General features: G+C 50.7%; 47 protein-coding genes (1 of these 47 running past the window's edge). 11 read left to right on the forward strand and 36 right to left on the reverse strand.

From position 1 onward, the window contains the following. The first annotated feature begins 142 nt into the window (after positions 1–142). Positions 143–1,045, forward strand: coding sequence for a manganese-dependent inorganic pyrophosphatase (locus tag M979_RS11910; RefSeq protein ID WP_064555053.1), 903 nt, complete (start codon positions 143–145; stop codon positions 1,043–1,045). A gap of 71 nt (positions 1,046–1,116) precedes the next feature. Here M979_RS11910 and guaA read toward each other — a convergent pair whose 3' ends face one another. Together guaA and guaB are read right to left on the reverse strand one after the other, a co-directional pair. Beyond that, entirely contained in the window at positions 1,117–2,694 is a 1,578-nt protein-coding gene (guaA, locus tag M979_RS11915) for a glutamine-hydrolyzing GMP synthase (protein ID WP_034459162.1), read from the reverse strand. Positions 2,695–2,887: 193 nt separating this feature from the next. Further along, entirely contained in the window at positions 2,888–4,354 is a 1,467-nt protein-coding gene (guaB, locus tag M979_RS11920) for an IMP dehydrogenase (RefSeq protein ID WP_034459164.1), read from the reverse strand. Positions 4,355–4,523: 169 nt separating this feature from the next. Between guaB and xseA the strand changes: the two genes are divergently transcribed. Next, entirely contained in the window at positions 4,524–5,906 is a 1,383-nt protein-coding gene (gene xseA, locus M979_RS11925; RefSeq protein ID WP_064555054.1) for an exodeoxyribonuclease VII large subunit, read from the forward strand. Positions 5,907–5,909: 3 nt separating this feature from the next. Here xseA and M979_RS11930 read toward each other — a convergent pair whose 3' ends face one another. Then, a complete protein-coding gene (locus M979_RS11930; protein WP_064555055.1) occupies positions 5,910–6,131 on the reverse strand; it encodes a zinc ribbon domain-containing protein in 222 nt (73 codons plus the stop codon). 166 nt (positions 6,132–6,297) lie between these two features. Here M979_RS11930 and M979_RS11935 point away from each other — a divergent pair, with 166 nt between their 5' ends. Then, positions 6,298–6,909 carry a lysozyme inhibitor LprI family protein gene (locus M979_RS11935; protein ID WP_064555056.1) on the forward strand — a complete coding sequence of 204 codons (612 nt, stop codon included), beginning with the start codon at positions 6,298–6,300 and terminating at the stop codon, positions 6,907–6,909. Between the two features lie 69 nt (positions 6,910–6,978). Here the strand turns inward: M979_RS11935 and der are convergent, their stop codons facing one another. From der to M979_RS11985, 10 genes are all read right to left on the reverse strand, one after another. Beyond that, positions 6,979–8,484 carry a ribosome biogenesis GTPase Der gene (gene der, locus M979_RS11940; protein ID WP_034459172.1) on the reverse strand — a complete coding sequence of 502 codons (1,506 nt, stop codon included), beginning with the start codon at positions 8,482–8,484 and terminating at the stop codon, positions 6,979–6,981. 122 nt (positions 8,485–8,606) lie between these two features. Continuing rightward, a complete protein-coding gene (gene bamB, locus M979_RS11945; RefSeq protein ID WP_064555057.1) occupies positions 8,607–9,788 on the reverse strand; it encodes an outer membrane protein assembly factor BamB in 1,182 nt (393 codons plus the stop codon). A 10-nt stretch (positions 9,789–9,798) separates the two neighbouring features. Further along, positions 9,799–10,419, reverse strand: a complete 621-nt coding sequence (locus M979_RS11950) for a YfgM family protein (protein WP_034459176.1) — start codon at positions 10,417–10,419, stop codon at positions 9,799–9,801. A 36-nt stretch (positions 10,420–10,455) separates the two neighbouring features. Next, positions 10,456–11,730, reverse strand: coding sequence for a histidine--tRNA ligase (gene hisS, locus M979_RS11955; RefSeq protein WP_064555058.1), 1,275 nt, complete (start codon positions 11,728–11,730; stop codon positions 10,456–10,458). A gap of 117 nt (positions 11,731–11,847) precedes the next feature. Further along, entirely contained in the window at positions 11,848–12,969 is a 1,122-nt protein-coding gene (gene ispG / locus M979_RS11960; protein WP_034459180.1) for a flavodoxin-dependent (E)-4-hydroxy-3-methylbut-2-enyl-diphosphate synthase, read from the reverse strand. Between the two features lie 37 nt (positions 12,970–13,006). Beyond that, positions 13,007–14,026: a cytoskeleton protein RodZ gene (gene rodZ / locus M979_RS11965; protein WP_064555059.1), complete on the reverse strand. Its 1,020-nt coding sequence runs from the start codon at positions 14,024–14,026 to the stop codon at positions 13,007–13,009. Positions 14,027–14,465: 439 nt separating this feature from the next. Then, a complete protein-coding gene (gene rlmN / locus M979_RS11970) occupies positions 14,466–15,632 on the reverse strand; it encodes a dual-specificity RNA methyltransferase RlmN (protein ID WP_034459184.1) in 1,167 nt (388 codons plus the stop codon). Positions 15,633–15,808: 176 nt separating this feature from the next. Next, complete coding sequence (gene ndk / locus M979_RS11975; protein ID WP_034459186.1) at positions 15,809–16,240, reverse strand: nucleoside-diphosphate kinase; 432 nt, start codon at positions 16,238–16,240, stop codon at positions 15,809–15,811. 176 nt (positions 16,241–16,416) lie between these two features. Beyond that, positions 16,417–18,738 (reverse strand): peptidoglycan glycosyltransferase PbpC, encoded by a 2,322-nt coding sequence (pbpC, locus tag M979_RS11980; RefSeq protein WP_064555060.1) that lies wholly within the window; start codon positions 18,736–18,738, stop codon positions 16,417–16,419. Between the two features lie 13 nt (positions 18,739–18,751). Next, entirely contained in the window at positions 18,752–23,716 is a 4,965-nt protein-coding gene (locus M979_RS11985; RefSeq protein WP_064555061.1) for an alpha-2-macroglobulin family protein, read from the reverse strand. 321 nt (positions 23,717–24,037) lie between these two features. Here M979_RS11985 and M979_RS11990 point away from each other — a divergent pair, with 321 nt between their 5' ends. The 4 genes from M979_RS11990 to M979_RS12005 all read left to right on the forward strand — a co-directional run bounded on the left by M979_RS11990 (position 24,038) and on the right by M979_RS12005 (position 28,681). After that, on the forward strand, positions 24,038–25,582 hold the full coding sequence (locus M979_RS11990) for a PTS transporter subunit EIIC (RefSeq protein WP_064555062.1): 1,545 nt from the start codon (positions 24,038–24,040) through the stop codon (positions 25,580–25,582). Between the two features lie 11 nt (positions 25,583–25,593). Beyond that, complete coding sequence (locus M979_RS11995) at positions 25,594–26,961, forward strand: 6-phospho-alpha-glucosidase (RefSeq protein ID WP_064555063.1); 1,368 nt, start codon at positions 25,594–25,596, stop codon at positions 26,959–26,961. Between the two features lie 95 nt (positions 26,962–27,056). Continuing rightward, the gene (gene sseA, locus M979_RS12000) at positions 27,057–27,908 is read left to right on the forward strand and encodes a 3-mercaptopyruvate sulfurtransferase (protein WP_064555064.1); all 852 of its coding nucleotides are present in this window, start codon (positions 27,057–27,059) and stop codon (positions 27,906–27,908) included. Next, a complete protein-coding gene (locus M979_RS12005) occupies positions 27,908–28,681 on the forward strand; it encodes a MurR/RpiR family transcriptional regulator (protein WP_034459197.1) in 774 nt (257 codons plus the stop codon). Before sseA ends, M979_RS12005 begins: the two co-directional genes overlap by 1 nt. Positions 28,682–28,685: 4 nt before the next feature. Here M979_RS12005 and sseB read toward each other — a convergent pair whose 3' ends face one another. The 11 genes from sseB to trmJ form a co-directional block, all read right to left on the reverse strand. Further along, complete coding sequence (sseB, locus tag M979_RS12010) at positions 28,686–29,462, reverse strand: enhanced serine sensitivity protein SseB (RefSeq protein WP_034459199.1); 777 nt, start codon at positions 29,460–29,462, stop codon at positions 28,686–28,688. 111 nt (positions 29,463–29,573) lie between these two features. Then, a complete protein-coding gene (pepB, locus tag M979_RS12015) occupies positions 29,574–30,860 on the reverse strand; it encodes an aminopeptidase PepB (protein ID WP_064555065.1) in 1,287 nt (428 codons plus the stop codon). A gap of 73 nt (positions 30,861–30,933) precedes the next feature. Beyond that, the gene (gene iscX / locus M979_RS12020; RefSeq protein WP_034459203.1) at positions 30,934–31,134 is read right to left on the reverse strand and encodes a Fe-S cluster assembly protein IscX; all 201 of its coding nucleotides are present in this window, start codon (positions 31,132–31,134) and stop codon (positions 30,934–30,936) included. Positions 31,135–31,146: 12 nt separating this feature from the next. After that, positions 31,147–31,482 carry an ISC system 2Fe-2S type ferredoxin gene (gene fdx / locus M979_RS12025; protein WP_034459208.1) on the reverse strand — a complete coding sequence of 112 codons (336 nt, stop codon included), beginning with the start codon at positions 31,480–31,482 and terminating at the stop codon, positions 31,147–31,149. 1 nt (position 31,483) lies between these two features. Then, positions 31,484–33,334: a Fe-S protein assembly chaperone HscA gene (gene hscA, locus M979_RS12030; RefSeq protein ID WP_064555066.1), complete on the reverse strand. Its 1,851-nt coding sequence runs from the start codon at positions 33,332–33,334 to the stop codon at positions 31,484–31,486. Positions 33,335–33,347: 13 nt separating this feature from the next. Next, entirely contained in the window at positions 33,348–33,863 is a 516-nt protein-coding gene (gene hscB / locus M979_RS12035; protein ID WP_064555067.1) for a co-chaperone HscB, read from the reverse strand. 71 nt (positions 33,864–33,934) lie between these two features. After that, positions 33,935–34,258: an iron-sulfur cluster assembly protein IscA gene (iscA, locus tag M979_RS12040; protein WP_034459215.1), complete on the reverse strand. Its 324-nt coding sequence runs from the start codon at positions 34,256–34,258 to the stop codon at positions 33,935–33,937. A gap of 22 nt (positions 34,259–34,280) precedes the next feature. Beyond that, positions 34,281–34,667, reverse strand: coding sequence for a Fe-S cluster assembly scaffold IscU (gene iscU, locus M979_RS12045; RefSeq protein WP_034459216.1), 387 nt, complete (start codon positions 34,665–34,667; stop codon positions 34,281–34,283). A 43-nt stretch (positions 34,668–34,710) separates the two neighbouring features. After that, entirely contained in the window at positions 34,711–35,925 is a 1,215-nt protein-coding gene (locus M979_RS12050) for an IscS subfamily cysteine desulfurase (protein WP_034459218.1), read from the reverse strand. Positions 35,926–36,164: 239 nt separating this feature from the next. Continuing rightward, on the reverse strand, positions 36,165–36,668 hold the full coding sequence (gene iscR / locus M979_RS12055) for a Fe-S cluster assembly transcriptional regulator IscR (protein WP_034459221.1): 504 nt from the start codon (positions 36,666–36,668) through the stop codon (positions 36,165–36,167). 130 nt (positions 36,669–36,798) lie between these two features. Then, a complete protein-coding gene (gene trmJ / locus M979_RS12060; protein ID WP_034459223.1) occupies positions 36,799–37,539 on the reverse strand; it encodes a tRNA (cytosine(32)/uridine(32)-2'-O)-methyltransferase TrmJ in 741 nt (246 codons plus the stop codon). Between the two features lie 119 nt (positions 37,540–37,658). On the opposite strand from trmJ, the gene suhB reads away from it, so the two are divergent. Further along, the gene (gene suhB / locus M979_RS12065) at positions 37,659–38,462 is read left to right on the forward strand and encodes an inositol-1-monophosphatase (protein ID WP_034459225.1); all 804 of its coding nucleotides are present in this window, start codon (positions 37,659–37,661) and stop codon (positions 38,460–38,462) included. A 36-nt stretch (positions 38,463–38,498) separates the two neighbouring features. On the opposite strand, the gene M979_RS12070 is transcribed toward suhB, so the two are convergent. Next, entirely contained in the window at positions 38,499–39,482 is a 984-nt protein-coding gene (locus M979_RS12070; protein WP_064555068.1) for a nickel/cobalt transporter, read from the reverse strand. Beyond that, positions 39,473–40,108, reverse strand: coding sequence for a DUF1007 family protein (locus M979_RS12075; protein ID WP_157093240.1), 636 nt, complete (start codon positions 40,106–40,108; stop codon positions 39,473–39,475). The genes M979_RS12070 and M979_RS12075 overlap by 10 nt, the downstream gene beginning before the upstream one ends. 137 nt (positions 40,109–40,245) lie before the next feature. Between M979_RS12075 and csiE the strand changes: the two genes are divergently transcribed. Beyond that, positions 40,246–41,526 carry a stationary phase inducible protein CsiE gene (csiE, locus tag M979_RS12080; protein ID WP_064555070.1) on the forward strand — a complete coding sequence of 427 codons (1,281 nt, stop codon included), beginning with the start codon at positions 40,246–40,248 and terminating at the stop codon, positions 41,524–41,526. Here csiE and M979_RS12085 read toward each other — a convergent pair. The 4 genes from M979_RS12085 to M979_RS12100 all read right to left on the reverse strand — a co-directional run bounded on the left by M979_RS12085 (position 41,513) and on the right by M979_RS12100 (position 48,447). Further along, a complete protein-coding gene (locus tag M979_RS12085; protein ID WP_064555071.1) occupies positions 41,513–42,664 on the reverse strand; it encodes a 3-phenylpropionate MFS transporter in 1,152 nt (383 codons plus the stop codon). The two genes, csiE and M979_RS12085, sit on opposite strands and share 14 nt — an antisense overlap. Before the next feature lie 170 nt (positions 42,665–42,834). After that, a complete protein-coding gene (locus tag M979_RS12090) occupies positions 42,835–43,656 on the reverse strand; it encodes an aldose 1-epimerase (protein WP_064555072.1) in 822 nt (273 codons plus the stop codon). Positions 43,657–43,659: 3 nt separating this feature from the next. Next, positions 43,660–45,099, reverse strand: coding sequence for a sugar porter family MFS transporter (locus tag M979_RS12095; RefSeq protein WP_034459237.1), 1,440 nt, complete (start codon positions 45,097–45,099; stop codon positions 43,660–43,662). A 72-nt stretch (positions 45,100–45,171) separates the two neighbouring features. Continuing rightward, positions 45,172–48,447: a DUF5107 domain-containing protein gene (locus M979_RS12100; protein WP_064555073.1), complete on the reverse strand. Its 3,276-nt coding sequence runs from the start codon at positions 48,445–48,447 to the stop codon at positions 45,172–45,174. Between the two features lie 115 nt (positions 48,448–48,562). Here M979_RS12100 and M979_RS12105 point away from each other — a divergent pair, with 115 nt between their 5' ends. Beyond that, positions 48,563–49,759, forward strand: coding sequence for an ROK family protein (locus M979_RS12105; protein WP_034459243.1), 1,197 nt, complete (start codon positions 48,563–48,565; stop codon positions 49,757–49,759). Positions 49,760–49,871: 112 nt separating this feature from the next. Here the strand turns inward: M979_RS12105 and glyA are convergent, their stop codons facing one another. Next, entirely contained in the window at positions 49,872–51,125 is a 1,254-nt protein-coding gene (gene glyA / locus M979_RS12110; protein ID WP_034459245.1) for a serine hydroxymethyltransferase, read from the reverse strand. A 346-nt stretch (positions 51,126–51,471) separates the two neighbouring features. Between glyA and hmpA the strand changes: the two genes are divergently transcribed. Further along, positions 51,472–52,662: an NO-inducible flavohemoprotein gene (gene hmpA, locus M979_RS12115; protein ID WP_064555074.1), complete on the forward strand. Its 1,191-nt coding sequence runs from the start codon at positions 51,472–51,474 to the stop codon at positions 52,660–52,662. Between the two features lie 94 nt (positions 52,663–52,756). Here hmpA and glnB read toward each other — a convergent pair whose 3' ends face one another. The 5 genes from glnB to purL all read right to left on the reverse strand — a co-directional run. Beyond that, positions 52,757–53,095 (reverse strand): nitrogen regulatory protein P-II, encoded by a 339-nt coding sequence (gene glnB, locus M979_RS12120; RefSeq protein WP_002438074.1) that lies wholly within the window; start codon positions 53,093–53,095, stop codon positions 52,757–52,759. 72 nt (positions 53,096–53,167) lie between these two features. Continuing rightward, entirely contained in the window at positions 53,168–54,505 is a 1,338-nt protein-coding gene (gene glrR / locus M979_RS12125) for a two-component system response regulator GlrR (RefSeq protein WP_034459251.1), read from the reverse strand. Beyond that, positions 54,502–55,221 carry a two-component system QseEF-associated lipoprotein QseG gene (qseG, locus tag M979_RS12130; protein WP_034459254.1) on the reverse strand — a complete coding sequence of 240 codons (720 nt, stop codon included), beginning with the start codon at positions 55,219–55,221 and terminating at the stop codon, positions 54,502–54,504. The genes glrR and qseG overlap by 4 nt, the downstream gene beginning before the upstream one ends. Before the next feature lie 3 nt (positions 55,222–55,224). Continuing rightward, entirely contained in the window at positions 55,225–56,607 is a 1,383-nt protein-coding gene (locus tag M979_RS12135; protein ID WP_157093241.1) for a sensor histidine kinase, read from the reverse strand. 686 nt (positions 56,608–57,293) lie between these two features. Further along, on the reverse strand, positions 57,294–57,671 hold the 3' end of the coding sequence (purL, locus tag M979_RS12145) for a phosphoribosylformylglycinamidine synthase (RefSeq protein WP_064555077.1). 3,510 nt of this gene lie beyond the right edge of the window; 378 of the gene's 3,888 nt are visible here — the last part of the coding sequence; the start codon falls outside the window, past its right edge; it ends in the stop codon at positions 57,294–57,296.

The raw sequence follows: 57,671 nt of genomic DNA on the forward strand, positions 1-57,671 counted from the left end.
AAATGAACTGAGGGTTTTTTATTTCCCTTCATAACAGCGAATTTATGCTGCCCACTCTTCGGTTGTGAAAACAGAACTTATGGCATTCTATACTCTGAAGACAGGCCACTAAGCAGATAGAATTGTGACCAGGAGAGATTAAATGATACATGTCTTTGGCCATTTAAATCCGGACAGCGATACCGTCTGCACGGCCTATGTAGCTGCGCGTTGGCTAACGATTAAAGGGCAGCATGCTCAGGCGTTTCGCCTCGGCGAGTTAAATAGAGAAACAGCCTATATTTTCCACCATGCTGACCTGACGCCCCCACCACTGCTTAATGATTCTCTTGCTGGCAAAGATGTCTGGCTGGTTGATTTCACCGAACCCGCACAAGGACCGGCCACGCTCAATGAAAGCAATATCGTTGGAATTATCGACCACCACCGTCTTGGCGGCCTGATCACTCAACTCCCTCCTGAAGTCTGGATTAAACCTGTCGGCAGCAGTGCAACATTATTATGGCAGTTGATGACCCCAGCTCATCGCCGTGAGATCTCCCCTAATGAAGCCATTTTGCTATTGGGCGCAGTGTTAAGTGATACCGTCGCCCTTCGCTCACCGACCACCACTGAAGAAGACCACCAGGCCGTTGATGAGCTCTGTGCTCTCACAAAGGTGGAGCGTGAAGATTTCATTCGTGATTTGCTGACTGCCAAGACAGATATCATCGGTTTGAGCGCGGATGAGTTGCTCAATAAAGACAGTAAAATGTTTGATATTTCGGGGAATAAAGTCCTCGCCGCACAACTCGAACTATATTCTCTTGAGCAAGTAGAGCCGCTTATTGATGAGCTTAAATCGGCGATGGAGCTGCGTGTCACTACATCAGGGGCTGGGTTGGTTGTATTGATGCTGACCGATATCAGCGCTGAGTGTTCAAGACTCTATTTTGCTGGCCCGGCACTTGCTGATAATGCGCCCTGCACCATCGCCGGAATGCTAAGTCGCAAAAAACAGCTGCTACCCTGGTTGCACACGCGACTCAGCCAAACGGCACCATAAAAAAAGCCCATTAAAAAATGGGCTTTAATTTGATGAAGAAACAACAGTTATTAGTGTTACCTAACGACTAATTATTCCCACTCGATAGTTGCTGGCGGTTTACCAGAAATATCGTAAACCACGCGGGAAATACCGTTAACTTCGTTGATGATGCGGTTGGAAACACGGCCAAGGAAATCGTATGGCAGGTGCGCCCAATGTGCGGTCATAAAGTCGATGGTTTCCACAGCACGCAGGGAGACAACCCAGTCATATTTACGGCCATCGCCCATCACGCCAACTGAGCGTACCGGCAAGAACACGGTGAATGCCTGGCTCACTTTGTTGTAGAGATCTGCTTTGTGCAGTTCTTCAATAAAGATCGCATCAGCACGACGCAGCAGGTCGCAATACTCTTTCTTCACTTCACCCAGTACGCGTACGCCTAAACCTGGACCCGGGAACGGGTGGCGGTAAAGCATGTCGTATGGCAGGCCCAGTTCCAGGCCGATTTTGCGCACTTCGTCTTTGAACAGCTCACGCAATGGCTCAACCAGACCCATCTTCATCTCTTTCGGCAAGCCGCCCACGTTGTGGTGAGATTTGATGACGTGTGCTTTACCGGTCGCAGAAGCAGCAGATTCGATAACGTCAGGGTAAATGGTACCCTGCGCCAGCCACTTCACGTCTTCCAGTTTCAGTGCTTCTTCATCGAACACTTCAACGAACACGCGGCCAATGATTTTACGCTTCGCTTCTGGATCGTTCTCGCCCGCTAACGCCGACAGGAAGCGCTCTTCGCCTTTAACGTGAACGATGTTCAGGCCGAAGTGGTCGCCAAACATATCCATAACTTGTTGCGCTTCGTTCAAACGCAGCAGGCCATTGTCTACGAACACGCAGGTCAGACGGTCACCAATCGCACGGTGCAGCAGCATCGCGGTTACGGATGAATCCACACCACCGGACAAGCCAAGAATCACCTTGTCGTTGCCGACTTGCTCACGCAGGCGAACAATCGCATCTTCGATAATTTTTGCCGGAGTCCACAGCGCTTCGCAGCCGCAGATATCCAGAACAAAACGCTCCAGCAGACGCAGGCCCTGGCGGGTATGGGTCACTTCCGGGTGGAACTGCACACCATAGAAACGTTTTTCTTCGTTCGCCATAATCGCAAACGGGCAAGTTTCGGTGCTGGCAACGGTGACGAAATCAGAAGGAATCGCGGTGACTTTATCGCCGTGGCTCATCCAGACATCGAGCAGTGGTTTGCCATCTGCACTCAGAGAGTCTTCAATGCCGCGAACCAGCGCACTGTCAGTTACAACTTCAACCTGCGCATAACCAAACTCACGTTCAGTAGAGGATTCAACGTGGCCGCCAAGCTGCATCGCCATGGTCTGCATGCCGTAGCACACGCCAAATACCGGGACGCCTGCGGTAAAGACATATTCTGGTGCACGCGGGCTGTTCTGCTCAGTGGTACTTTCCGGGCCACCAGAAAGGATGATACCGCTTGGATTAAATTCACGAATCTGTGCTTCCGTGACATCCCATGCCCACAGCTCACAGTAAACACCCAGCTCACGCACTCGGCGCGCAACCAGTTGAGTGTACTGAGAACCGAAATCAAGGATAAGTATGCGATGTTTATGGATATTTTCCGTCATTGACGCTTATTCCGAGGCAAGTGAAACAGATAAAATAAATCGCCCTAAACAGTGGCTCTAAATAATTCGAGTTGCAAAAGGCGGCAAGCTCGAGAATCCCCCAGGAGCTTACATAAGTAAGTGACTGGGGGTGAGCGAGTGCAGCCAACACATTTGCAGCTCGAAGTATGACGAGCAATCAGGTCGAAAAGAATTAAGAACCCATACGGTAGTTCGGGGACTCTTTGGTAATTGTCACGTCGTGAACGTGGCTTTCCTGAATGCCCGCACCGCTGATGCGCACGAATTCCGCTTTGGTACGCAGGTCGTCGATGGTACCACAACCAGTCAGGCCCATGCAGGAGCGCAGGCCACCCATTTGCTGGTGAACGATCTCTTTCAGACGACCTTTGTAAGCCACACGACCTTCGATACCTTCCGGCACCAGTTTGTCGGCGGCGTTGTCAGTCTGGAAATAACGGTCAGAAGAGCCTTTGGACATCGCGCCCAGAGAGCCCATGCCACGGTAGGATTTGAAAGAACGACCCTGGTAAAGTTCGATTTCACCTGGAGATTCTTCAGTCCCTGCCAGCATACCGCCAACCATCACCGCAGATGCACCAGCCGCGATGGCTTTCGCAATATCACCAGAGAAACGGATACCGCCGTCAGCGATTACGGGAATGCCCGTCCCTTCCAGTGCTTCAACAGCATCAGCAACCGCAGTAATTTGCGGAACACCAACACCGGTAACGATACGCGTAGTACAGATTGAACCAGGACCGATACCCACTTTAACCGCGCTCACACCGGCTTCAGCCAAAGCACGTGCACCAGCTGCAGTCGCGACGTTACCACCGATGATTTGCAGGTCAGGATATTTGGCACGGGTTTCACGAATACGTTGCAGAACGCCTTCGGAATGACCATGAGATGAGTCAATCAGTAAAACATCGACACCAGCAGCCACCAGAGCGTCGATACGCTCTTCATTGCCTGCACCTGCGCCAACGGCAGCCCCAACACGCAGACGGCCCTGGTCGTCCTTACAAGCGTTAGGTTTACGTTCTGCTTTCTGGAAGTCTTTTACGGTGATCATGCCGAGCAGATGGAAATTGCTGTCTACAACCAGCGCTTTCTCAACACGTTTTTCGTGCATTTTCGATAACACGACATCACGCGCTTCGCCTTCTTTCACGGTAACCAGACGCTCTTTCGGCGTCATGTACACGCTAACAGGCTGGCTCAGGTCGGTAACGAAACGAATATCACGGCCAGTAATAATACCAACCAGTTCGTTACCTTCAGTCACGACAGGGTAACCCGCAAAGCCGTTACGCTCGGTGAGTTCTTTAATTTCGTGCAAGGTGGTTGTCGGCAGCACGGTCTGTGGGTCAGTAACAACGCCACTTTCGTGTTTTTTCACGCGTTTGACTTCAGAAGCCTGGCGTTCAATCGACATGTTTTTGTGAATGAAACCAAGTCCACCTTCCTGAGCCAATGCAATGGCCAGACGGGCTTCCGTTACGGTATCCATTGCTGCGGACAGCATAGGGATATTCAAACGAATAGTTTTGGTCAGTTGGGTGCTGAGATCGGCCGTGTTAGGCAGAACTGTAGAGTGAGCTGGAACGAGGAGAACGTCATCAAACGTCAGTGCTTCTTTAGCGATTCGTAGCATGGCAATATCTCAACCTGGGGTGAATGAGAACAGATAAAATATTGCCGCGGCATTATACAGAGCGGAATCGATTGCATCCACACTTTTTTCAGAAAACTCCTTGCCAAGTACGATATGGAAGGTACTATCGACCGAATAACTTGCTGATTTAGAGTTTGATCCAGGTCACATGTCAACGATAAATACCCCTTCAATTTTTACTGTCAGCCGCCTGAATCAGACGGTCCGCATGCTGCTGGAACAAGAGATGGGGCAAGTCTGGATCAGCGGCGAAATTTCCAACTTTACCCAACCCTCTTCTGGCCACTGGTACTTCACACTTAAAGACGATACGGCGCAGATTCGCGGGGCAATGTTTCGCAACAGTAATCGTCGCGTCACCTTCCGCCCGCAACACGGGCAGCAGGTTTTGGTGCGCGCCACCATCACGCTTTACGAGCCGCGCGGCGATTACCAGATAATCGTTGAAAGTATGCAGCCTGCCGGTGAAGGGCTGCTGCAACAGCAGTATGAAGAATTAAAACAACGCCTCACCGTTGAAGGTTTGTTCGACCACATTCACAAGCAGTCATTGCCAACGCCTGCGCGCCAGGTTGGGGTTATTACTTCAAAAACTGGTGCTGCTCTGCATGATATTTTGCATGTGCTAAAACGTCGTGATCCCTCGCTGCCAGTGATCATTTACCCGACGGCGGTACAGGGCAACGATGCGCCGATGCAAATTGTTCGCGCCATTGAACTGGCAAACCAGCGCAAAGAGTGTGACGTGCTGATTGTTGGACGCGGAGGCGGTTCGCTTGAAGACTTGTGGAGCTTCAATGATGAGCGTGTAGCACGAGCGATTTTCGCCAGTGCAATTCCGGTCGTTAGCGCCGTAGGCCATGAAACTGACGTCACGATCGCCGATTTTGTGGCAGATGTTCGTGCACCAACGCCATCCGCTGCGGCAGAAATTGTTAGTCGAAATCAGGTCGAACTGCTGCGCCAGATTCAGTCGCACCAACAGCGTATGGAAATGGCGATGGATTACTATCTCGCTCAGCGTACGCAGCGTTTCACTCGTTTATATCACCGCTTACAACAGCAGCATCCGCAGTTGCGTTTGGCGCGCCAGCAAACCACGCTTGAGCGCCTGCAACAGCGCCTGAATGTCGCGATGGATGCAAAGCTGCGCCGTAGCACTCAACTACAGCAACGCCTGATGCAGCGTTTGAATCAACAGCAACCGCAGCCAAGAATTCATCGTGCGCAGACTCGCCTGCAACAGCTTGAATATCGTTTATCGCAGGTTGTTACCGCGCGTCTGAACAGTACTCGTCAACGCTTTGGCACAGCTATCACGCAGCTTGAAGCTGTCAGTCCACTGGCAACTCTCGCTCGTGGCTATAGCGTGACAACGGCGACAGACGGCAAAGTGCTGAAGAAAACCAGACAGGTGCAATCCGGGGATACGCTAACTACGCGTCTTGAAGATGGTTGGGTGGAAAGCCAGGTCACCGGCATTACACCGGTGAAACCTGTTCGCAAGCGTAAAGCTGTAGCAAAAACTTAGAACTTAGTCAGCAACGGGCACGAACTCGACGCGTTTCTTTGAAATCAGCCCGTGGCCGTTCTGGCAGAAATAGTCGACTGCCCCACAGGCTTTTAATACTTCCAGTGGTTTGTGGCAATCCGGGCAGCGCGCTTCCAGGTGAAAATCCTGCTGACATGTTTCGCAGTGCGCACCTGAGCCTATTTGCTGTAGCGGTTGTTCACACACGGGGCATTTAGTTTCCATCATTACTCCTGATAACACTTCTACGAAAGCTTGAGTTGTTGTCTTTGATGATAAAGACAAACATACGAATAAGCATCAATAACGCTCCTTGTCGCGTGTTCCCTCATTTGCTACTTATATTATAAGTATCCATTGAATATCACCGATTTCATCTAAAGGTTTGATAATGAAAAAGCTAACGTTAATAGCACTTGCCTTGCTTCCTCTGGCTTCATTTGCAGCTCCTCCACAAGCATTCAATTTTAGCTGTGGAAAAACAGGCGGCGTATACAGTGATGGTAATGGCGGCGTTTGGGTTGATGGCCAAAAAGCGACGATAAAACAGAGCAGCCCCACCTATTGGGAAGCAACCAGTGGAAAAACGGTTATCAGTATTGCGCGTTCAACAGAAGGTAACCCTGAGATTTCCTTCACGGGCCCGAATCGTACCCATGGGGTCTGTTTAGCCGAGGATGAAGTGAGTTTTGCCCCAACGGCACAGAAGACAACCTCAGCAAAATCAGGTCCATCGTTTTCTTGCGCGGCGGTCACTAAAGACAGTATGGAAGATCTTATCTGCCAAAGCTCCACGCTATCCGCAATGGATCTTAAGTTAACCGAAACCTACAAACAGGCACTGGTAAAATCCCATAATAATTCAACGCTTAAAGCTGAGCAGCGTGGGTGGATTAAGGGAAGAAATGAGTGCTGGAAAGAAGATGATAAAAACGCATGCCTTGCAAACTCTTATCAACAACGTTTGAGTGAGCTGCAAAGTAAGTATGATATCAAGGAATAACGGTTATAAAAAAACCCGGTGTAAAAACCGGGTTTTTCACTTTTCGTAAGCGGTAATCAGCGCGACGAATTATTTACTTTTCTTGATGTGTTTAATCAAACGCTGGCGTTTACGCATCTGGTTCGGCGTCAGGGTGTTACGTTTGTTGGCAAACGGGTTCTCCCCTTCTTTGAACTGAATACGGATTGGCGTACCCATTACATCCAGCGATTTGCGGAAGTAATTCATCAGATAGCGCTTATACGAGTCAGGTAGGTCTTTTACCTGGTTACCGTGAATAACAACGATTGGCGGGTTATAACCACCGGCGTGAGCATATTTCAGCTTAACGCGACGGCCACGTACCAAAGGTGGCTGGTGATCTTCAGCAGCCATTGCCATGATGCGGGTCAACAACGCAGTGCTTACACGGCGTGTTGAGCTGTCATACGCTTCACGAACAGATTCGAAAAGGTTGCCTACTCCGCTACCGTGCAATGCAGAGATGAAATGCACGCGAGCAAAGTCGATGAAACCAAGACGATAATCCAGCGTCTCTTTGACTTGCTCTCTCACTTCGTTGCTCAGGCCATCCCACTTGTTGACCACAATCACCAGTGAGCGCCCACTATTCAGGATAAAGCCAAGCAGGGAAAGATCCTGATCGGAAATACCTTCACGAGCATCAATCACCAGCAACACAACGTTGGCATCTTCAATCGCTTGCAGCGTTTTGATTACCGAGAATTTCTCAACAGTTTCAGTGATTTTGCCACGCTTACGTACACCAGCAGTGTCGATAAGAATGAATTCGCGATCATCACGTTCCATTGGAATATAGATGCTGTCGCGAGTGGTCCCCGGCATGTCGTAGACCACAACGCGATCTTCGCCAAGAATACGGTTAGTAAGCGTTGACTTACCTACGTTCGGACGGCCAACTATCGCCAATTTGATTGGTAGATCCTGAGGATTGAAAGCTTCTTCTTCCTCTTCTTCAATCTCTTCTTCGTCTTCAGTCACAATGCCATTTTTAGCATTGAATGCTGCCCAGTAGGCTGCATCTTCATCAATTTCTTCTTCCGGCTCACGCGGATTTTTTTCGTCAATGAAAGGAATCAGAACGTGTTCAAGGAGGGTTGTCACGCCGCGGCCATGAGAAGCAGCAATCGGGTGAATTTCACCTAAACCCAGAGAGTAGAAATCAATAACCGCCTGGTCTGGGTCCATACCGTCCGTTTTGTTCGCCACCAGGAAGGTAGGCTTCTGACGTGAACGCAGGTGTTTAGCGATAGCTTCATCGGCAGGCATCAGGCCAGCACGCGCATCAACCATAAACAGCACGACGTCGGCTTCTTCAATGGCCAGCAGCGATTGTGCCGCCATATGCGTTTCAACACCGTCTTCCGTACCATCGATACCACCGGTATCAATAGCAATAAATTCGCGACCTTCCACTTCAGCACGACCATACTTGCGGTCGCGAGTCAGCCCCGGGAAATCCGCGACCAGCGCATCTCGGGTACGCGTCAAGCGGTTAAACAACGTGGATTTTCCGACATTAGGGCGCCCGACAAGCGCAACCACAGGTACCATGATTAAAACCTCATAACTCAAAATTCATCTTAAAACGACGTCAAAACACATCGTTTCTAAAAACAGGAAACGGCTCCTGGACTACCGGAACCGTTTCGCACTTAAAATTACTTCAGGCAAATTTAACGCTTGATAGCGTACAACGTACCGTCTTTCGCCTGAATCAACAGCTTGTCGCTGGCAACAACTGGCTCAGTCTGGAAGCCAGAACTGTCCACTTTTTGTTGAGCAACAAAGCGGCCATCATCGGCATTGATCCAGTGCATATACCCTTCGCTGTCACCTACAACCAGATAACCGTTGTACAGAACAGGAGAGGTCAGATTACGGTGCAGCAGATCGCTTTGCGTCCAGAGCGTTACACCGCCATCAGCATTCAGAGCTACAACGCGGTCATTCTGATCGACAAGGAAAATACGGTTTGCATCTACAATGAAGTCGTTTACTGAACCCAACTCACGTTTCCACATCACCTGACCTGAACGCAGATCCAGCGCTGTCAGGTTACCGTTATATGCCAGAGCATAGACCACACCGTTAACAATGACAGGCGTGGTATCAACATCGTTCAGACGGTCAATTTCAGTAGCACCAGTTGCCTGAGAGATACGCTGTTGCCAAATAAGCTGGCCTTGCTTCATTAACACTGCGCTAACGCGACCGTTATCACCACCAACAATCGCGGCACCAAACGCTACTGCTGGTGCAGATTCACCGCGCAGAGAAAGTGCTGGCATATCCAGATTTACGGTCCATTTCACTGCACCGTCAGTTTCATCAAATGCCTGAAGCTGGCCGTTGCTGGTGTGAACCAGAACTAAACCGTCGCTGACTACAGGACGCGAAAGAACTTCGCCTGCAGCTTTGCTTTGCCATGCAATACTACCATCAGAGGTGTTAAGCGCATAAACCTGCGCTTTCTCACTACCAATATATACGTGCGCACCATCAACAGTTACACCACCAGAAAGCAGTGCTGGCAGATTGCTGGAATAGAAGTTTGTCTTTTCAGAAAGATCAACAGACCAGACTTCTTTACCATCATCCGCATTGACGGCTTTAACGGTACCACGGCGATCTGCGGCATAAATATTGCCGTCCTGCCACGCTGGATGCAGATTGGAATAGAAATCACCAATACCGCTACCAACAGAAGTACTCCATGATTTTTCAGGTTCAAACTGGTTTTCAACTGTCGGCAGTGGAGACATCTTTACCACGTCTTCTTCACCGCTAAACAGTGAACAACCGCTGAGCAGCATCAGAGAAATCAGCCCTGGTACAAGTAGTTTACGCAATTGCATCGGGTCCCTCTTAGCTCGACAAATTATTAATTTTCATCTGCATCATTTCGCGCAGGGCTGGAGAAGCATCAGTTTGTGAGCCTTTGCTCCACGCATCGCGTGCACCTTGCTTGTCCCCTTTGCTGAGCAACGCTTCACCGCGCAAATCAGCAACAATCGCTACCCAACCTTCGCCTTTAATGCTGTCGAGGGTTTTCAGCGCCGCATCAGATTGCTTTTGTTGTATTTGAATACGTGCCAGACGTGCGTTGATCAGCGCCTGCAAATTTGCATCGCTGGTGCTGCTCAGGCCTTGCTGCAATTGAGCTGCCGCTTTCGCCAGATCATTGTTATCAGCATATTTCTGCGCAAGTTCCAATGACGCTAAAGCGCCATATGTATTCTTCGTGCTGGCAGCAAATTTCTCTGCAGCACTCAGTGTTGCAGGTTGATCGGCACGCACAGCATCTGTCACAGTTTGATATTCCAGAGAAGAAGCCATCGAGCTTTCAACCTGATGGCTGTTCCAGTAACGCCAACCAACCAGTGCGCCAATACCTAATACGACACCAACCACTAGCGCTTTACCATTTTCAGCAAAGAAGCGTTTTACCGCATCAACCTGTTCGTTATCGTTTTCGTAAATTTCCACGCAGTCCTTCTCCTTAACGATTTATCACTGGGGAAATTAACCCAGTAGCGCCTGCAAATGAGCGACCGCGTTTACTTGCTCAACGGTAGTTTGCTCACCTGTGCGCAGATCCTTCACGACGACCTGACCACTTGCAACTTCGGTTTCGCCCAGCACCAGGGCTACACGTGCGCCCCATTTATCTGCACGGACGAACTGCTTCTTGAAGTTGCCACCGCCATAGTTGGTCATTAGCTTGATAGCCGGGACCTGATCACGTAATTGCTCAGCTAACAGCATCGCTGCCGCTTGCGTTCCCTGACCTGACGATATCAGGTAAATATCGACAACAGATTCTGCTTTAAATTCCGGGTTGATAGCCTGAACCAGTAAAACAAGTCGTTCCAGACCCATGGCGAAGCCTACAGCAGGTGCCGCGCGGCCACCCAGTTGCTCGACCAAACCGTCGTAACGGCCACCCGCGCAAACGGTGCCCTGGGAACCCAGGCTGCTTGTCACCCATTCGAAAACGGTACGGTTGTAGTAATCCAGACCGCGTACCAGGCGCTGATTCACGGTATACGCGATACCGGCAGCATCAAGGTATTGGCACAAACCAGCGAAATGCTCACGGGACTCTTCGTCCAGATAGTCGCCAAGCGTTGGCGCATCATCCAACAGAGCCTGAACTTCAGGATTTTTAGAGTCCAGTACGCGCAATGGGTTGCTGTACATGCGACGCTGGCAATCTTCGTCCAGCTTCTCTTTATGCTGTTCCAGGAACGCGACCAGCGCATCACGGTAGTTAGCACGTGCTTCAAGCGAACCAATTGAATTCAGTTCCAGGCTTACGTGCTGGTCGATACCCAATGCGCGCCACCAGCGTGCAGTCAGCATAATAAGCTCAGCATCAATATCTGGCCCTTGCAGACCAAATACTTCGACACCCAGCTGATTGAACTGGCGGTAACGCCCTTTTTGCGGACGCTCATGTCGGAACATCGGCCCGATGTACCACAAGCGCTGTTCCTGATTGTACAGAAGACCATGTTCGATACCGGCACGCACGCAGCCCGCGGTGCCTTCAGGACGCAGAGTCAGGCTATCGCCGTTGCGGTCCTCAAAGGTATACATCTCTTTTTCAACCACGTCGGTCACTTCACCGATTGCGCGTTTGAATAACGGGGTCTGCTCTACAATCGGCAAACGGATTTCACTGTAACCGTAGCTGCCGAGCACCTGTTTCAGAATGCCTTCAATGCGCTGCCAAATGGCGGTTTCGCCAGGCAGGTAATCGTTCATGCCGCGGATGGCTTGAATGTTTTTTGCCACGTTTATTCTCTACCGAATTTATACAAAAAATGAACCCGAAATCAGACTGTTTGCTGTCACAAAACGTCTGGCGGGTTCAATCATACACGGGAAGCCGAATGCTTCCCATGTTTCGCACTATTTTTCCAACTGCTGGATACTAATCCGCTGCGATTCATCGAGCATGGAAGCCTTGGCACGAATACGCGCTTCCAGCTGCGCAATCATGTTTTCGTTATCCATTCGCTCGCGCTGACGCACACCGTCTTCGTAGAAGCCACTCATCTTGTGGCCACCGGTCACACCTAAAGTGGAAACCAGCGCTTCGCCCGGCCCGTTCACCACACAACCAATAATCGAAACATCCATTGGCGTGATGATATCTTCCAGGCGCTCTTCGAGCGCGTTCACGGTACCGATAACATCGAACTCCTGGCGCGAACACGTTGGGCAGGCGATAAAGTTAATGCCGCGAGCACGGATACGCAAAGATTTCAGAATGTCGAAACCGACCTTGATCTCTTCAACCGGATCGGCAGCCAGTGATACACGCAGCGTGTCACCGATGCCTTCGGAAAGGAGTAAGCCGAGGCCAATCGCTGATTTTACTGAACCGCTACGCATGCCGCCCGCTTCGGTGATCCCGAGATGCAGCGGTTGATCAATTTGCTTAGCCAGTAAACGATAGGATTCAACCGCCAGGAAAACGTCGGAGGCTTTTACGCTCACTTTGAACTGATCAAAGTTGAGACGATCCAGATGATCCACATGACGCATCGCCGATTCTAACAATGCCTGTGGCGTTGGCTCGCCATACTTTTCTTGCAGATCTTTTTCCAGTGATCCGGCGTTAACACCGATACGGATCGGAATGTTTTTGTCCCGGGCACAATCTACAACGGCGCGAATACGCTCTTCGTTGCCAATGTTACCTGGGTTGATGCGTAAGCAATCAACGCCATACTCAGCAACTTTGAGTGCGATGCGATAGTCAAAATGGATATCAGCGACCAACGGAACGTTGACCTGCTGTTTGATGAGCCTGAACGCTTCTGCTGCGTCCATCGTTGGCACGGATATACGAACGATATCTGCCCCAACTCTTTCTAAGGCTCGAATCTGGTTAACAGTAGCTTCAACATCCGTAGTACGGGTGTTGGTCATAGACTGAACGGCGATCGGTGCCCCGTCGCCGATTGGCACATTCCCGACGTAGATCCGTTTAGATTTTCTACGTTGAATTGGGGCTTCATTATGCATTACAAATCTCCACAATTACGCGTCATGCTGGCTGCAATTATTCAGCACTTACTGTCAGACGTGCAACCTGGCTAGTTCTGATAAAGCGACTCAAATCGACAGGTTTACCCTGGAATTGAATCTGAACCGCAGCGGGAGCACCAATTTTCAATTTGTACGGTGCCTGACCGGCTAAATTCAAATTGCCATCTTTACGCTGCATACCGCTAAACAATTTCTTGCCGGTTGCATCAGTCACTTCAAGCCAGCAATCGGCGTTAAAGTTCATTACTAACGCATTCGGGTCAGCTGCAGGTGCAGTAGCCACAGCCGCCTGATCGGTAGGGAGGAGTGCGGCATTTTGCGCCGGAGTTGCTGGTGTAGCAGTGGCTTGCGCATTATCTACAGGTGCCTGGCTTGGTGCCACTACTGCGGAAGAATCCGCTGTAGTGGTTTGCTGAGCCGTTGCTGCTGGAGCCTGATTTGATGCTGAGTCAGTCACTGGCGCAGGCTGCGATACCGTTGGAGTCTGCACAGGTTGCTGTGCAGAAGTATCAGAAGTAGATGAATCGCTGGTAGTTAACGGTACTGACTGGGAGTTGCTATTGCTGGCAGAAAGTTCAGCTGAAGATTGATCGGCCATTGTCGAGATCTCTTCCTGCTGCGCTTTGTGGTTTTGCCACCACCACGCACCTGTCAGGCCGACAACGACAAACAAAACAAGCCAGGTGAAGCTCATCAGCCAACCGTCACGTTTCTTACGGCGTTTCCCCAGTGAAAAACTTTGCATCGGAGCCACTTTAGCAGCTCTGATAGGTGCCTGTTTTTCCATCATTGGCAACAGTTCTTCTTCCGGAATACGCACAAGACGCGCATAAGAACGGATATAACCACGCAGGAAGGTAGACGCTAACTCGGCAGGCGCCTTGTCATCTTCAATATCCCGAACGGTAGAAACTTTCAGGCACAAGCGTTCGGCCACTGCTTGTTGGCTAAGACCGAGTTCTTCACGGGCAACACGTAAACGTTCACCCGTGGTTTTTGCTGCATTTGATTCGTGAGTGGCTTCAGTATTCATTAGCTACAATTGCTGGGACTGTTCGATTAAGGAATTAGGCAGGAGTCCTGGAGCACCGCGTTTCCGCTTCACCACGCTCTCCCGCTTCGCGAAACAAATCTGTGTTCTGGAGAGTAAACTCCAGACAACATAACATTTAGCTCAAACTACTTGTTCACATAAACATGCTGCATTGTGTGAACGACTTAATCACTGATGAGTTAACCATAGACATCATTTTTAATGTTGTCAGTCAATTGCGACCAGCGATGATTTAATAGATGCGCCTAAACTATTGTTGTACCGTTACATACTGCCTTAAAGCACGGTGAAACGCACCGTAATTATTAATCTTAAAGTCACTAGCCAAACTTGCATAACTGCCAGATATCACTATGTGTTTTTTGAACCCCGCAGCATCACTGCCACAGGGTTCTTATCTGACGAACGCAATAGTTTATCAGACTGCTTTAACATCAATAGGTTCACCCTGCATACGTTTACGCAACGTACGCTTGGTGCGGTCAATCACTTCGCCAGCCAGCTGACCACAAGCCGCGTCAATATCATCGCCACGCGTTTTACGCACGATGGTAGTGAAGCCGTAACTCATTAATACTTTTGAGAAACGGTCGATACGGCTGTTGGAGCTACGGCCATATGGCGCCCCCGGGAACGGGTTCCATGGGATCAAGTTAATCTTACATGGCGTATCTTTCAGGCATTCTGCCAATTGATGCGCATGCTCTGTACCATCGTTGACGTGATCCAGCAGAACGTATTCCACAGTGACACGACCCTGATTGGCGTTGGATTTCTCCAGATAACGACGCACAGAGGACAGGAAAGTCTCGATGTTGTACTTTTTGTTGATCGGCATGATCTGGTCGCGAATTTCGTCGGTCGGTGCATGCAGAGAAATAGCCAATGCCACATCAATCATGTCGCCCAACTTATCCAGCGCTGGAACCACACCAGAAGTAGAAAGGGTAACGCGACGTTTGGAAAGCCCGAAACCAAAGTCATCAAGCATGATTTCCATTGCCGGAACCACGTTGTTGAGATTCAGCAGCGGTTCACCCATGCCCATCATAACTACGTTAGTGATAGGACGTACGCCGGTTTTCTTTTGCGCGCCGATAATTTTCGCCGCACGCCATACCTGACCGATGATTTCAGAAACACGCAGGTTACGGTTGAAACCTTGTTGGGCTGTTGAGCAGAATTTACATTCCAGAGCACATCCAACCTGCGAGGAAACGCACAGTGTGGCGCGGTCTTCTTCGGGGATGTATACCGTTTCAACAAGCTGGTCAGCGATGCGGATCGCCCATTTAATGGTGCCATCGGCAGAACGCTGTTCTTCGGCAACTTCAGGAGCGCGGATTTCAGCGACTTCTTTAAGTCTGTTACGCAGAACTTTGTTGATATCAGTCATTTCATCGAAGTCATCACTGCAATAGTGATACATCCATTTCATGACCTGATCGGCGCGGAAGGGTTTTTCGCCCATTTCGGCAAAAAACTCACGCAGTTGCTGGCGGTTAAGGTCCAACAGGTTAATTTTTTCGGACTTGCTGGAAACGACTGAAACTGGTGTCTCAGGAGTGACAATTTGCTCTGACATAATTTCTTCCGGCCTCGTTGTTACACGTTACGGCCCCAGGTGGGTTAAAAAGATACGCCCCGAAGAGCAGGCTCATCCGGGGCGTAGCATTGTACAAATTCTATGGCACAGAAGCCATGGCTGAAAGCGACGTACAGACAAATAAAATGTAACTGTCGCTTAACAGTTAATACTTATTAGCGAGTGCGTGGGCAAACTTCGCCTTCAGCGAAGAAATAAGCAATTTCACGGGCAGCAGATTCAACAGAATCAGAACCGTGAGTGCCGTTTTCGGTGAAGCTGTCAGCGTAATCTGCACGCAAAGTACCAGCCAAAGCATTTGCCGGGTTGGTTGCACCCAGGATGTCACGGTGACGCTGAACGGCATTTTCGCCTTCCAGTACGCTAACCATGATTGGGCCGGAAGTCATGAACGCAACCAGACCATCGAAGAAAGGCTTGCCTTCGTGCTCAGCATAGAAACCCTGAGCTTGTTCAGAAGTCAGGTGCAGCATTTTCGCGCCAACAATCTTAAACCCTGCGGATTCAAAACGAGCATAAATATTACCAATAACGTTTTTTGCCACCGCGTTTGGTTTGATGATGGAAAAAGTACGTTCAATAGCCATGATTACCTCTGTGTCTGTTCTGTTTGCCCGGCCCCTGAAGGGATAACCGGTTATGATTTGGCGCCGATTATAATGAGCAAGTCTCGCGTTGCCTATGGATGAAGGTAACATTTTTTTAAAATAAGATGAATATCGGCAACATTTTAATGCAAACGCCTAAAAATTAGACTAGCGCTCTACTGCAATACGAAATGAGCGGCGGCAATCTGCCCAGCTTCATCTAGAACCAAAACCTGGTACGCTCCCGGTTTATCAAGATTTAGAGCGATTCCGCTACTCTTTCCGCTAATCGGTTCACCGTTTAAAAACCACCAGCGATCGCCCAGGCCTCCCTGAACACTTAAACGAAGCGGTAAGCGCAACTCACCGGGAGGACGCTTCAAAATAGCGCCCTCGCGGACCCCTAACAACAATAAAGGCGTAACTTCATCTTTCTGCTGGGGTGGACATTGCTCTGACACTTCCGGCAAACGAGCCACTCGCCTCTCATTCATTGGTAACCATGGTTCAAGCGGCAGCGGCCACAAAGAGATAATCTGCTGCCTGGCTCCCGAGCAATCAGCAGCAACGCGTTTTCCTTGTTCATCTAACCAGACGACCTTTCTTAACCCCTGAACCCCTTCCTGGCCCGGTGCTTCAAGCGTGGGCGGCTCGCTATTATCGAGTAACCAGCCCGTTAATCTGCGCCGGCAGTTACTGTCCCCGGCTGGCAAATTCTGCCCACCCGGCCAGCAGATTTGCCCTTCGGAAACAGAAGGTGGACGAGGATCTACGGGTAGCCGTGCCTGCTGCACCGCAGAACTGGCTTGCAGTAAGTTATTAACTTGATTAAGCAACGGTACAGCACTGCCTAAACCAAACTGCCCGGCAACCGGTGTGCTATCCGGGCGCCCTGTCCAGATACCAATCAAATAACGTGGGTTAATTCCAACGGCCCATGCGTCGCGATATCCATAACTGGTGCCGGTTTTCCAGGCCAACGGCACAACGGCTGGCAATGTGGCATCGGGCTGCGGCTGCGCCTCTCCCGCCAGAATGCGGCGAATAATCCAGGCTGCACCAGCCGACATCAATGGGCGTTCGACTAATGGTTGATCTGGCTGCAAACGTAACTGCGCGGCTCGACCATGGCGAGCAAAAGCACTATATGCAGCGACAATCTGATCAAGACGCGCACCACCGCCGCCAAGAATCAGCGAGAGATTAGGTTCACTGCCTTGCGGGAACCGCAAATCCAGACCAATGTTTCGCAATTGTGCGGCAAAACGTTTAGGGCCGTACGCTTCAAGTACCTGAACCGCCGGAAGATTGAGCGAACGCACCAGCGCTTCACTCATACTCACCGGGCCATGAAAACCGGTATCAAAATTCCCGGGGCGGTAATCACCAAAGCGGCGTGGCACATCCTGTAATAACGATGTTGCATGAATCAGCCCATCATCCAGCGCCAGGCCGTAAACAAAGGGTTTCAGCACCGATCCGGGCGAACGAATTGCAGTGACCATATCAACGTGCCCGAAACGGCTTTGATCGTTGATATCGGCTGAACCAACCCAGCCACGCACTTCCATCGTGGTGTGATCGACGACCAGTATCGCCATTGATGAGCGAGGCGGGAGCTGAGCTTTCCAGTTCAGTGCCAGTTCTTCAAGTTGGCGCTGCAATGGCGCATCGAGCGTTGTCGTTATTTTCTGATCTTTGCTGCGGTTCACCAGATAGCGTGAAAGCAACGGAGCCAATTGCGGCATTTGTCGTGGCGCCAGCCATACCGGTTCTTCGAGAGATTCTTTGACCTGCTGTGGCTCCCAGACAGCTTGCTCGGCCATACGCAGGAGAACTTTGTTACGTGCGGCTTGAGCCCGCTCAGGCCAGCGGTCCGGGCGCAAACGGCTTGGCGCTTGCGGAAGAACCGCCAGTAAAGCGGCTTCAGCATAACTCAGGTGTTGCGGGGACTTTCCGAGGTAAACCCAACTGGCTGCCCCCACGCCCTGTAACGTCCCGCCAAAGGGTGCGCGGTTAAGGTAGAGCGTGAGGATTTGTTCTTTCGATAGATGCCATTCGAGTTGCAAAGCGCGCCAAACCTGGCGGATTTTCCCCCCTAATGTGCGAGGGTGCGGGTCAAGTAAGCGGGCGACCTGCATCGTCAAGGTACTGCCACCGGAAATCACTTTTCCGCTAAGCAAATCTTGCCCAGCGGCACGCAATATCGATAGAGGATTAATTCCCGGATGATCCCAGAACCAGCGATCTTCATAGTTGATTAAGGCTTCGAGATAACGAGGTGAAACGTCGTTTAACGTAACCGGATAGCGCCAGATCCCGTTCTCATCAGCGAAACGCCATAAGGGGGTGCCATCAGCCGCGACGACAACTCGTGCGGGATTCGCCTGAGAAAGCGGCAGCGGCCAAAGCCTGTCTGCCAGCCAAATCCCCAGACATAAAATAATTGGCAGTGCCACCAGAAAATAGCGGCGCCGCCAGCGAAATGGCTTAAGCATTTTGCCTTGCCAGTTATGGATGAACAGTCAGCATGCCGGTGCTGGTTCCTGTTGCCCGCCACTGCGGTACATACATCGACTCCACTTGCGAAACCGGCACGTTATAAGAGCCCGGAGTCACTGCGCGAGCAAGGTAAACCAGGGTCGCATGCTGCCCTTCATTGAGCGGCACCGCGGCAACAAACCGATCGTCACGGAACTCCATATGCTGGATATCTGCCTGCTGCATCTGGTTTAACAAACCCTGAACCTGGCTATCACTGTCACTTAGGCTGGCACTGCTTTCTGAAAGGTTCTGGTTTTCCAACTCAAGTCCGGCAGGCAGCAAATCAACGACCAGTGCATCAGGCACATTTTTATCTGCCCATACATCCAGCCAGACCATCACTAACTCACCACTTTTCAATTCTGACAACGACTTGCTGTTGCCTTTCGCATCAAGGAAATGGCGCTCGATGTGCAATACGTTGCTGTAAGGTGCTGGAGCCTGCTGCGGATAACCAACCGTATCTAATCGAAGATAGAGATTACCTGTCCCGGTATTAGTAATCTGTAGGCCTGCGAGTTGTTCAGCAGACAAATTACGTGTCACTGATTGAGTACCCGATAATGACCCCGTTGCAAAAGAAACCTGTGACTGCCAATCCCCTTTCGCCGTTTGCCAGTTGCGTCCTGCCAGGAACAACGCATTACTTTCCTGCGTAGAAAGCCAGCGCTGTGTGTATGCAAGATTAGAGAGATCCATCAGCAATTGATTCTGCTGTTCTGGAAGCAATTTGTTCTCTTCCAGCAGGCTCAGCATCATCGCTTTATCACGCAACTCACTACCATAATCGGCCATCCAGATACGTTCGTCGCTACGACTGGTTTGCAAACCTAACTTGATAGCTTCGTCACCTCTTGGTGCATCCCCCATCAACTTCAATGCCACACCAAGTTGTACCAGCGGTAAGCCAGCACGAGCGCTGCTATGGCGCAACCATAGTTCACGCAAGGCACCCAATGGCGCTTTTTGCTGACGAGCCAACACCTGAGCGGCGTACGCTTGAACAGCAAATTTACTGGCAGCAGCATCGTCGCTGTAGCGTAAAGCGATAACACCTGAATCCTGGAGATAACGTTGCAGGCGTTGGTTAGCTTTATTTAGCGAATCAGTATTAACGCTATAACCTTGCTCACTCGCACGAATGAGGAAATCAGTCACATAAGCTGTAAGCCAGTATTCTTCTGGCCCTTCTTTGTCCCATAGACTGAAACTGCCATTGTCGCGTTGCATATCCAGCAGGCGAGTAATCCCCAGGTCGATTGCAGCGCGGCGCTGTTCATCGCTGGTTCCTGTAATGCCCAGAGCAGCTAACTGTGCCTGGTTGGTATAAAGCGACGGGAACAACCCGCTGGTCGTCTGTTCAAGGCAGCCATATGGATAGGCTTTCAGTTCTCGGATATAGCGAGCGAGGTTTAACGGCGGCCGACCACTCAATAGCACCTGGCCTTCAAGTGTTGCAGGCGCCAGGCCGGAAATATGCTGCGGAGGAATATCCCACACTTCACCAGCCGCAAGCACCACACCACTATTGATGTTTTGCGCTGGGAACGGAGGACGCACACCTAATTTCCACTGTTTTTGCTGTGTGGCAAATGTTTCGCCAGGCAAGTTAAGCCCGCTAATTTGTGCAGTTAGCTCACCATCACCGAAGCCACTCAACGCGCGAACCGGAATAAACACTGTTTTGCGCGCTCCCGGTAACAGCGTAACGGTTTGTAAGGGAGCTGAATCCAGAGCCAGCAAACCTGTGGTTTTTAGGTTAATGCTCAGTTGCTGAGATTGATCAGTCAGGTTCGTGAGATCCATCGCCAGGCGGCTGCTGTCCCCACTGGCCATAAAGCGTGGTGCTGCAAGTTCAGTAACTAACGGAGCCGCAACAACAACTTTTTCTTCACTACTACCAAAATGGTCTTCGGTCCAGGCTTGGGCCATCACCTGTAGCTCACCATTAAAATCACCAATAGGGAGTGTAACCGTGCCCTCACCCTTTTCATCCAGCTGTACCGGTTGAGCTTGCTGAGCAATGATAGTGACATGGTTTACCGGCTTTTTACCGCCACGGCTTAACTCGTCACCTTCATCGCCATCACCACCAAAACGTAAAGCGGCAAGCCGCCCTTCACCCTCAATGACCTGGCCATAGATATCGTATAAATCCGCTCCATAACGTTTACGGCCAAAGAAGGCTTCCCACGGATCCGGGGTTTTGTAGTCGGTAATGTTCAGCACGCCACTATCAACAGCGGAAACCAGCACATGAATTTGCTTTGGTATTTCACCGTTAATCGGCTTGGTTTTTACTTTTACCGTGAGGTTTTGATTCGGACGCATTTTGGCTGGTGCTTCTAAAGAAAGCGCCAGTCTGCGGCTTTCGTCTCCCAGTGGTAGATGCAAAATCCCAACAGAACGTTTTGGCGTGGAGGCCCGACTCTTATCTCCAGGTCGAATAACAAGCGTGCTGAGATACAGATCATGCCGCTGCCAGCTTTTATCAACCGGAATAGCGATATCCAGACCTTTCTCCGGAACATCAATTTCTTTCCACCACAGCGGACCATCACTGGATTCAACCATTGCATAGCCTTTGCCAGCCGCCGGGGCAGAAATATGCAGATTGATGGTGTCACCAGGCTTGTAACTCGGTTTATCAATTTTCAGTGTTACACGGTCAGGGCGCACAACCCCCTCTCCATCGCTGTTGTCCTGCCAGCTGTAGCCTGCCCAAAAACGAATGCTGCTGACGATATTGGTATCAGGGTCGCGAACTTCCAGACGGTAGGAACCCCACTCAACCGGGAAAGCCACTTTGCCCGTTTCACCAGCAGCAAGATCCAACTTTTGTTCAGCCTCTACGAGATCTTTCTGATCGTATTGCGACTGCCAGCCTTGCCCCTCTTCCCAGTTCCAGAAGTAATCTCGACGTTCACGAATTAAACGCACATCAAGGCCAGAAACCGCAAGTTTCTCGCCTTTAGCATTGGCATAAACAATATCAAAACCTGCGTTCGTATCCTCATCGACAATCGGTTGGGTTCGTGTGCTGTCAGTGCGGTAATCGTAGATTTCTTTACTGGCAAATTGAGGACGAATACCCGGCAGCGTTTCGGCAGGCCAAATAGCTTGCTCAGCACGGCGTGTTACCGGACGGCCACCTGATTCCAGCAAGCTTGCTTGCAATACCAACCTTAATGGAGAGTGAATATCTGCCCATTGGCTGTCTGTACTTACTGTTGTTTTGCCTTGTTCATCAAGCTGAAGCTGAACCTCATCAAGATTTCGTGTGAGGTTTTCCTCGTTAATATCGCCAAACTGGAAGCCAGGTAAGGCCGATACAGCATCACGTAATGGACGAAGGAACAATTGCCCCTGCAAGCTATTTCCGGAAGCAGGTGCACCATACAGATAACGCCCGGCAACCTGGAAACTCACGGGCTCATCAGGGCCAACGGATTGTGATTGGTTCGTGATGTTGAGCGCCATACGTTCCGGCATGAAGTCTTCAACTTTAAAAGTCCAGATACGTGGCTGGTTATCACCCGTATTTACACGCACTTGCCAGTTGCCCGTTTGAACATCCTGATTCAGCGGATAACTGAACTGATATAAGCCATTTTCTGGTTGCCAGACCTGCGTTCTGGCAACCTGACCATCAGGTTTTACAACTTCCAGTTTTACTGGCTGTGCTGGTAATACCTTCCCGTCACTATCACGTAACAATGCATTCAGAAGCACGGTTTCCCCAGGGCGGTAGAGATCCCTTGGGCCAAACATAAACAGCTCCTTACTGAAACCGGGTTCTCCAGCAATATTAAACTCGGCTAGATCCAGCGCCGGGCGGTTTAAGTCCAGCATCGTAGTCTGCTCGCTTGTTCTCGCCAGCAACAACGTGCCTTTTTCTATTTTTTCAAGCACCGCATGACCATCGCCATCGCTCTTAGTCTGTGCCACCGTTTGCCCTTTTTCGTCAAGCAACGTGATGTCGACACTCGACTGCGCAGCGCCGTTTTCAAGACTTTGAGTAAATACATCCAGGCGGTCATGGTAGCGGTGAGCTGACACCCCGATATCACTCAAAGTAAACAACGTCGCCGCGTTGCTGTAACTGTAATGGCCTGCCTGATTCATAATGGCGATATAAACGCCAGGCTGCTGTAGCGGCTTAATCTCACCTAACGGTAGCAATAATTTTTCGCGGGTATTACGCGCAGGATTAAGATCGAACCTGCCGCTATAAACTAAATCAGCAAGTTTTAATAAATTGTCCGATTCCCAATTAGAAACTGAGTTTCGGTATTGCCACTGACTAATAAAGGAACCTAGTGATTCACTTTTTATGCGGTAGAAATTGACATCAATTTTATCGACATTGAGCGCCATAACCGGCAAGCCAGCGATCACTTTGGTCGGAAGCAGTGACCCTCGGCTGGCAAAACCAACACTCGGTTGAATATCTCGTGTCGAAATTTGCTTCTCAAAAGTACTGTCGAATATTGCTTTATTGAGTGCAAGAAGCCCACTATCAACGGTCAGAATCAGTTCACGCTTTGGCTCGAGATGGCGTAAACGCAATTCTTTGAGGTCGCCTGAAAGCTCCCACGCACCATCAACTTTCCCGCTGGTTTTATCGACTAAATGCACCACCCGGGAGAAATCCTGGTTGGGATCTAAGGGAATAGAAAATGTGAGGACCAACGTGCTCGCGCCATCAAGTTGTACTTCAGAGGCATCCAGCAATTTCAGCGGTTTACCCGCAGAATCCTTGGCCAGTTTTTCGAGCTGCGAGGCATCAGGCTTAACAGAGGCTGCAACCTGTTGCTGAGTCGATGTTTCGCTCTTCGCCACCGGTTTGGGTTTGTCATTATTGTCACAGCCCGCAAGCGCCAATGCAGCCATCAGCGTCGCTGCCAGTCCTACCAGACGAATTGATCTCATTTTTATCCCTGGCCCATAAGGCCCATTAAATCACCAAGTTCTAGAACTATTATGCGGGTTCATCAGAAAAACGAAAGTATCCAAATTCTGCAATGCGTATTCGCTCGCAAAGGGAAGCTGGCATCGTGCAACGGTTTCATCAGCGTGTCGTTTCAAAGTGCAAGCGCGATCACAGCCTGAAAGGTTACATGTTACCTTATGAGTCATTTGTTTTTAAAACAACAAGATAGATGGATGCTCTCCCTTTTTCCTTGCTACATTTCGCTCTGAGTCGCTGCCTCAACGCGGTGTTTAGCCAAAGTAATAATAAGAGACTGCTAAATGAAAAGTGCCGTTAACGCCCTACAAAACTTCGGAAAATCACTCTACGGGCCTGTGCTTATTTTACCTATCGTCGGTTTATTTATCGCGTTCGGTAATGTATTGGGCAATGGCAACCTGGCCGAATATTTACCGTTCCTCGGCCATTCCTCTATTCAGCACACGGGCGTGTTGATTTCTAAATCTGCCGTTTCGGTTCTGTCGAACCTTGCGCTGGTATTCGGTGTCGGCATTCCCATTGGTCTTGCTGCAAAAGACAAAGGCTATGCCGCACTCATTGGTCTGGTCACATTTATCGTCTTCATTAATGCGATGAACGTAACATTGCAATTGCAGGGCGAGTTAGCGCCAGTCGACCAAATGCGTGCCGCAGGGCAAAGTATGGTTTTAGGCGTACAAGTTCTTGAGATGGGTGTCTTTGCCGGGATTCTCACCGGCGCGCTTTCAGGATATCTGTACAACCGTTATTCCGGCGTACAGTTTTCTGGCGCGATGGCCATTTACTCCGGCCACTGTTTTGTCGCCATTATTATGCTGCCGGTTTCAATGCTATTAGGCGTTGTGATGAGCGAACTCTGGCCGTTTGATCAGCATGGCATTAGCGCACTGGCGCTGGCGATTAAAGGTGCCGGGGCATTTGGCGTTGCCATCTACGGTTTCCTGGAACGTATTCTGGTGCCAACGGGCCTGCATCACCTGGTTTATACCCCATTCCTGTATACCGAATTAGGCGGGACTGCTGATGTTTGCGGCAGTGTTTATCAGGGTGCGCGCAACATTTACTTCGCAGAAATGGCGTGTCCGAGCGTCCATCAACTTAGCAGCACCGTAGTGTGGGATGCGCGTGGCATCAGCAAAATGTTCGGTCTGCCTGCTGCGGCACTCGCCATGTATATGACAGCAAAACCTCAGCGCAAAGCAGCGGCCAAAGCCATTCTCATTCCTGCGGCGCTGACGTCCATGTTGGTTGGCGTGACTGAGCCGCTGGAGTTTTCCTTCTTGTTTGTCGCCCCGCTGCTGTTCGGTGTGCATGCGGTGCTAACCGGCATAGGTATGATGCTGTTCTATCTGCTGGGCGTTCACGCCATCGGTGCCAACGGCATTATCGATTTCATTCTCTATAACCTGCCGCTTGGCACTGAAAAATCCAACTGGCCGATGTATATCGCCGTCGGGCTGACGATGTCGGTTATCTATTTCCTGGTGTTCCGCTTCCTGATTCGCCGTTTCGACATGAAAACGCCAGGGCGTGAGAGTGATGACCAGGAGACAAAGTTATATAGCAAACAAGAGTATCAAGCCAAAGGCAGTAATGACGGGCTTGGTGAAGCTATCGTGGAAGGCCTCGGTGGCCGGGCCAATATTGAAGTGGTCGACAACTGTTATACCCGCCTGCGAGTCACAGTGCGTGATGTGTCAGTTATCGACGAACCCCGCCTCAAATCAACTGGCGCGAAAGGGGTGATTAAACAAGGTAATAACGTTCAGGTGGTCTACGGGCTGCATGTCAAAAAAATGCGTGAAGCAGTAGAGACGTTTCTCTAAAGGAGTCAATGATGTTTAAACCCCCGTTTATTTTGTCCATTGCCGGTGGCGGTAGTACTTACACGCCGGGCATTGTTAAAAGCCTGATGGTGCGCCTGGCCGATTTCCCGTTAGCTGAAATTCGCCTTTACGATATTGATGGTGAACGCCAGTCGGTCATTGCTCCGGTAGTTGAGAAAGTCATTCGCGACCATAGCCAGAGCATCAAATTTACCGTTACTACTGACCCTGAGGTGGCATTTAGCGGCGCTCATTTTGTCTTCGCACAAATGCGCGTCGGGCAATATAAGATGCGTGAACAGGATGAAAAAATTCCTCTACGCCATGGTGTGGTTGGGCAAGAAACCTGCGGGCCAGGCGGGCTGGCATATGGCCTGCGCACCATTTTGCCGATGGTCGAGTTATGTGATTTTGTTGAGCGTTATGCCCATCAAAAAGCGTGGATTGTGAACTATTCCAACCCGGCGGCAATTGTTGCTGAAGGCGTGCGTCGCCTGCGCCCGAAAGCGCGAGTGCTCAATATTTGTGATATGCCGGTTGCGGCGATGCGCAATATGGGTGCCATCCTCGGGGTTGACCGCCACAAGCTCGAAGTTGATTACTTCGGCCTGAACCATTTCGGCTGGTTTACCCGTGTGCTGGTTGATGGTGAAGATCGCCTGCCAGAGCTGCGCCGCCATATCGCTAAGTTTGGCCTGCTGACAGAAGATGCCGCGCAAACCGATCCGCAGCATTCTGACCCGTCATGGGTGAAAACCTGGCGCCACATTAAGCCGATTATGGATCATTTCCCGGAATACCTGCCGAATCCATATTTGCAGTATTACCTGATGCCGAACGATATCGTTCGGCATCAAAACCCGGACTACACCCGGGCTAACGAAGTAATGAATGGGCGTGAGAAAAAACTGTTTGCCGCCGCCGCGGAATACAAGCAAACCGGTATTTTGCCGGATGCCTTCCACGTAGGTGTGCACGGCGTGTTTATTGTTGATGTCGCCTGCTCTCTGGCCTTTGATTTACGCCAGCGCCATCTGGTCATTGTGGAAAATAAAGGAGCGATTGCCAACCTGCCGTACGATGCAATGGTTGAAGTTCCTGCATATATCACTTCCGAAGGGCCAGAACCGGTGCGCATGGGCGCGGTTCCACTGTTCCATCAGACATTGTTGATGCAGCAGTTAGCCTCAGAGCAGTTGCTGGTTGAAGCTACCATCGAAGGCAGTTACGAGAAGGCGTTGCAGGCGTTTACGCTTAACCGCACCGTGCCAACCATGCAGCATGCAAAAGCGATTCTCGACGACATGATTGAAGCTAATCGCGATTACTGGCCGCAACTTCAACAGGCGTGGCGAAACGGGGAGTTAGTAAAAGTTTAAATTTACGGCACACCTCGCAGCGGTGGATATGGTTGCTTGTCGGTTTGCCGAAAAACACCGACAATCTGATAGTGAATAATCATTCGGAGGCAACCATGTCCACCTCTTTCTTCGTCGCGGGCGACTGGCTCGCAGAACATATTAATGATGAGAATATCCAGATTATTGATGCTCGCATGTTGCCTCCAGGCCAGGAGCATCGTGATATCGCTGGCGAATATCGTGCCGGCCACCTGCCTGGCGCGGTATTTTTCGATATTGAAGCCCTTTCCGACCACACCAGTCCACTGCCCCATATGATGCCACGCGCTGAAGCCTTTGCTGTCGCCATGAGAGAGCTGGGTATCAGTAGTGATAAACATCTGGTCGTTTATGATGAAGGTAATCTGTTCTCCGCACCACGAGCATGGTGGATGCTGCGTACCTTCGGCGTTGAAAATGTGTCGATTCTTGCAGGCGGCCTGACCGACTGGCAGCGCGAAGAACTGCCTCTACAACAAGGTGATGTTCAATTGCCGGAGGGCGAATTCGCCGTGAATTTCGATCCAATGGTGATTAAGCGCCTGACCGATGTTCTGCTGGTTAGCCATGAAGGCACTGCGCAGATTGTTGATGCCCGCCCTGCCCCGCGTTTTAAAGCACAAGTGGATGAACCTCGTCCTGGTTTAAGACGTGGGCATATTCCAGGTGCTGTGAACGTGCCCTGGGGCGATCTGGTAGAAAATGGCCAGTTGAAAACGACCGATGAACTGAGTGAAATCTTTACCCGCCAGGGCGTTAGCTTTGATAAACCGATTATCGCCAGTTGCGGTTCAGGCGTAACGGCCGCCGTGGTCGTCCTTGCGTTAACTACACTTGGCGTTAACGGTGTTTCACTCTACGACGGCTCCTGGAGTGAATGGGGTGCACGCGCAGATTTACCTGTCGAACCAGCCCAATCCCAGTAATGGACAACCGACTGGCTGGTCTTCTTGAGCGCGGGGAATCTTTAACCCGCGCTGAATACCGCGTTCTTTCGCATCTGACAAACCATCCGCTGCTGGTAGGTAATATCACAGTCCGGGAACTTGCTCAGGTGACGTTTGTTTCTAGCGCGACCATTATGCGGTTGTGCCAGAAACTAGGATTTAGCGGTTTCAGTGAGTTTATCTGGCACTGTAAGCAACTGCTTTCCAGCACTCCGCATATTGCAAACCAGCCTGCCCAGCCCGCTTCCGCATTGCCGGTTTTATTCGACCAGTTTGTCGATAATTACCGCCAGACTTTCCGTTGGGTCACACCCGAACTAATGGCGAAGTTTGCTACGCTATTGCGCGAAAAAGAGAGCTTCTTTTTATACGGCGCGGGGTTTTCCTATTTATTCGCTGAATATCTGACAAAGAAACTTCAGGTGCTCGGAAAAACTGCCTTTATTTCCGGGCCTGGCGATAGCCGGGGAATATTTCTCAGTAATGCCTCGAAGTATCAGGTATTCATCGCCATTTCTCGAAGCGGTGAAACTGAGCAAGTTTTGGATAAGGCGCGAATTGCACAAAATGTGGGGATGTCGATCGTGGCATTTACACGGGCTTCGCCAAACAGTTTGTCCGGGCTGGCTGATGTGCACTTTCCACTGTATGACGAGGCAATCCACTATGCAGCTGAAGCCGCAGGGATCACCTCGTTTGAGTCGAATCTGGTGATGCTTATCGATTTATTGCTGTTGCAGGCAACAGCATAAAAAATCAGATAATCCGATTGGTTTTAAAATCGCGCAGGAAGCTTCCCCAACGGCGCTCATAGAATGGCGTTATATGCGCCATCATAAAGTGACTGATACCCTTCTCACCTTCCACCACCTGGCAGATATCGACCGGTTCATCGCCAGGGATTGTATCCGTGGCAACACTTCCCGCCTGGCGAATAATCGCTTCGATATCACCTTCTGCTTCAATACCAATCAGCAGATTTGGCTGTTCGTCGGCGTGTTCTTTAATCGAGCAGACAAAAGCACGCTTCACGGTTTTCAGGTTTTTAAACAGAGTAGTGAGCGAATCAACCATTTGTGCAGGTGGCTCACCGACTTCGGAAAGCAGCAAAGATGTCCCGCCATCCAGCACTTCCTGCTGGGTTAAAGGATCGCTTTCAGCGCTGATTAAGTGCGTAATTTCACGCGGGGTAAATTCTTTGCCAGTTGGCAATTTTGCATTCAGAAACAGCGTCGCGCCCTGCGTCATTTCAAACAGCGTGCGCACCGGCATCACAACAAATGCCTGCTCGTGGCTAATAGCTTGTTGAAGCGCCTCAACAGAGGTGAAGAACGGAATGACTGAGGTGCCATCGTCTTTTTCCCAGTGCTGCAATTCAACAGCACTATCGGCGTCAATGGCCTCGCCTTCAGCAGCAGTCCCCGGTACCCAAACGGTGGATTCCAGTAACACGCGGAAGAATGCCGGGCGATGAGCGGGTTCAGTGGCCGCCTGCTCAAGCAGCGTTTCAAGTTCATTTTTGAGTTCTGACATGGTCGTTCCAGGGGAAAGCATAATTTGTAGGGTGGATTAACGAATTGCCATCCACCATTTACTTGAGAAGGTGGCGGATGGCACAAGCTTATCCGCCCTACAAAAGTCGTGTTACTTACTAACTAACAGATTCGCAATCGCGCGCACACCAATGCCTGTTGCGCCAGCAGACCACTGCTCAACAGCACCTTTACGGTAAGTAGCAGAGCAGTCAATGTGCAGCCAACCTTCGTGATAGTTTTCCACAAAGTGGGACAAGAACCCGGCAGCGGTGCTCGCACCTGCTGGGAAGGACGCGTTAGAGGTGTTGTTTAGCTCAGCAAAGTTAGACGGCAGTTGGTTGCGGTGGAACTCAGCCAGCGGCAAGCGCCAGAATGGCTCATTTTCTGCCGCAGCGCTTTCCATCAGGCGGTTTACCAGCCTATCATCGAAGCTGAACAGCGCGTGATAATCGTTACCCAACGCAGTTTTCGCCGCACCGGTTAAGGTGGCGCAGTCGATGATCAGTTCTGGTTTTTGCGCACAAGCGTCAATCAAGCCATCAGCCAACACCAGGCGGCCTTCCGCATCGGTATTCATGATCTCAACGGTTTTGCCGTTGCGATATTTAATGATGTCACCCAGTTTGAAGGCGTTGCCGCTGACCAGGTTGTCCGCGCAACAAAGGTACAATTTCACACGCTTATCCAGACCGCGAGTGATAGCAAAGGCCAGTGCACCGGTAATGGTGGCAGCGCCGCCCATATCGGATTTCATAGAGTCCATGAACGCGCTTTGCTTCATGCTGTAGCCACCGGAGTCGAAGGTGATACCTTTACCGACCAGGCAGGCATAAACCGGTGCATCCGGGTTGCCAGTTGGGTTGTAATCCAGTGCCAGCAGTACCGGTGGGCGCTCGGAGCCACGGCCAACAGTGTGGATGCCCATATAATTCTGCTCGCGCAGATCTTCGCCTTTGGTGATGCGGTAAGAAACGTTATCGCAGGCTACATCACACAGCAGGTCAACCGCGCGAGACGCGAGCTGTTCCGGGCCGAGTTCTTCAGCAGGGGTGTTAATGGTGTGGCGAACCCAATCGATAATTTTCAGGCGGTTGTTGAGTTCTTTTTGTTCTTCATCGCTCAGCACAGCCCAGTCAACTTTACGGGTGCCTTTTGGCGCACGGTAACCCTGCCAGAATGCCCAGCTTTTCTCGACATCCCAGCCATCACCCGCCAGCTGTACGTGCTTCAAACCCTGGCCGTCAATTTTACGAGCCGCACGTTGGATTAGCCCCAGGTCATCTTTGCCTGTTAGGTGCAGGGTAATTCCTTCGTCATTAATACTATAAGCGGCTTTTTCGCCCCAACGCGCATCGGCAGGCGACGTGGATAGCGTGATTTTCATGGCTTCTGACATTTTCTTTTCCTTATACTTTTCAGCTCATGCTTCATATAAAAACGGGCCGCCTGAGGCAGCCCGCTTGGTTCAATTAATCAGTCTCATCTAACCAGACTAACAGAATCGCTTCCAGAATTTTTTCATTGGATGCGCCTGGATCGTCATCAAAATCTTCCAAATCGCAGACCCACTGGTGCAGATCGGTAAAACGTACCGTTTTTGGATCAAGATCCGGGCGGCTATCGTACAGAGCTTCACCAATTTCGCGGCTATCGGTCCATTTCAGTCCCATAAGCTACTCCTGTTAGTGCTCACGTGCATGGTTGATGGTGTAACGTGGCATTTCAACCACAAGATCTTCATCCGTTACACGCGCCTGGCAGCTTAAGCGGCTTTCAGGTTCGAGACCCCAGGCTTTGTCCAACATGTCGTCTTCGTCTTCCGTGCTTTCAGCAAGGGAGTCGAAACCTTCACGCACGACACAGTGGCAAGTGGTGCAAGCACAGGATTTTTCACAGGCGTGTTCAATCTCAATACCGTTGCGCAGCGCAACATCAAGAATGGTTTCACCGACATTCGCTTCCAAAACTGCACCATCTGGACACAAATCCTGATGAGGCAGAAAAACAATCTTTGGCATGTTAAACCTCGTCCACGGAGTGGCCTTTCAGCGCCTTACGGATTGATTCATCCATACGACGTGCGGCGAAATCCTGTGTTTGTTTGTCTACGTTTTTAATGGCTTGTTCAATCGCATCAATGTCATCACCGGCAGCGGCGGCATGAAGTGCCGCCATTGCAGCGTCGATATCTGCGCGTTCTGCACTGCTCAACAGCACAGCATCTGTCGCTAATGCACCCTGCAAACTTTCCAGCACGCGGGCCGCATCGACTTTTTGTTCTGCGAGCATGCGCGCTTTCACGTCATGCTCGGCATAGCTCATGGAGTCCTGAATCATGCTGGCGATTTCGCCATCGCTCAGGCCATAAGAAGGTTTCACCTGGATAGACGCTTCAACGCCAGTGGATTTCTCCATGGCGGTGACGCTCAGCAAGCCGTCTGCATCAACCTGGAAGGTGACGCGAATATGCGCGCCGCCCGCAGGCATTGCAGGTATTCCACGTAGTGCAAAACGAGCCAGGGAACGGCAATCTTGCACCAGTTCGCGCTCGCCCTGCATCACATGAATCGACATTGCCGTTTGGCCGTCTTTGAAAGTCGTGAAGTCCTGTGCACGCGCTACCGGAATTGTGGTGTTACGTGGAATGACTTTCTCAACCAGGCCGCCCATGGTTTCGAGGCCGAGCGACAGCGGAATAACATCCAGTAATAGCATTTCGCTATCCGGCTTGTTACCCACCAGAATATCCGCCTGAATGGCTGCACCAATGGCGACAACTTTATCCGGGTCAATGGAAGTCAGCGGCGTGCGGCCAAAGAATTCGCCAACACGTTCGCGCACTAATGGCACACGGGTTGAACCGCCAACCATGACGACTTCCAGCACTTCATCCGCTTCAACTCCTGCATCTTTCAGCGCACGACGGCAAGCCAGCAAAGTACGCTTAACCAGCGCTGCAATCAGTTCGTTGAACTGTTCGCGAGTCACGGTGCCCGTCCAGCCAGCCACTTCTACGGTAGCCGTTTCAGCATCACTCAGGGCGATTTTCGCGGCAATAGCGGCGTCGAGTAACTGACGCTGAACGCGGTCGTCGCTGCGATCGGCAACGCCAGCTTGCTCACGCAGCCAGTCAGCTAACAGATGGTCAAAGTCATCGCCGCCCAGCGCAGAGTCGCCGCCGGTTGCCATGACTTCAAACACGCCGCGGCTTAAGCGCAGAATAGAAATATCAAACGTACCGCCGCCCAAATCGTAAACCGCGATAACGCCCTCTTTGCCAGAATCCAGACCGTAGGCGATAGCCGCGGCGGTCGGTTCATTAAGCAGGCGCAGCACATGCAAGCCAGCCAGACGCGCGGCGTCTTTAGTGCCCTGACGTTGTGCATCGTCAAAATAAGCAGGTACGGTAATCACCACGCCATCAAGTTCACCTTCCAGCGCTTCGGTTGCGCGCGCGGCAAGTGCTTTGAGGATGTCGGATGAAATACGAATAGGGTTCAGTAGCCCGGCCGGGGTGTCGATCATCGGCAGGCCATTTTCACTCGCTTTGAATGAATAAGGCAGATGCGGGTAACGAGTCTGGATATCAGCGAGCGAGCGGCCCATCAGACGTTTTACCGAGCTGATAGTGTTTGCCGGATCGGTTGCAGCTTGCGCTCGCGCGTCCCAGCCCACGTTCAGGCCTTGTTGCTGATAGTGCACCACAGAAGGAAGCAGATGACGCCCTTCATGGTCAGGCAGCGTTTCAGCTTGCCCGCTGCGAACAGTTGCAACCAGTGAATTGGTGGTGCCTAAATCGATACCTGCCGCAAGCTTACGCTGATGAGGTGCCGCACTCAGGCCCGGCTCACTAATTTGTAATAACGCCATATTGAGCTTCCAGTTAAAAATCGAGCAGCTTTTCTTCGAGTTGTTCTATTTGGCTGCGCAGTTTATCGAGAAAACGCAGTTTACGCACAGTATCCGCCGCCTGCGTCCAGTCCTGATTATCCAGTTGCTGTACCATCAAAGCCATGCGGTTTTTCACCATCGCACTAACATTGCCGCTAAAAGCTTCCAGGCGGTCGCTATCTTTGGCGTGCTCGATATTATCAAGCTCTTCGCGCAATTCGAGTTGTTCCATCAAAAACGCGGTATCACGCACGGTATGCTGTTCGTTCGCCAGATCAAAACCGTTGAGGGAGAGAATGTACTCGGCGCGCGGCAATGGGTGACGCAACGTATGCCAGGCCTGGTTGATGGTCGCAGATTGTTGGACCGCCAACAGCTGTTCCGCCTGAGGGCGGCTGGTGTATTTATCAGGGTGGAACTGGCGTTGCAGCTCCTGGTAACGGGTAGCAAGCAGCTCAGTGTTGAGGGCGAAGCCTACCGGTAACCCAAAGAGGGTGAAGTAATCCATAACAGACTCGGGGTTTCATAGTAGAGCGTGATACCCCGTACAACTAACGCTACACGGGGTATTTGCGAGTATCAGACGTGGAAGCTTTCACCGCAGCCACACTCATCTTTCACGTTAGGGTTAGTAAATTTAAACCCTTCGTTAAGACCTTCTTTGACGAAGTCGAGCTCGGTACCGTCTAAAAATTGCAGGCTTTTACCATCGATGACCACTTTCACGCCTTTGTCTTCGAACACGGTGTCTTCTGCCATCGGTTCATCAACAAATTCCAGAACATAAGCCATGCCAGAACAGCCAGAAGTACGAACACCTAAACGCAAACCAAAGCCTTTTCCGCGGTTAGCTAAGAAGGCATTCACACGATCGGCAGCGCTATGGCTAAGGGTAATCGACATACAACAACCTCAATCAAATTTACTATTTAGCTTCACGCTTGCTTTTATAATCCGCGATAGCCGCTTTAATCGCGTCTTCTGCAAGGATTGAGCAGTGAATCTTCACCGGTGGCAGTTCGAGTTCTTCTGCAATGTCGGTGTTTTTGATAGCCTGCGCTTCATCCAGAGATTTACCTTTAACCCATTCGGTTACCAGCGAGCTGGAAGCGATGGCAGAGCCACAGCCGTAGGTTTTGAAACGCGCGTCTTCAATGATACCGTCATTGTTGACTTTGATCTGCAACTTCATCACGTCACCACATGCTGGTGCACCCACCATGCCGGAACCGACGCTGTCATCGCTGTTATCAAAAGAACCAACGTTGCGCGGGTTCTCGTAGTGATCAATTACTTTTTCGCTGTAAGCCATTTTTTATTCTCCTGAATCCGATATCGACGCTCGAAACGAGCGATTAGTGATGAGCCCATTCGATGGAATTAATATCCACGCCCTGCTTAAACATGTCCCACAGTGGAGAAAGTTCGCGCAGACGGCCAATGGACTTACGTACCAGTTCGATGGTGTAGTCGATCTCTTCTTCAGTAGTAAAACGACCTAAAGAGAAACGGATAGAGCTGTGAGCCAGTTCGTCGGTCATACCCAGTGCGCGCAGCACATAGGATGGCTCGAGGCTTGCTGATGTACAGGCAGACCCGGAAGAAACCGCAAGGTCTTTAAGCGCCATAATCAGCGACTCACCTTCAACGTAGTTAAAGCTCACGTTGAGGATAGTTGGCACGCCATTTTCCAGGTCGCCGTTCAGATATACTTCTTCCATATCTTTCACGCCGTTCCACAGACGGTTACGCAGCGCACGCAGACGGGACATTTCGGTCTCCATCTCTTCTTTAGCGATACGGTAAGCTTCTCCCATACCTGCAATCTGGTGAACAGGCAGAGTACCCGAACGCATGCCGCGCTCGTGACCGCCACCGTGTACCTGAGCTTCGATACGAATACGTGGCTTGCGGCGAACATACAGCGCGCCGATCCCTTTCGGGCCATAGATTTTGTGACCAGAGAAAGACATCAGGTCAACTTTAAGGGTGCTCAAGTCGATAGGCAGTTTGCCCACGCTCTGAGTTGCATCAACGTGATAGATAATGCCACGCGCACGGCACATTTCGCCGATTTTCGCGATATCTTGCACCACGCCGATTTCGTTATTCACGTGCATGATAGAAACCAGAATGGTGTCGTCACGCATCGCTGCTTCCAGCACGTTCAGGTCAACAATACCGTTGCTCTGTGGTGCCAGATAAGTCACTTCAAAACCTTCACGCTCAAGCTGGCGACAGGTGTCCAGCACAGCTTTGTGTTCGGTTTTAACGGTGATGATGTGCTTGCCTTTCTTCTGATAGAAGTTAGCCGCACCTTTGATAGCGAGGTTATCAGATTCAGTTGCACCGGAAGTAAAGACGATTTCACGCGGGTCTGCACCAACCAGTTCAGCGATTTGGTTACGGGCGATATCAACAGCTTCTTCTGCCTGCCAACCGAAACGGTGAGAACGAGAAGCCGGGTTACCGAAGGTTCCGTCCATAGTCAAAAACTGCATCATTTTCTGCGCAACACGCGGGTCAACCGGCGTAGTCGCAGAGTAATCGAGATAAATCGGTAATTTCATTGCTCTTAAACTCCGTACATCACTCAATGCAATGAATCAGGCAACAGGCTGAATGAACGACCTTGTTGACGGAGCATGACACCCCGGCCTAATTCTGAAATCTATTTTATTTTTACCCTAAATAGTGCGTGTTGCAGCAAGGCGGCAAACTTGAGAGTCCCCAGGAGCTTACATCAGGTAAGTGACTGGGGCGAACAAGTGCGGCCAACGCAGTTGCAACCCGAAATATGACGGGTAAATTATGCGCGCAGTTTAACGTCGATTGCGTCTTGAGCGCGCGTGCTGCGATGGTTTTCACTGTGCTGACGGCCAGAGACGTCCAACACTTCCTGGTTATTCACCAGTTCACCCAAAGTGATGTTATTCAGAAAACCAGTCAAACGGTCACTCAGGTCGCGCCACAGTGCGTGAGTCAGGCACTTATCGCCGCCCTGACAACCACCTTTACCGTCGCCACCTTTGCCCGCGCAACGCGTTGCATCGACAGATTCATCTACGGCACTAATAACTTCGCCGACTGCGATGCTGTTTGCTTCTTTACCCAGCAGATAACCGCCACCAGGACCACGAACGCTGGCAACCAGGCCATTTTTACGCAGGCGGGAGAATAACTGCTCCAGGTAGGAGAGTGAGATTCCCTGACGTTCAGAAATATCAGCCAACGGTACTGGACCTGATTCGGAGTTCAACGCAACGTCAAGCATTGCGGTCACAGCATAACGTCCTTTCGATGTCAGTCTCATGTCTTACTTAACCTCAAATCGCCCCTCGAACCGGGGGTTTTTTATAAATGTGATTGTCACATAGCAGGTCGCAAGTCTGACATTCCCGAGTAAATTGGTCAACTATTTAACCCAGTAATTTACTCAAGTATTATTTGCCGGATTTTTTCTCGTTATCAATAGAAGAAAGCATGCCGCGCAGAATGTTAAGCTCTTGAGTTTCCGGGCGTGCACGGTTATACAAGCGGCGTAATTTGCTCATAATCTGTCCCGGATGGCTGGTGCGAATAAAGCCGGTTTTCAGCAATACTTGTTCCAGGTGAACGTAAAAACGCTCAAGATCGTCAGCCGATGGATACTGAGTCTGATCTTCAACAACGGCAACTTCTTTGCCCTCTTCTTGAGTAGCAAGCCAGGCGATACGTACTTCATAGGCAAGGATTTGCACGGCCATTGCCAGGTTCAGCGAGCTGTATTCTGGATTTGCCTGGATCGCGACGTGGTAATGGCATTTCTGCAATTCGTCATTGGTTAAACCAACACGTTCGCGGCCAAACACAATTGCCACGGGTGCATGTTGCGCTTCAGAAATACTCTTTAGACCACATTCGCGCGGATCGAGCATCGGCCAAGGCAGCGTGCGTGAACGCGCACTAGTGCCGACCACCAGACTGCAACCGGCTAACGCTTCATCCAGCGTATCGACAATTTTCGCTTCACCAATAACATCACTGGCGCCCGCCGCGAGTGCGATTGCCTGAGAGTCAGGTTTTACCAGTGGATTAACCAGCCACAGATTTGTCAGCCCCATGGTTTTCATTGCACGAGCTACAGAGCCCATGTTGCCGGTGTGGGAGGTTTCAACCAGCACTATACGTACGTTTTGCAGCATCGTTGACTCATAGCCTGAAAAGATTATCGCGATATCCTATCATAACCCTGGGACATATTCCGAACGCTCTGCTATACTCCGCCGCGTTTTCCCGTTCTTTAACATCCAGAGAGAGACCGATGCATCCGATGCTCACCATCGCCGTGCGCGCTGCGCGCAAGGCGGGCAATTTAATTGCCAAGAACTACGAAACCCCTGACGCTGTAGAAGCGAGTCAAAAAGGGAGCAACGATTTTGTGACTAACGTAGATAAAGAGGCTGAGCGCCTGATTATCGAAATTATCCGCAAATCCTACCCGCAACACACCATTGTCGCTGAAGAATCAGGCGAACTGGCGGGTACCGAGCAGGATGTGCAATGGGTTATCGATCCTCTGGATGGCACTTCAAACTTCATCAAACGTTTGCCGCACTTCTCTGTATCTATCGCTGTTCGTGTTAAAGGCCGCACCGAGGTTGCCGTCGTTTATGACCCAATGCGTAATGAGCTGTTCACAGCCGTTCGTGGTCAAGGCGCACAGCTGAACGGTTACCGTCTGCGCGGCAGCAATGCACGTGACCTCGATGGCACCATTCTGGCAACGGGCTTCCCATTCAAGCTCAAGCAACACGCCACTCCATATATCAACATCGTTGCTAAACTGTTCACTCAGTGTGCTGACTTCCGTCGTACCGGTTCTGCTGCACTGGATCTGGCATACGTTGCGGCTGGCCGTGTTGATGGTTTCTTCGAGATTGGCCTGAAGCCTTGGGATTTCGCAGCTGGTGAACTGATTGCTCGCGAATCTGGTAGCCTGGTATGTGATTTCACCGGCGGCCATAACCACCTGACCAGCGGCAACATCGTTGCAGGTAACCCACGTGTTGTTAAAGCGATGCTGGCAACCATGCGTGATGAACTGAGCGAAGCGCTGAAGCGTTAATCTCAGAAAATGCCTTCCCGTCGGGAAGGCATTCAATTAAAAAGGTCGAATCCCGCGCATTACCGGTTGAGCACTCAGCCACATCACCACTGCTGCTAATACTAAAATGCCACCGCCTGCAAATGCCAGTGTTGCCCAGGCAACTTGCCGCCATAAAACGGGTGCTTTGTTACCACTAATGCGTACCGCAAGCTGACGGAACCCGTGGACTAAAAAGGCCAGGCCAGAAATGGTAATTGATGTGCCGGCAGCCATCGCAAGCGTCGACATCACTCCCCAGCTATACACACCAATCACTTTGCTAAACAGCAGCACCATAATTGCCCCGGAGCATGGGCGCATCCCCATGGATAAAACAATCATCATTCGGGCACGCCAGTCTTCTCCTGCTGCAAGCTGTTGCTGCGTGGGTAAATGCTGATGACCACAGCCACATTTTTCATCATGTACATGATGAGGCGTGAATGAAGTGAAACGCTTCGGTTTTCGCAGCACACGTTGCAATTTACGTAGGGCTCGACCGCACAACATCACACCTAAAACCCCCACCAGCAAATAGCTTCCCTTCTCAAGCCAAAAACTACTCATGTGCAATTGGCGCGACGGCAACGCCAGAATACCCAGCACTATCGTTACCAACCCAATCGCCACCAACCCTTGCAATAAAGATGCTGCAAACGTCAATTTAAGGCTGCTTTTCAGGCGTGATGGATGTGTCGCAAGCCAGGTCGTAATAACTATTTTCCCATGGCCGGGCCCTAATGCGTGAAGCACACCATAAACAAAACTAAATGACAGCAACGACCAACCTGCACGCGCAGGGTTCTCGGCAACCTCACGCAGAAGTGTGCTCATTTGCTGGTTAATCGATTTCTGCCACATCGCACTGTCGATGAGGATTTGCGGCCAGTAATACCACAAGCTGTAAAGTGCTCCTGCACAAACCAGCAGGAAGAATGCCAGTGGCCACAGGTGAAGCCAACGGCGTGAATGGGGTTTAGCTGAAGGCATTACTGACATTGCAATATCACCTGTTGAGCAAACTGTTTACCCAGTTCCATATCCTCGGGAGGGGCATCGGCTTTATCCAGCGATTGCGCGAAAGCCAGCGTATCTTCGTTTGGCTGCGGGGTTTTCACCGCGATTTTGCAAAGTGAGTCTAATGTTTTCGGCAATTTGGCATCACTGGCGTTGTCATAACTCATATCGACAAAATAGGTCGGGTCGAACGTCGCAAACTGATACGTCTGCCCCTTCAATGGTTGCGGATGTGCAAGCGGCAAAACAAAGGTCAACACGGCCTGATGTCCTACTCGAGCAAGGCCATACTCAGGCGGCAGGTTATTAAAGGTCACTTTTTTACCGTTATGCCAAAACTCAGTGAAGTAATGCTGGCCCAAAACATTGGCCATGACTTCGGCTGCCAATTTCTTCCACACCGGTGAGTCAGGTTTGGCATTACCCGCGTCATACAGTAGATCTGCTGAAGTGATTTCATCCATCGTCCACTGCATTTTAAGGCCAGTAAGCTGGTCGTTTTCGGTCATCACCGTCGTCACAAGGGTGATAAAACTATGTGGGTGTGCCAAAGCCACCGGACTAAAAAGCACGCTACTCAAGGCGAAAAACGCAATTCTGTTACACATTTTCCTGCTCATTATTCTCTCAAGCTTAAAATTCTGTGAGCCAGTCAGAATTACGTAATTAAAAAGCTCATATGTGGCTCTCTACGACAAAAGGTTTAGCTACTCTTAGCATTAATAACTTTGACTTGGTTACGCGGATGATGACACTGCTCTCCCCACCACCATCTGTACTCTCCAGTCCGCAGCGCCGCTGCCACCTGCTTTTGTTGCTTTACTTACCGGGCCAAACCGTCACTCCCGAGATCCTCGCAAGGCTCAACGGGGTCGATGACACCAAAGCCCTGCAAGATATAGCCGACACCGGCGATGAAATCCAGCGCTATCACCGGCTGAGGCTTATCACACAGCAGGATGGTAGCTATCGGATTGAGGGCACATCTTTAGACCGCCGTCTGTGCTTATTGCACTGGTTACGCCGTGCGTTGCGTCTATGCCCACACTTTGTGCAGCAGCAGTTTACCCCTGCGCTTAAAACCCAGCTTAAACAGCAAGGGATCCTGACTGCGTTATATGACGAGAAAAACCTCCAGGCGCTGATCGGTCTTTGCGCACGACGATTACAACGGCAATTTGATAGCCGCGACGTACAATTTTTAACGCTGTTTTTGCAGTACTGTTTGCACCAGCATCATGCTGGGATCACACCAGAATTCACTGAGCAGCAACGCGCGTGGACGCAAATACGCCCGGAGTTTGTGGCAGCGCTTGAGATTGCCCGCCACTGGAAGCGTCGCATGTTGCAATCAGCCAACGAAAACGAGCAATTATTCCTGGCGCTATTATTCCAGTTACTACGCACTCCCGACCCGATTCACGACAATCATGAGCAAGATTTACGCTTACGCTCGGCTATTTGCGGAATGATTGCTCGCTTTCGCGAGCTGGCGGGTATGTCCTTTAGCGATGAACAAGGCCTGAGTGACCAACTCTACATTCATCTTGCTCAGGCACTGGATCGTTGCCAGTTCGGTATTGGGATTGATAACAGCCTACCGGAAGAAATAACCCGCCTTTACCCACGCTTAATGCGCACCACACGTGAAGCGTTCAATGATTTTGAAAACCATTTTGAAATGCGTTTTTCAGATGAAGAAGTGGGACTGGTGGCTGTGATATTCGGAGCATGGCTGATGCAGGAAAATGATCTGCATGAAAAGCAGGTTTTGCTGCTCACTGGCAATAATATTGAACTTGAACAGAGTGTTGAACAGCAGCTTCGCGAGCTCACGTTACTGCCGCTCAATATTAAACACCTGACGATTCACAGTTACCAAAAAGAGGGGGCGCCGAAAGAAGTCGTGTTGGTGATTACACCCTACTCCACCACATTGCCACTGTACTCACCGCCACTGATTCACGTCACGCTGCCGCTGGGTGATCACCAGCAGCAGCAGATCCGTAAGATTATTGAGTGTTAACGCAATATGAAACGGGGCGTGGCCGAATGAACAATGCAGGAACGGCCACCAGCGCCATAACCCAGAACACATTGCCCTGCATGTGCTGATACAGATAGCCGGAGAACATGGTCATAATGGCAATCCCACCGCCCATTGCTACGGCTGAATAGACAGCCTGCAAACGGATCACTTCATTACCTTCGCGCGCGGAGATATAACGCATCGCCGCCAGGTGGCAAACAGTGAAACTACCGCAGTGCAGGATTTGCGCGGCAATCAGCCACGGCAAATCGGTGGTCCAGGCCATCAGGCTCCAACGCAGTATTCCTGTCACACCAGAAAGCAGCAGTAAGTCCCGCGCACTCCAGTTGCGGAACAACTTGTTGCTGAGCGCAAAAATCACAATTTCCGCGACAACACCCAGCGACCATAGATACCCGACAACCGAAGCAGAATACCCTGCGCCCTGCCAGTAAATCGCACTGAACCCGTAGTAAGCCGCGTGGGCACCTTGTAATAACGTTACACAGGCAAGAAAACGCCATGAACCGAGCACCAGTTTTTTCCAGGCAGGCCAGCCCGCACCCTCTTGATGGCGAGTTTCACCTTGCGGCATCACGGATGGGCGCAGCATCATGCCGATAAGCATTGATGCGACACCAATGCTCAACAGCACCAGAATCGCCTGATAGCTAAACATGCTCACCAGTTTGCCCGTCATGGCGGAACCTATCACAAACGCCAGCGATCCCCACAAGCGTACACGGCCATAATCCATGGTGATTTGACGCTGCCAGGTTCCAGCCAACGCATCGGTAAGCGGCACCAGCGGTGAGAAGAACAGGTTAAAACCGACCATCACAATCAAAAGCCAGGTGGCGGTTTGCCCAAACCAGAAAGCAACGGCAAATAGCAAAGTGAGTAAGGCAAGTAAACGCAGAGCAAAGACAAGTCGGGAAGGGTCGGTAACTCGAGGTGCAAGAAGCAAACTACCAAGGAAACGGGCGATTAATCCAGCCCCTAACAACAGTCCTATGGTTTCAGGTGGTAGACCAACTCCGGCAAGCCAGACACTCCAGAATGGCAGGAAAATCCCGTAGCTAAAGAAGTAGGTAAAATAACTGAGCGCCAGCCAGCGCGTTGAATGCAAAACCATGATCCCTCCCGTTTTGGAGGCGCTAGTGTGTCCGAGCGCTGGCGTGCTTGCAAGCATTCATTAACAGACTAATAACACGCAATAATTAAACGGCTTTATTGATTTACCTGGATTGATAAGCGGCAGCGCCATCCAACGGCATTCACGGATGGCACTCACGCTTATCCGACCTACAAAACCATGATTTCCATTGCTAGCCGTGTCGTTTCCCCTCCCTGCAGCAATACCAACCCCGGCTGCCCAGGCATGTTGTGGGCATTCACCGGGTGGCTTTGTGGCTCAAGGCAAATAAAGGGTTCGCCCGCCATACGGAACACCATCAAGTACGGCGTGGAACATTTTAGCTGCACCAGCAGGCCACCAGTTTCAATCAAAGCCAAACCGTTCCAACCGGAATAGCCAACATTCAGCCATTGGTTGTCCGGGATTTTCGCCGTGATGAAATTGGTTTGCGCCGTCAGTTGGTCACTCCACTCAAGAGGTAAGTGATTCTCTCCTTCAGGCCAGAAACCCGTTGCTCCAAACTGCACGCGTGTCGCGGGTGTGAGATGGAAAAAGGGATGAAAACCCAGCCCATAAACCATCGACTGACTCCCCCGGTGAGTGAGCTGAAGCTCAGCAATAAAACGCTTACCTTCCAGCCGGTAAATCAGCCGCGCGTGATAATCAAACCCGCACTCATGGCGACTATCCAGTGTCAAAACCACCTGCTTACCATCCTGGATTTCTACCTGCCAGCTTTTAAGCCAGCCGTCGCCATGGAGAAAAAACTGTTCATCGACAGGACTTTTCGGCAACGTGACCATTTCTCCGTGTAGCCGAAAGCAATTCCCGGCGACGCGGTTTGCCAGTGGTAGCATCGGGAATAGTGCTTTTTCACCTGCGTAAAGAATCGGTTGCTGGTGCTTTAACGAATCCAGGCTGAGGATTGCCGCCCCTTGCGGGGCGACGGTTAAACGTAAGTGTTCATTTTCGAGTTTCAGACTTTCCATAACTTAGTGCGCCGTTCTTTCTGCGCGGGCTTTTGCCGCTGCACCATGTTGCTCTGCCATACGTTTTTCCAGCGCTTCCAGGCTCACGCCTTTAGTTTCTGGAACGTAACGGCGCACATAGACAAAGCCTGCCGCACAAATCACGCCATACAACAGGAAGCTCCCCGCAGCCCCAAGACTGGCGTTCAATAACGGGAAGGTGTAGGTCAACAGGAAACAGGCAATCCATAACGCCAGAGTGCCTAAAGACATCGCCAGGCCACGCACACGGTTAGGGAAAATTTCTGACAGCAGAACCCAGGTAACAGGTGCCAACGTCAGGGCATAAATCGCAATCGCCGCCAGAACCAGAATTAACACCGGCAGCCCCATAATGCCGAGACCATATGCCGCACCAATTAATGCATAGATAATGGTCAGCCCCGCAGCACCAAACAACATCAGCTTACGACGGCCAATTTTATCCACCAGCGGCAGCGCGGCGAGGGTGAAGATAAGGTTAATCAAACCGGTGGCGACAATAGATTTCAGGGTGCTGTTGATATCAAACCCGGCGGAGGCAAAAATCTCCTGCGCATAGTTGAATATCACGTTAATCCCACACCACTGCTGGAATACCGCCAGCACCATACCAATGATAATGATTGGCTTAACCTGTGGCTGCCATAACGCGCCCCAGGAGACTTTTTGCGTGTCATTATTCAGCGTTTGCAAAATGTCATTCAGGGTGTCGTCGGCATATTTCTGGTTACCGATGCGTTTAAGCATCTGGTGAGCGCGTTCATTTTTCCCGGCACGCGCCAGCCACCGTGGCGATTCAGGCACAAAAAACATCAGCACTAAAAATGCCAGCGCCGGAACCAGTTCTGCACCGAACATCCAGCGCCAGCCGACCTGCCCGTTCCAGCTTTCAGTAATTTGCTGCATGGTCGCTGCGGTGCCAACCGGTTCGGCAATCAACAGGTTAATAAGCTGTGCTGCCAGCACGCCAATAACAATAGTTAATTGGTTGATAGCAACAAACTTGCCGCGTTTTTCTGCCGGACTCACTTCAGCGATATACATCGGGCTTAACGCTGATGCGAGACCAATCCCCACGCCACCGACGATGCGATAAACCACAAACATATCGAAGTTACTGGCCATCGCCGTACCCCAGGCCGATGCGGTAAACAGTATCGCCGACATGATAAGCGGTGTTTTGCGTCCAAACCGGTCAGCACACCAGCCGGAAATCAGCGCACCAAAAATACAACCCACCAATGCGGAACTCATCGCCCAGCCGGACTGAGCGGGATCGGTAATTGAAAAGTAAGCTTCGTAGAAGGGTTTGGCGCCGCCAATAACCACCCAGTCATATCCGAATAGCAAACCACCACAGGCGGCCACCAGACAGATAGTCCATACATACCCCATGCGTAGTTGTGTCTGCACAGTTTTCATTGTTATTCCTCGCTTTGTAGAGATACAGAGGAGGCGGGATTTATTTCCCGCCGTTTATTGTTATTTCGGCACTCAGGCAAACACGCCGCGCTGCATTGCCAGATGCAGCAAGTGCGCTTTGTCGTGAGCCGGATTTTGTGACAGTAAAGCTTTCAATGCTGCTTCGTACTCGGAGTGTTCCCCCAATCCCAGATGCCCAAGGGCTGCGACAAACAGGCAGTGTTGCTGGTGTGCAGCCTGACGGTCGGCATCCAGCGCGACCAAATCTGGCAGCGATACGGCAAAGAAATCAGGTTCAGATGGGTCATTAAAGTGGGCATCGGCCCAGTGAATAAAGCTACGGAATTGCTGTTGCGCCCGCTCTTTATCACCAATGCGTACCAGCGCCATGGCCTGGTAGAATAAGTAATCGACAGGTTGGTCGTTGTAATAACGCCCGGCTTCCAGAGTGGAGCCCCCTTTCAGCGCACGTTCGAAATAGAGCTGAGCACGTTCCGGCTGCTGGAGTTGTTGTGCACACCAGCCGAGCAGATACCAAATATCGTTATCGCTCTGGCCGACTAAACGCCCCTCACCCAAGTTTTCCGGGTAATTTAGCGCCTGCTGTAGCAACTCTTCTGCTTCACCAAACTGGTTATTGGCAATGCACTCCAGCGCACGGTATTGCAGGTTGATCAGATACTGTCCGGTGACTTTGCCTTCTCCACCTTCCCACGGGTGGAATTTTCGCAGTGCCAGGACTTGTGCCGCCGCATCGGTTTCACCGTGAATATTCCACAAACTCAACAATTCAGCGGTGAGGTCGTCGCGTTTAAGCACCACATCACGACGAGCTGCAAGATTCGCCAAACGTTGCCCGATAGCGCGCCCGTTAAGTTTTTGCAGGTAATCGAGTTCAAACAAGAAGCGGGCGTTATCAGGCTCAAGTTCAACCGCACGTTGCAGATAACTTTCGGCAAGGCTTACATCATGTGTTTTATTCCAGGCATGAATCCCCAACACACGTTGTACTGCAGCGAATTCCGGGAGTTGTTGTGCTGCAAATTGCCAGCAGGAAACAGCTTCGTTATATCGGCGCTTGCTGTACCAGAAACAACCAAGCAGATATTGCGCGAAGCCATCGTGCGGCAATCGCTGTAACATTTGCACTTCATCCAGAGTATTTGGGAAGCGAACTTTACGAGCAAAATTCTCCTGCGCCTGCTGAATGAAAACGTGTTGCTCAGTACGGTCAGTGGTTAACGCCGCATGCCATAAAAGCGGCATCGCTTCTTGTGAGTCAAGAATACTCAGCATCTCTTTCGCCGCCGAATCCTTGCCAAGGCTCACCAACCAACCGGCCAGTACACTGGCATTAACACCTCGTTTTCCGGTGACTCGCACCAGTTCAGCACGATCGGTTTCACTTTGCGTAATTGCACAGCGGGCGTAGTACAACACGTAACTAAGCGGGTATTCCTCTAGTTGCTGCGCAATCCAGGTCAGCGCATTTTGTGTTGCCCCTGTTCGATGTAAAACCAGTGCTTTTAGCCCCATCGCCAGATTATTGCTGGCGTTAAACTTGAGGCTTTGGTTCACAAACGCCAGTGATTGAACAACATCACCTTTACGCAGTGCCAGACGTGCCAGCGCGTAGAATGCAGCATCGCGGCAGTTACCGCTCCAGCTTGCTTTGAAGTAATCATCAAACGCGCCCTCGAAATGGCCCTGCCGTTCTTTTGCCGCTCCACGCAACATGCTGGCATCGCCATTTTGCGGGTTCTTATTCAGACGATGTGCGCGTTTCAATGCCGCATCCGCGTACTGTTCAGCAAGCTCCCAGTTGCCCCGGTTAAATTCAAGCTGGCCGAGTGCTACGTTGCAGCGGTAATCCTCGGGATCTAATGCCAGCGCTCGCTGGTAATAATCGAGTGCTGAGCGGCTGGCGTGGAGATATTGCTCCAGATGTTGCCCGATAAAATACAGCTCATCGCAATTGGTGAGGTCATGTGGTTTAGCGGGCACGCTGGCTGGCTGCGGCAGAGGTAAATCTTCAGGGACATGTTCGCAATAGCTGAGAATGATATTGCCCTGCGGATCGCGCAAATTTAACGTCAGACGTTGTGGCCAGTGGTTGCCGAATTTTTCCTGCCACGCCTGCGCGGGTTGTAATGAAAGAGCTGATTTCCAGAGTGTTTGGCCTGCGGCTTCAATGTCGAGTGTAAAATCAGGCAGAGGCGCAATAGCGTATACACCAAGGTGCAGCTCGCCGTTGTGGCGTTCCAGTTTAATTGCCGCCTGAGTGTTGGCGTTTTGCAAAGTGCCAAGCTGGCTATATGGCAGGAAGTTCTGCACGAAGACTTTTTCTTCGTAAGGAGCAATCCAGGTGAAATCTGGCTGATTATCGGTAAACACACCGGTCATCAGTTCAATATACGGGCCATTTTCATCGGTTAGATTGCGGTCCCAGGCCTGGCCGAAATCACAGTTTCCCCATGACCATTGTTTCTTACCCGGTGAAACATGGTGGTCCGCAATATGTAATAGACCGCCCTGCTCGCCATGATGGTAGGCACCCACAAAATCGTAATCTGATTTATCCGCCATATACGAAGTCGGCACCGGGATGTTTTTGTAGCGTGAGATATCCACACCAGCGGAATAATCAACTTTGTAGTAAGTACCGTGAGCAATCGGGAAGGCAGAAACATCGCGTTTACCATGATCGAATACCGCCGTGACATCTGGCGGGAATACGCTTTGGTGATCATCACCACCTTTTACCGCCGGGTTTGCCCACCACAGGAAATGACGCGGCGTGGCGTTGCCATTGAATACTTTTCCGGTGATTTCAATCAGCGCTTTTTCTGGATAGAGCGTAAAACCTGTCATCACTTGTAGGCCACGCATTGGCTCAACTTCACCGAGCCATACGGTTTGCGCGCCGTTGTCATGTTTCTGGAAAGTCACATCCACCGGCATGAAGGTGGTTGGCCGATGATGCTGCGGCCAGTTAAATTCGATACCACCGGAAATCCACGGCCCAACCAATCCAACCAAAGCGGGTTTCACCACTTCGTTGTAGTAAACAAAGTCACGCTCCATCACTTTGTCGTACGCACGATGAATTCGGCCACCCAACTCAGGCAATAACATTACGCGGATAAAGTCGTTCTCAATCCACACCGCGTTGTAATCACGCATCTCGCGAATACCAGTAAGTGTGTCGATAACTCCGTAAGGATAAACCGCACCGGAAGACCCCTGATAGACACGGTTTTCCAGAAACATCGGATTCGGATCTTCCGCACCGGTAGTCCAGGTGGGTAAAGCAATCGTCTCTTGCCAGACGCTAACGGCTCCGTACATTTCGCTTCTCCAGTAAACAAACAACAGTGAAATACGTTATGTTTGCAGTGTAGAGAACTCATTACGGCTTAGAGCGCTTAATGCTCACACAATAAAGTTAACGGAGTTTAGTGAAATGCATGATTCAGGGCTGAATAATCAACGCGTGCGCCAACTCAATCGCCAGACGATTATGAAACTGGTTTGGCAGCATAAGCGCCTAAGCAAATCACAGTTTGCGCAGTACACCGGGCTGTCCATTCCAGCGGTGAGTAAGATCCTTGAGGAGTTGGTGAGCGATGGGAAATTGAGCCATTCCAGTGAAAATCTCAGTAACCGAGGCATTAACAGCGGCAGTTATCAAATTCCACCTGATGGCGATTTCATTCTATGCATGAATGTCTCGCCCACAAGTATTGAAAGCCAACTGTGCGATGCACAGCTTTCACCGCAAGGGGAATTTGTACACATCCATGTGAATGCCACCACACCGCAGGCATTACTGGCCACTATTGAGAACATCTGGCGTAACCAACGCAAAATCTGGCCCAAAAAAGTCATCAATCTCGCTTTAGCTATTCATGGACAAGTCGATCCTGTGACAGGCGTTTCGCAAACCATGCCGCAGGCTCCGTGGCGTGAGCCGGTGGAAATTAAATATCTGCTCGAGGAAAAGCTTGGTGTAACGGTAAGAGTCGATAACGACTGTGTGATGCTAGCACTGGCAGAAAAATGGCAGAATCCAGCAAATCGCCAGGATTTCTGCGTGATAAATGTCGATTACGGGATTGGTTCATCGTTTGTAATCAACGGGCAGATTTATCGCGGCAGTTTGTATGGCAGTGGGCAAATCGGCCATACCATTGTGAACCCAGACGGCATGGCTTGTGACTGCGGGCGCTATGGTTGCCTGGAAACAGTAGCTTCGTTGAGCGCGTTAAAAAAGCAGGCACGCATATGGTTAAAATCACAGCCAGGAACGCCTAAGCTCGACCCTGAATCAATAACCTCAGCACAGCTTATTGCTGCCTGGCACGAAGGCGATGAACAGGTGTGCCGTTGGGTCGAAAGTGCCGCAAACGCCATTGGGCTGAGTCTGTACAACTTCCTCAATATCCTGAATATCAATCAGATTTTGTTTTATGGCAGAAGCTGTGCATTTGGTGAAAGCTGGCTTGCAACTATCGACAAGCAGATTGGATTTAATCCATTTGATCACGGCGACTCACTGAAGATGAACGCCACACAGATTAGTTTTGGGCAATTAAGCAGGCCACAGCAGGTCATGGGGATTGGGTATCTGTACGCAGAAGTTGCGTTAAACGAGATGTAATAACGTGCAGGCATAAAAAACCCCGGCAAGCCGGGGTTGAGTCAGACTTTATACTCGTTAGCATTCGAGTTGCAGGTAGGCGGTAAGTGAGCCCCCTGCAGCATGACGGGTATTACGCGTAAACAGGTAAGCGCGCGCAAATATCCAAAACTTTTTGCTTAGTGCGTTCAATGACCGCTTCGTCGTTGATGCTATCGAGTACATCACACATCCAGCCAGCCAGTTCACGAACATCAGCTTCGTTGAAGCCACGACGAGTTACCGCTGGCGTACCGATACGGATACCAGAAGTCACAAACGGGCTCTTCGGATCGTTTGGCACGCTGTTTTTGTTCACGGTGATGTTTGCGCGACCGAGGGCTGCATCAGCTTCTTTACCCGTCAGGTTTTTATCAACCAGATCCAGCAGGAACAGATGGTTGTCAGTACCGCCAGAAACCACTTTGTAACCGCGGTCCAGGAACACAGAAACCATTGCTTTTGCATTCTTAGCAACTTGCTGCTGATAAGTTTTGAACTCAGGTTCCATTGCTTCTTTCAGTGCAACAGCTTTGCCCGCGATGACATGCATCAGTGGGCCGCCCTGCGCGCCCGGGAATACAGCGGAGTTCAGTTTTTTGTACAGCTCTTCGCTGCCGCCTTTTGCGAGGATTAAACCACCGCGTGGGCCTGCCAGCGTTTTATGCGTAGTGGTTGTAACAACATGCGCATGTGGGACCGGGTTCGGGTAAACGCCCGCGGCAATCAGGCCCGCAACGTGTGCCATGTCCACGAACAGTTTCGCATCAACCATGTCTGCGATTTCACGCATTTTCGCCCAGTCAACCACGCCGGAATAAGCAGAGAAGCCGCCGATGATCATTTTCGGCTTATGAGCTTTAGCTTGTTTTTCCAGATCTGCATAGTCGATATGACCAGATTCATCGATACCGTAAGGAACGATGTTGTACAGCTTACCGGAGAAGTTTACCGGGGAGCCGTGAGTCAGGTGGCCGCCGTGTGCCAGGTTCATACCCAGAACAGTGTCGCCTGGTTCCAGCAGCGTGGTGTATACCGCGAAGTTAGCCTGGGAACCGGAGTGCGGCTGCACGTTAGCGTAATCAGCGCCAAACAGCTCTTTTGCACGGTCGATAGCCAGTTGCTCAACCACGTCAACGTATTCGCAGCCGCCGTAGTAACGTTTGCCAGGATAACCTTCAGCGTACTTGTTGGTTAACTGAGAACCCTGCGCCTGCATCACGCGCGGGCTGGTGTAGTTTTCGGAGGCGATCAGTTCAATGTGCTCTTCCTGACGTACTTTTTCTTGCTCCATAGCCTGCCATAAATCGGCATCATAATCGGCAATGTTCATTTCACGTTTTAACATTCGCTTCTCCTTCACTCAGCTAACAGCAAATATTTGCACAGCTTTACGGCCGCAATAAATACAACGGGCAACAGTGTAAACCGAAACGTTATCGTGTGATAGGTCTTGACATAGGTTTTTACGCAAACGATTGGCTTGGCGTCCTGCAAGGGTTTGAAGGGAAAAGTGGCAAGCTGTTTCAACGGATATTAATTCATCATCAACATGCAGAAATTTCACGTTATGTGAGCCGAATCGACTCAGTCAGTATCCATTTACACAGTAGTGCTTTTTTTTATTCTGATTATTTTATAAGATGCATTTAAAATACAACATTAACTTTAAACGTTAAAAATGGAGCTATCTCATGCTTGATGCACAAACCATCGCCGTTGTGAAATCCACCATTCCCCTGCTTGCAGCAACCGGCCCGAAACTTACCGCACACTTTTACGATCGCATGTTCAGCCATAATCCTGAGCTGAAAGAGATTTTCAATATGAGCAACCAGCGCAACGGCGATCAACGTGAAGCGCTGTTCAACGCTATCTGCGCATACGCCACCAATATCGAAAATCTGGCAGTGCTGTTGCCTGCGGTTGAGAAAATCGCGCAGAAGCACACCAGTTTCCAGATTAAACCTGATCAGTACGACATTGTCGGTGGCCATCTGTTAGCGACGCTTGATGAAATGTTCAGCCCAGGCCAGGAAGTGCTGGATGCGTGGGGCAAAGCGTACGGCGTTCTGGCGGGCGTGTTTATCAACCGTGAGGCAGAAATTTACCAGGATAACGCGGCGAAAAATGGCGGCTGGGAAGGGACACGCGCTTTCCGTATTGTGGCAAAAGAGCCGCAGAGCGCACTCATCACCAGTTTTGAATTTGCTCCGGTTGACGGTAAACCAGTCGCTGATTATCAGCCAGGCCAATACATTGGCGTGTGGCTGAAACCTGAAGGCTTCCCGCATCAGGAAATTCGCCAGTACTCACTGACCCGCAAGCCTGATGGCAAAACTTATCGCATTGCGGTTAAACGCGAAGATTTGGGCCAGGTTTCAAGCTGGTTACACAATCACGCACAAGTGGGCGATGAAGTGCATCTGGCTGCGCCTGCCGGTGATTTCTTTATGGAAGTGAACGCGCAAACGCCGGTTACGTTGATTTCAGCAGGTGTTGGCCAAACGCCGATGCTAGCAATGCTCGATACGCTGGCGAAAAATGCCCATAACGCACAGGTGAACTGGTTCCATGCGGCAGAACATGGTGACGTGCATGCATTTGCGGATGAAGTGAATCACTTGGGCGAACAGTTGCCACGCTTTGAGCGCCACGTATGGTATCGCGCACCATCCGAAAGCTGCCGTGCACAGGCGAAATTTGATAGCGAAGGTTTGATGGATTTACTGACTCTGGAAAGCAAAATCAGTGCGCCAGAGATGCAGTTTTATTTGTGTGGGCCGGTGAGCTTTATGCGTTTTGCGGCGGAGCAGTTAGTGAAGCTAGGCGTTGGGCAGGAGCGAATTAATTACGAATGCTTTGGCCCGCATAAAGTGATGTGATCAAAAAACACGGTGGATGTCGCTTTCGCTCATCCACCCTACTTCAGTGTTCATAAGTCGGATGAGCAAAAACGACATCCGACATTAAAAACACTTAAATCGCCGCGTCGTCTTCTTCGCCTGTACGAATACGCACCACACGCGCTACGTCAAAGACAAAGATTTTACCATCGCCGATTTTACCGGTTTGCGCAGTGCGGATAATGGTGTCCACGCAGGTATCAACGATGTCGTCGGTGACGACAATTTCAATTTTTACTTTTGGCAGGAAATCCACCATGTACTCAGCACCACGGTACAATTCGGTGTGCCCTTTCTGACGACCAAAACCTTTAACTTCAGTTACCGTCATGCCGGTGATACCAACTTCTGCCAGCGCTTCGCGCACGTCATCCAGTTTGAACGGTTTAATAATCGCATCAATTTTTTTCATGGTATTTCCGGTTCCCGCACAACTCTAGTGTGCTGCCTGGTTACAGTAATCGTGGTTTCAAATTACCACAAACTACTCTTTAAAGTCATTGGCATCGAGTTCATGCCTTGAGAGTAATTTGTAGAATTCAGTACGGTTACGCCCCGCGACGCGCGCGGCCTGGGTGACATTACCTTTGGTCATTTGCAGCAATTTGCGCAGATAGTTCAGCTCGAACTGGTTGCGTGCTTCAACGAAAGTAGGCAGCGCAGTATTCTCACCCTCGAGAGCCTGTTGGACCAGCGCTTCGCTGATAACGGGAGCTGATGTCAAAGCTACGCACTGTTCAATCACGTTAACCAACTGGCGTACGTTGCCCGGCCAACTTGCCGCCATCAGGCGTTTCATTGCATCGGTGGAAAAGCTGCGAACAAATGGCTTATGGCGATCGGCTGACTGGCGTAATAAATGATTCGCCAACAAAGGCACATCTTCTGCCCGTTCATGCAGAGCCGGGATCTTCAGGCTCACCACATTGAGGCGGTAAAACAGATCTTCGCGGAACTCGCCGCGCTCCATCGCTTTGGGTAAATCACGGTGGGTGGCGGAAAGAATACGCACATCGATATCGAGATCGCGGTTACTGCCTAGCGGACGCACTTTGCGCTCCTGCAATACGCGCAGTAATTTGACCTGCAAAGGAATCGGCATATCGCCAATTTCATCAAGGAATAACGTTCCGCCTTCTGCGGCCTGGAACAGCCCTTCTCTGCTGCTGACTGCACCGGTAAACGCGCCACGCGAATGGCCAAACAGTTCTGACTCCAGCAACTGCTCCGGCAGCGCACCACAGTTAATGGCGATAAATGCCTTCTTACTGCGCGGACTGGCGTTGTGAATAGCCTGCGCGAGGATCTCTTTGCCGGTCCCGCTTTGCCCGTTAATCAGCACGCTAACATCCGACTGAGCCACCATGCGCGCCTGATCCAACAAGCGCAGCATCGTTGGGCTGCGGGTAACAATAGTGTCGCGCCACATATCATCGCCGGCAGTGACCGTATGCTCGAGAGCATCGTCAATCGCCTTGTAGAGCGCGTCTTTATCAACTGGTTTAGTCAGGAAACTAAACACGCCTTGCTGTGTTGCGGCCACGGCATCCGGAATAGAACCGTGAGCGGTCAGAATGATAACCGGCATTCCCGGTTGTGCTTTCTGGATTTCGGCAAACAACGCCATGCCATCCATCTCATCCATCCGCAGATCGCTAATCACTAAGTCGATTTTTTCTCGCCCCAAGAGACGCAACCCTTCAGCACCACTTTCCGCGGTGGAAACGGTATAACCTTCACTGGTCAGGCGCATACCGAGAAGTTTAAGCAAGCCCGGATCGTCATCAACCAGCAGGAGTCTTGCAGGCTTACGTTGCGTCATGGTTTCGCCTCCTGCGCGGGTTTTGTATTGTCCGGCAACTCTGCACCGGCAGGTTTGCGGCTGGAAAGCTGGCGCTCAATGTCCGTCAGGTTTTCTAGTTTGCGAGTCGTCAGACTGAGCTGGCCTCTGAGACGTTGCTGTTGTTCACGCAACGTATCCAGTTCGTTGTCTGACGACTGTTGTAATTTGCTGTAGCGGGTACGTTCATCTGACAAAGCCAGCAACGACGCTTGCCCATCACGCCAGACCTGAAATAACGAGCGCACCTGTGAAGGTACTTCTGTCGTCATCGCATCCAGCTTAACCATGTAACGGCGGCGCTCGGTTGGGCTAATTTTGGCGTTCGCCAACAAAATTCCTCTTTTGAAGGTGTCGCGCCAACTATCAGATGGCCAGCGGCGTGCTTCAGCTCGCGCCTGAATAGGCGCTAAACGTTCTGCGCAGTCCATCGCCCGAAGCCAATACAGAGGGTTACTCATTGAGTCGTGGCTCTGGTTTTGCCAGATATCCTCACAATCCGTAGACAAGTAATCGGCCAGTTGCTGTTCCGGTTCTTCTGCTCGTTGTGGGTGTTTAACATCTTTCGGCACAGTATTCTGAACACAGCTCGCCAGTAGTAATGGCACAAGTAATGCGGACAGCGGGCGAATTGAAACTGGGCTACGTAGGCATGGAATTAAGCCGTTACGCAACACGTGAAAAATAGTCGCTTTCATTTTTTATTTGTTCTCGGGAAAGACAGGTAACTCGATACGGAAGCAGACATCTGCCGTTTCATCATCAATCAGGTGTAATTCGCCATACATACGACGTATACAATCCTGGGCGATACTTAATCCCAGGCCGCTACCTTTAACCGCACCTTTACGCTGGTGACTTCCCTGATAAAAAGGTTCAAAGATCATCTCTCGCTCCGCGGACGGAATAGGGTCGCCTGTATTACCCACATCAATATAAAGCAAGTGGTCGACCTGCAAGCTTCGTAGATAAATGGTACCGGATTCAGACCCATAGTGCACCGCATTGGAATAGAGATTATCCAGCACGCTCATTAACAACATCGGTTCCGCCAGGCAAGCAACCGGGCTAATATCACACTCGGTACGCATCATTTTAGCCCGTGCAGGCAAACTGTGAGAGGCGATAATGACATCCACCAGCGGTGCCAATTCAACTTTACCCATTTCGAGTGGCACATCCGCCAGTTTACGGTTGTAATCCAGTAACTGCTCAATCAATTTTTGTAAGTGGCGGCTACTGTTATCAAGGATTTCCACCACCTCTTTTTGGTCGTTGGTCAGCGGCCCAACAACCTGATCGGCAAGCAGTTCGGTACCTTCACGCATACTGGCAAGCGGTGTTTTTAACTCATGGGAAATATGGCGTAAAAATTCGTGACGCTGGGATTCAAGCCAGGAAAGGCGCTCGCTAAGCCAGACAATGCGCTGCCCAACAGAACGTAGTTCACGCGGCCCTTTAAACAACACCGAATTGCACAATGAACGCCCTTCGCCGAGTAAATTAATCATCTTCTCGATACCTTTCACCGGGCCGATAATCATGCGAGTAAAGATAATCACCAATGCAAAACTCAACAGGAATAATACCAGCGCCTGCCAGCCAAAGAACTGCCCGCGCTCGGCAATCTCTTGTTGAAGTTGCTGACCACGGGAAAACACCACCGCGCGGGTTGCTTGTACCATCTCAGCATTTTTGGCAGCGAAGTTTTCAAGATATGCAGCGGCAGCGGTGTCCGGGCCGCTATTTTTGCATTGTATGGTGGCAAGGTCGTTTAACGACTGGCGGAGATCTTTATAAAGATGGTTATCAGGCAAAACACCGGAATGTGCTTCGAGCATTTGCATGTAACGCTTACGCTGCCCCTGGTAGACCGTTTCAAGCGTTGCATCATCCAGCACACAATATTGGCGATAGCTACGTTCCATTTCCAGAGCAACGTTTGTCATGGCTTCGCTGCGGCGAGCATCAACCAGCGTGGTGCGATTCGTTAACGCAGCCTGATCGCTAAGTGCATTCAGGCTTTGCCAGGCTTGCCATGCCAGAACCAATAACGGAACCAGCACCAACAAAAAGGCCATCATGACGAGCTGACGTAAGGATCGCGGGAAAAAATGCCACTGGTTCAATAGACTTATCTCATTGGGATTCTGGATAATTTGATGCTAGCGGGGAATGGCGGGAGTTTAAAGTATTGAACTCACAAAGAACATTTATACCCAAGTTACTTCATGATGCAGGTAGGCGGCAATTGAGCAAATCCCGATAAACTTACTCAAGGACTTGAGGGGGACGGATATAAAAACAACAAAGGCAGAGAATAATCTCTGCCTTTGTTCTGGAATCAGGCGGTGCCTTACTCAACGTTTCGCCCGGAGCATGATAAAGCAGTACAAGACTGGCAATAATCAAAAGTCGGACGGCAGGCACCTTGAGTGCATCATTCGATGGTTTATGTAGCACAACCCTTGCGGGGGCTGACATAAGAAGGTGAATGAGCCACTGCGCAGTATTATGCATTATATGTGCCATATTTGCTACAAATTACACACAGCAATGTTTCCATTATGTTTATTTGCAATAACACACGTGAATAACGCAGACTGTTTTTTATACACACTGTCGCCTTTTAGCAACATCACAAGAGTATCATTTCTTGCACCTTTAAAATCAATAGGTTAAATGTCTCCATTTGGAGACAGTAAAAAAGTGTGGATGTCGGGTTTTAGTGACAAAAAAATCCCTGCCGGAGCAGGGATTCTATTAAGGCTTAGCCAAGTTGCTTACGCGCATTGCGGAAAATACGCATCCACGGGCTATCTTCGCCCCACTCGGCTGGGTGCCAGGAGTTACTGACAGTACGGAAAACACGCTCAGGGTGCGGCATCATAATGGTGACACGCCCGCTTTCGTTGGTGACCGCAGTGATACCGTTTGGTGAACCGTTCGGGTTCGCCGGGTAATTCTGTGTGACTTTACCGAAGTTATCGATAAAGCGCAGTGCCACCAGGCCTTTGCTTTCCAGCGCCGCCAGATGCGCCGCGTCACGCACTTCCACATGCCCTTCGCCGTGCGAAACCGCGATTGGCATATGCGAGCCGACCATGCCTTGCAACAGCAGCGATGGGCTTGAAGTGACTTCAACCAG

It is taken from the genome of Buttiauxella noackiae ATCC 51607, from assembly GCF_001654865.1.
GTDB classification, from domain to species: Bacteria; Pseudomonadota; Gammaproteobacteria; order Enterobacterales; family Enterobacteriaceae; genus Buttiauxella; species Buttiauxella noackiae.

Coding starts and splice junctions, on each gene's coding strand:
- M979_RS12085 (WP_064555071.1), bottom strand. CDS start 42,664: ATGGTTTTGCATTCAACGCGCTGGCTGGCGCTCAGTTATTTTACCTAC.
- der (WP_034459172.1), bottom strand. CDS start 8,484: ATGGTACCTGTGGTTGCGCTTGTCGGGCGCCCTAATGTCGGAAAATCC.
- sseA (WP_064555064.1), top strand. CDS start 27,057: ATGTCCACCTCTTTCTTCGTCGCGGGCGACTGGCTCGCAGAACATATT.
- pepB (WP_064555065.1), bottom strand. CDS start 30,860: ATGTCAGAAGCCATGAAAATCACGCTATCCACGTCGCCTGCCGATGCG.
- M979_RS11995 (WP_064555063.1), top strand. CDS start 25,594: ATGTTTAAACCCCCGTTTATTTTGTCCATTGCCGGTGGCGGTAGTACT.
- pbpC (WP_064555060.1), bottom strand. CDS start 18,738: ATGCTTAAGCCATTTCGCTGGCGGCGCCGCTATTTTCTGGTGGCACTG.
- M979_RS12135 (WP_157093241.1), bottom strand. CDS start 56,607: ATGATGGCCTTTTTGTTGGTGCTGGTTCCGTTATTGGTTCTGGCATGG.
- rlmN (WP_034459184.1), bottom strand. CDS start 15,632: ATGTCAGAGCAAATTGTCACTCCTGAGACACCAGTTTCAGTCGTTTCC.
- M979_RS11990 (WP_064555062.1), top strand. CDS start 24,038: ATGAAAAGTGCCGTTAACGCCCTACAAAACTTCGGAAAATCACTCTAC.
- M979_RS11935 (WP_064555056.1), top strand. CDS start 6,298: ATGAAAAAGCTAACGTTAATAGCACTTGCCTTGCTTCCTCTGGCTTCA.
- M979_RS12095 (WP_034459237.1), bottom strand. CDS start 45,099: ATGAAAACTGTGCAGACACAACTACGCATGGGGTATGTATGGACTATC.
- M979_RS12100 (WP_064555073.1), bottom strand. CDS start 48,447: ATGTACGGAGCCGTTAGCGTCTGGCAAGAGACGATTGCTTTACCCACC.
- glyA (WP_034459245.1), bottom strand. CDS start 51,125: ATGTTAAAACGTGAAATGAACATTGCCGATTATGATGCCGATTTATGG.
- xseA (WP_064555054.1), top strand. CDS start 4,524: ATGTCAACGATAAATACCCCTTCAATTTTTACTGTCAGCCGCCTGAAT.
- M979_RS12075 (WP_157093240.1), bottom strand. CDS start 40,108: ATGTGTAACAGAATTGCGTTTTTCGCCTTGAGTAGCGTGCTTTTTAGT.
- M979_RS12005 (WP_034459197.1), top strand. CDS start 27,908: ATGGACAACCGACTGGCTGGTCTTCTTGAGCGCGGGGAATCTTTAACC.
- M979_RS11930 (WP_064555055.1), bottom strand. CDS start 6,131: ATGGAAACTAAATGCCCCGTGTGTGAACAACCGCTACAGCAAATAGGC.
- bamB (WP_064555057.1), bottom strand. CDS start 9,788: ATGCAATTGCGTAAACTACTTGTACCAGGGCTGATTTCTCTGATGCTG.
- M979_RS11910 (WP_064555053.1), top strand. CDS start 143: ATGATACATGTCTTTGGCCATTTAAATCCGGACAGCGATACCGTCTGC.
- csiE (WP_064555070.1), top strand. CDS start 40,246: ATGATGACACTGCTCTCCCCACCACCATCTGTACTCTCCAGTCCGCAG.
- hmpA (WP_064555074.1), top strand. CDS start 51,472: ATGCTTGATGCACAAACCATCGCCGTTGTGAAATCCACCATTCCCCTG.
- M979_RS12050 (WP_034459218.1), bottom strand. CDS start 35,925: ATGAAATTACCGATTTATCTCGATTACTCTGCGACTACGCCGGTTGAC.
- M979_RS11985 (WP_064555061.1), bottom strand. CDS start 23,716: ATGAGATCAATTCGTCTGGTAGGACTGGCAGCGACGCTGATGGCTGCA.
- iscX (WP_034459203.1), bottom strand. CDS start 31,134: ATGGGACTGAAATGGACCGATAGCCGCGAAATTGGTGAAGCTCTGTAC.
- sseB (WP_034459199.1), bottom strand. CDS start 29,462: ATGTCAGAACTCAAAAATGAACTTGAAACGCTGCTTGAGCAGGCGGCC.
- guaB (WP_034459164.1), bottom strand. CDS start 4,354: ATGCTACGAATCGCTAAAGAAGCACTGACGTTTGATGACGTTCTCCTC.
- rodZ (WP_064555059.1), bottom strand. CDS start 14,026: ATGAATACTGAAGCCACTCACGAATCAAATGCAGCAAAAACCACGGGT.
- guaA (WP_034459162.1), bottom strand. CDS start 2,694: ATGACGGAAAATATCCATAAACATCGCATACTTATCCTTGATTTCGGT.
- fdx (WP_034459208.1), bottom strand. CDS start 31,482: ATGCCAAAGATTGTTTTTCTGCCTCATCAGGATTTGTGTCCAGATGGT.
- iscU (WP_034459216.1), bottom strand. CDS start 34,667: ATGGCTTACAGCGAAAAAGTAATTGATCACTACGAGAACCCGCGCAAC.
- trmJ (WP_034459223.1), bottom strand. CDS start 37,539: ATGCTGCAAAACGTACGTATAGTGCTGGTTGAAACCTCCCACACCGGC.
- M979_RS12070 (WP_064555068.1), bottom strand. CDS start 39,482: ATGTCAGTAATGCCTTCAGCTAAACCCCATTCACGCCGTTGGCTTCAC.
- ispG (WP_034459180.1), bottom strand. CDS start 12,969: ATGCATAATGAAGCCCCAATTCAACGTAGAAAATCTAAACGGATCTAC.
- M979_RS12105 (WP_034459243.1), top strand. CDS start 48,563: ATGCATGATTCAGGGCTGAATAATCAACGCGTGCGCCAACTCAATCGC.
- glnB (WP_002438074.1), bottom strand. CDS start 53,095: ATGAAAAAAATTGATGCGATTATTAAACCGTTCAAACTGGATGACGTG.
- iscR (WP_034459221.1), bottom strand. CDS start 36,668: ATGAGACTGACATCGAAAGGACGTTATGCTGTGACCGCAATGCTTGAC.
- ndk (WP_034459186.1), bottom strand. CDS start 16,240: ATGGCTATTGAACGTACTTTTTCCATCATCAAACCAAACGCGGTGGCA.
- hscA (WP_064555066.1), bottom strand. CDS start 33,334: ATGGCGTTATTACAAATTAGTGAGCCGGGCCTGAGTGCGGCACCTCAT.
- iscA (WP_034459215.1), bottom strand. CDS start 34,258: ATGTCGATTACCCTTAGCCATAGCGCTGCCGATCGTGTGAATGCCTTC.
- hscB (WP_064555067.1), bottom strand. CDS start 33,863: ATGGATTACTTCACCCTCTTTGGGTTACCGGTAGGCTTCGCCCTCAAC.
- qseG (WP_034459254.1), bottom strand. CDS start 55,221: ATGAAAGCGACTATTTTTCACGTGTTGCGTAACGGCTTAATTCCATGC.
- M979_RS12090 (WP_064555072.1), bottom strand. CDS start 43,656: ATGGAAAGTCTGAAACTCGAAAATGAACACTTACGTTTAACCGTCGCC.
- glrR (WP_034459251.1), bottom strand. CDS start 54,505: ATGACGCAACGTAAGCCTGCAAGACTCCTGCTGGTTGATGACGATCCG.
- suhB (WP_034459225.1), top strand. CDS start 37,659: ATGCATCCGATGCTCACCATCGCCGTGCGCGCTGCGCGCAAGGCGGGC.